General features: G+C 69.1%; 53 protein-coding genes and 1 pseudogene (2 of these 54 cut by a window edge). 29 read left to right on the top strand and 25 right to left on the bottom strand.

The window, feature by feature from the left end; all coding sequences use genetic code 11:
* The 5 genes in view from U5A56_RS06100 to U5A56_RS06080 are tightly spaced (at most 36 nt apart) and all read right to left on the bottom strand, a layout consistent with a single transcriptional unit that may run on beyond the window.
* Position 1, bottom strand: partial view of a phosphocholine cytidylyltransferase family protein gene (locus tag U5A56_RS06100; RefSeq protein WP_321921373.1) — a 1-nt sliver only. 767 nt of this gene lie to the left of the window's left edge; just 1 of its 768 coding nucleotides falls inside the window; only part of the start codon is in view: it crosses the left edge, with 1 base visible at position 1; its stop codon lies beyond the left edge, outside the window.
* 36 nt (positions 2-37) lie between these two features.
* Positions 38-1039 carry an HpnL family protein gene (locus U5A56_RS06095; protein ID WP_321811154.1) on the bottom strand — a complete coding sequence of 334 codons (1002 nt, stop codon included), beginning with the start codon at positions 1037-1039 and terminating at the stop codon, positions 38-40.
* Positions 1036-1845, bottom strand: a complete 810-nt coding sequence (locus U5A56_RS06090; protein WP_044843987.1) for a 2OG-Fe(II) oxygenase — start codon at positions 1843-1845, stop codon at positions 1036-1038. The genes U5A56_RS06095 and U5A56_RS06090 overlap by 4 nt, the downstream gene beginning before the upstream one ends.
* Positions 1842-2522, bottom strand: coding sequence for a CDP-alcohol phosphatidyltransferase family protein (locus U5A56_RS06085; protein ID WP_124485032.1), 681 nt, complete (start codon positions 2520-2522; stop codon positions 1842-1844). The genes U5A56_RS06090 and U5A56_RS06085 overlap by 4 nt, the downstream gene beginning before the upstream one ends.
* Before the next feature lie 36 nt (positions 2523-2558).
* On the bottom strand, positions 2559-2882 hold the full coding sequence (locus U5A56_RS06080) for a hypothetical protein (protein ID WP_321921371.1): 324 nt from the start codon (positions 2880-2882) through the stop codon (positions 2559-2561).
* Positions 2883-3165: 283 nt separating this feature from the next.
* On the opposite strand from U5A56_RS06080, the gene U5A56_RS06075 reads away from it, so the two are divergent.
* Positions 3166-4680 carry an acetyl-CoA hydrolase/transferase family protein gene (locus U5A56_RS06075; RefSeq protein ID WP_044843989.1) on the top strand — a complete coding sequence of 505 codons (1515 nt, stop codon included), beginning with the start codon at positions 3166-3168 and terminating at the stop codon, positions 4678-4680.
* A 39-nt stretch (positions 4681-4719) separates the two neighbouring features.
* Here U5A56_RS06075 and U5A56_RS06070 read toward each other — a convergent pair whose 3' ends face one another.
* Entirely contained in the window at positions 4720-6252 is a 1533-nt protein-coding gene (locus U5A56_RS06070; protein WP_321921368.1) for a DHA2 family efflux MFS transporter permease subunit, read from the bottom strand.
* 134 nt (positions 6253-6386) lie between these two features.
* Between U5A56_RS06070 and U5A56_RS06065 the strand changes: the two genes are divergently transcribed.
* Entirely contained in the window at positions 6387-6827 is a 441-nt protein-coding gene (locus tag U5A56_RS06065) for a MarR family transcriptional regulator (protein ID WP_321921366.1), read from the top strand.
* A gap of 127 nt (positions 6828-6954) precedes the next feature.
* Entirely contained in the window at positions 6955-7380 is a 426-nt protein-coding gene (locus tag U5A56_RS06060; RefSeq protein ID WP_321921364.1) for a helix-turn-helix domain-containing protein, read from the top strand.
* Positions 7381-7463: 83 nt separating this feature from the next.
* On the opposite strand, the gene U5A56_RS06055 is transcribed toward U5A56_RS06060, so the two are convergent.
* Positions 7464-8342, bottom strand: coding sequence for a helix-hairpin-helix domain-containing protein (locus tag U5A56_RS06055; RefSeq protein WP_321921362.1), 879 nt, complete (start codon positions 8340-8342; stop codon positions 7464-7466).
* A gap of 185 nt (positions 8343-8527) precedes the next feature.
* Entirely contained in the window at positions 8528-10090 is a 1563-nt protein-coding gene (locus tag U5A56_RS06050; protein ID WP_321921360.1) for a sigma-70 family RNA polymerase sigma factor, read from the bottom strand.
* Positions 10091-10398: 308 nt separating this feature from the next.
* On the opposite strand from U5A56_RS06050, the gene U5A56_RS06045 reads away from it, so the two are divergent.
* Positions 10399-10833 (top strand): hypothetical protein, encoded by a 435-nt coding sequence (locus U5A56_RS06045; RefSeq protein ID WP_044843995.1) that lies wholly within the window; start codon positions 10399-10401, stop codon positions 10831-10833.
* Between the two features lie 33 nt (positions 10834-10866).
* Complete coding sequence (locus U5A56_RS06040; RefSeq protein WP_321921358.1) at positions 10867-11673, top strand: SH3 domain-containing protein; 807 nt, start codon at positions 10867-10869, stop codon at positions 11671-11673.
* Positions 11674-11883: 210 nt separating this feature from the next.
* On the opposite strand, the gene ilvD is transcribed toward U5A56_RS06040, so the two are convergent.
* From ilvD to U5A56_RS06020, 4 genes are all read right to left on the bottom strand, one after another.
* Positions 11884-13743, bottom strand: coding sequence for a dihydroxy-acid dehydratase (ilvD, locus tag U5A56_RS06035; RefSeq protein ID WP_044842880.1), 1860 nt, complete (start codon positions 13741-13743; stop codon positions 11884-11886).
* Positions 13744-14068: 325 nt separating this feature from the next.
* Entirely contained in the window at positions 14069-15091 is a 1023-nt protein-coding gene (locus U5A56_RS06030) for an Ldh family oxidoreductase (RefSeq protein WP_321921356.1), read from the bottom strand.
* Positions 15084-16676, bottom strand: a complete 1593-nt coding sequence (locus U5A56_RS06025) for an aldehyde dehydrogenase (NADP(+)) (RefSeq protein WP_321921354.1) — start codon at positions 16674-16676, stop codon at positions 15084-15086. The genes U5A56_RS06030 and U5A56_RS06025 overlap by 8 nt, the downstream gene beginning before the upstream one ends.
* Before the next feature lie 71 nt (positions 16677-16747).
* Complete coding sequence (locus U5A56_RS06020) at positions 16748-18373, bottom strand: APC family permease (RefSeq protein WP_044842883.1); 1626 nt, start codon at positions 18371-18373, stop codon at positions 16748-16750.
* Positions 18374-18977: 604 nt separating this feature from the next.
* Here U5A56_RS06020 and U5A56_RS06015 point away from each other — a divergent pair.
* From U5A56_RS06015 to U5A56_RS06000, 4 genes are all read left to right on the top strand, one after another.
* The gene (locus tag U5A56_RS06015) at positions 18978-19910 is read left to right on the top strand and encodes a 4-hydroxyproline epimerase (RefSeq protein ID WP_321921420.1); all 933 of its coding nucleotides are present in this window, start codon (positions 18978-18980) and stop codon (positions 19908-19910) included.
* Positions 19907-21034 carry an NAD(P)/FAD-dependent oxidoreductase gene (locus tag U5A56_RS06010; RefSeq protein ID WP_044842885.1) on the top strand — a complete coding sequence of 376 codons (1128 nt, stop codon included), beginning with the start codon at positions 19907-19909 and terminating at the stop codon, positions 21032-21034. Before U5A56_RS06015 ends, U5A56_RS06010 begins: the two co-directional genes overlap by 4 nt.
* Positions 21035-21143: 109 nt before the next feature.
* Positions 21144-21377, top strand: a complete 234-nt coding sequence (locus U5A56_RS06005) for a 2Fe-2S iron-sulfur cluster-binding protein (protein WP_011658575.1) — start codon at positions 21144-21146, stop codon at positions 21375-21377.
* Positions 21374-22663 carry an FAD/NAD(P)-binding oxidoreductase gene (locus U5A56_RS06000; RefSeq protein WP_321921353.1) on the top strand — a complete coding sequence of 430 codons (1290 nt, stop codon included), beginning with the start codon at positions 21374-21376 and terminating at the stop codon, positions 22661-22663. The genes U5A56_RS06005 and U5A56_RS06000 overlap by 4 nt, the downstream gene beginning before the upstream one ends.
* Before the next feature lie 45 nt (positions 22664-22708).
* Here U5A56_RS06000 and U5A56_RS05995 read toward each other — a convergent pair whose 3' ends face one another.
* Complete coding sequence (locus U5A56_RS05995) at positions 22709-23653, bottom strand: LysR family transcriptional regulator (protein WP_321921352.1); 945 nt, start codon at positions 23651-23653, stop codon at positions 22709-22711.
* A 164-nt stretch (positions 23654-23817) separates the two neighbouring features.
* Here U5A56_RS05995 and gtdA point away from each other — a divergent pair, with 164 nt between their 5' ends.
* The 8 genes from gtdA (at position 23818) to U5A56_RS05955 (ending at position 30312) form a co-directional block, all read left to right on the top strand.
* Positions 23818-24864 (top strand): gentisate 1,2-dioxygenase, encoded by a 1047-nt coding sequence (gtdA, locus tag U5A56_RS05990; RefSeq protein ID WP_044842888.1) that lies wholly within the window; start codon positions 23818-23820, stop codon positions 24862-24864.
* Between the two features lie 79 nt (positions 24865-24943).
* Positions 24944-25642, top strand: coding sequence for a fumarylacetoacetate hydrolase family protein (locus U5A56_RS05985; protein WP_321921350.1), 699 nt, complete (start codon positions 24944-24946; stop codon positions 25640-25642).
* Between the two features lie 32 nt (positions 25643-25674).
* Positions 25675-26316, top strand: coding sequence for a maleylacetoacetate isomerase (gene maiA, locus U5A56_RS05980; RefSeq protein ID WP_124891568.1), 642 nt, complete (start codon positions 25675-25677; stop codon positions 26314-26316).
* A gap of 19 nt (positions 26317-26335) precedes the next feature.
* Positions 26336-27544, top strand: a complete 1209-nt coding sequence (locus tag U5A56_RS05975; protein ID WP_321921348.1) for a 3-hydroxybenzoate 6-monooxygenase — start codon at positions 26336-26338, stop codon at positions 27542-27544.
* A gap of 76 nt (positions 27545-27620) precedes the next feature.
* Positions 27621-28982, top strand: a complete 1362-nt coding sequence (locus tag U5A56_RS05970) for an aromatic acid/H+ symport family MFS transporter (protein ID WP_321921346.1) — start codon at positions 27621-27623, stop codon at positions 28980-28982.
* A gap of 131 nt (positions 28983-29113) precedes the next feature.
* Positions 29114-29464, top strand: a complete 351-nt coding sequence (locus U5A56_RS05965; protein ID WP_044842893.1) for an ArsR/SmtB family transcription factor — start codon at positions 29114-29116, stop codon at positions 29462-29464.
* Positions 29454-29888, top strand: coding sequence for a YeeE/YedE family protein (locus U5A56_RS05960; RefSeq protein ID WP_321921345.1), 435 nt, complete (start codon positions 29454-29456; stop codon positions 29886-29888). Before U5A56_RS05965 ends, U5A56_RS05960 begins: the two co-directional genes overlap by 11 nt.
* Position 29889: 1 nt before the next feature.
* On the top strand, positions 29890-30312 hold the full coding sequence (locus U5A56_RS05955; protein WP_044842895.1) for a DUF6691 family protein: 423 nt from the start codon (positions 29890-29892) through the stop codon (positions 30310-30312).
* Positions 30313-30530: 218 nt separating this feature from the next.
* Here the strand turns inward: U5A56_RS05955 and U5A56_RS05950 are convergent, their stop codons facing one another.
* Entirely contained in the window at positions 30531-30881 is a 351-nt protein-coding gene (locus tag U5A56_RS05950; protein ID WP_124485012.1) for a hypothetical protein, read from the bottom strand.
* Between the two features lie 203 nt (positions 30882-31084).
* Between U5A56_RS05950 and U5A56_RS05945 the strand changes: the two genes are divergently transcribed.
* On the top strand, positions 31085-32569 hold the full coding sequence (locus U5A56_RS05945) for a PLP-dependent aminotransferase family protein (protein ID WP_321921344.1): 1485 nt from the start codon (positions 31085-31087) through the stop codon (positions 32567-32569).
* Positions 32570-32713: 144 nt separating this feature from the next.
* On the opposite strand, the gene U5A56_RS05940 is transcribed toward U5A56_RS05945, so the two are convergent.
* The 3 genes from U5A56_RS05940 to U5A56_RS05930 form a co-directional block, all read right to left on the bottom strand.
* Complete coding sequence (locus U5A56_RS05940) at positions 32714-32989, bottom strand: hypothetical protein (RefSeq protein WP_321921342.1); 276 nt, start codon at positions 32987-32989, stop codon at positions 32714-32716.
* A 97-nt stretch (positions 32990-33086) separates the two neighbouring features.
* Positions 33087-34391 (bottom strand): cytochrome-c peroxidase, encoded by a 1305-nt coding sequence (locus U5A56_RS05935; protein WP_321921340.1) that lies wholly within the window; start codon positions 34389-34391, stop codon positions 33087-33089.
* Between the two features lie 320 nt (positions 34392-34711).
* Complete coding sequence (locus U5A56_RS05930; RefSeq protein WP_321921338.1) at positions 34712-36175, bottom strand: metallophosphoesterase family protein; 1464 nt, start codon at positions 36173-36175, stop codon at positions 34712-34714.
* Between the two features lie 182 nt (positions 36176-36357).
* On the opposite strand from U5A56_RS05930, the gene U5A56_RS05925 reads away from it, so the two are divergent.
* Positions 36358-37206, top strand: a complete 849-nt coding sequence (locus tag U5A56_RS05925) for a class I SAM-dependent methyltransferase (protein WP_321921336.1) — start codon at positions 36358-36360, stop codon at positions 37204-37206.
* A gap of 93 nt (positions 37207-37299) precedes the next feature.
* On the opposite strand, the gene U5A56_RS05920 is transcribed toward U5A56_RS05925, so the two are convergent.
* From U5A56_RS05920 to U5A56_RS05900, 5 genes and pseudogenes are all read right to left on the bottom strand, one after another.
* The gene (locus U5A56_RS05920; RefSeq protein WP_044843140.1) at positions 37300-37611 is read right to left on the bottom strand and encodes a hypothetical protein; all 312 of its coding nucleotides are present in this window, start codon (positions 37609-37611) and stop codon (positions 37300-37302) included.
* 5 nt (positions 37612-37616) lie between these two features.
* A pseudogene (locus U5A56_RS05915) lies at positions 37617-37877 on the bottom strand (BCCT family transporter); the annotation flags it as partial.
* A gap of 328 nt (positions 37878-38205) precedes the next feature.
* Positions 38206-39393 carry a porin gene (locus U5A56_RS05910; protein ID WP_044842903.1) on the bottom strand — a complete coding sequence of 396 codons (1188 nt, stop codon included), beginning with the start codon at positions 39391-39393 and terminating at the stop codon, positions 38206-38208.
* A 119-nt stretch (positions 39394-39512) separates the two neighbouring features.
* Positions 39513-41933, bottom strand: coding sequence for a glycoside hydrolase family 31 protein (locus U5A56_RS05905; RefSeq protein WP_321921333.1), 2421 nt, complete (start codon positions 41931-41933; stop codon positions 39513-39515).
* Between the two features lie 27 nt (positions 41934-41960).
* Complete coding sequence (locus U5A56_RS05900; RefSeq protein WP_321921331.1) at positions 41961-43232, bottom strand: MFS transporter; 1272 nt, start codon at positions 43230-43232, stop codon at positions 41961-41963.
* 449 nt (positions 43233-43681) lie between these two features.
* Here U5A56_RS05900 and U5A56_RS05895 point away from each other — a divergent pair, with 449 nt between their 5' ends.
* The 8 genes from U5A56_RS05895 to U5A56_RS05860 all read left to right on the top strand — a co-directional run bounded on the left by U5A56_RS05895 (position 43682) and on the right by U5A56_RS05860 (position 53103).
* A complete protein-coding gene (locus U5A56_RS05895) occupies positions 43682-44632 on the top strand; it encodes a MurR/RpiR family transcriptional regulator (RefSeq protein ID WP_044842905.1) in 951 nt (316 codons plus the stop codon).
* Positions 44629-45615, top strand: coding sequence for an isoaspartyl peptidase/L-asparaginase (locus U5A56_RS05890; protein WP_321921329.1), 987 nt, complete (start codon positions 44629-44631; stop codon positions 45613-45615). Before U5A56_RS05895 ends, U5A56_RS05890 begins: the two co-directional genes overlap by 4 nt.
* A 27-nt stretch (positions 45616-45642) precedes the next feature.
* On the top strand, positions 45643-47601 hold the full coding sequence (locus tag U5A56_RS05885) for a dipeptide ABC transporter ATP-binding protein (protein ID WP_321921327.1): 1959 nt from the start codon (positions 45643-45645) through the stop codon (positions 47599-47601).
* A 129-nt stretch (positions 47602-47730) separates the two neighbouring features.
* Entirely contained in the window at positions 47731-49293 is a 1563-nt protein-coding gene (gsiB, locus tag U5A56_RS05880) for a glutathione ABC transporter substrate-binding protein GsiB (RefSeq protein ID WP_044842908.1), read from the top strand.
* A gap of 67 nt (positions 49294-49360) precedes the next feature.
* On the top strand, positions 49361-50281 hold the full coding sequence (gene gsiC / locus U5A56_RS05875) for a glutathione ABC transporter permease GsiC (RefSeq protein WP_044842909.1): 921 nt from the start codon (positions 49361-49363) through the stop codon (positions 50279-50281).
* Positions 50282-50294: 13 nt separating this feature from the next.
* Entirely contained in the window at positions 50295-51188 is an 894-nt protein-coding gene (gene gsiD / locus U5A56_RS05870; RefSeq protein ID WP_044842910.1) for a glutathione ABC transporter permease GsiD, read from the top strand.
* Positions 51188-52279 (top strand): P1 family peptidase, encoded by a 1092-nt coding sequence (locus U5A56_RS05865; protein WP_321921324.1) that lies wholly within the window; start codon positions 51188-51190, stop codon positions 52277-52279. The genes gsiD and U5A56_RS05865 overlap by 1 nt, the downstream gene beginning before the upstream one ends.
* Entirely contained in the window at positions 52276-53103 is an 828-nt protein-coding gene (locus U5A56_RS05860) for a M55 family metallopeptidase (protein WP_321921322.1), read from the top strand. The genes U5A56_RS05865 and U5A56_RS05860 overlap by 4 nt, the downstream gene beginning before the upstream one ends.
* A gap of 35 nt (positions 53104-53138) precedes the next feature.
* Here U5A56_RS05860 and U5A56_RS05855 read toward each other — a convergent pair whose 3' ends face one another.
* Entirely contained in the window at positions 53139-53918 is a 780-nt protein-coding gene (locus U5A56_RS05855) for an alpha/beta fold hydrolase (protein WP_044842913.1), read from the bottom strand.
* 142 nt (positions 53919-54060) lie between these two features.
* On the opposite strand from U5A56_RS05855, the gene U5A56_RS05850 reads away from it, so the two are divergent.
* The gene (locus tag U5A56_RS05850; protein WP_044842914.1) at positions 54061-54840 is read left to right on the top strand and encodes an AraC family transcriptional regulator; all 780 of its coding nucleotides are present in this window, start codon (positions 54061-54063) and stop codon (positions 54838-54840) included.
* A 461-nt stretch (positions 54841-55301) separates the two neighbouring features.
* Here U5A56_RS05850 and pcaG read toward each other — a convergent pair whose 3' ends face one another.
* Positions 55302-55895 (bottom strand): protocatechuate 3,4-dioxygenase subunit alpha, encoded by a 594-nt coding sequence (gene pcaG / locus U5A56_RS05845; RefSeq protein ID WP_321921319.1) that lies wholly within the window; start codon positions 55893-55895, stop codon positions 55302-55304.
* A 3-nt stretch (positions 55896-55898) separates the two neighbouring features.
* Positions 55899-56606 (bottom strand): protocatechuate 3,4-dioxygenase subunit beta, encoded by a 708-nt coding sequence (gene pcaH, locus U5A56_RS05840; RefSeq protein WP_124484995.1) that lies wholly within the window; start codon positions 56604-56606, stop codon positions 55899-55901.
* Between the two features lie 277 nt (positions 56607-56883).
* On the opposite strand from pcaH, the gene pcaQ reads away from it, so the two are divergent.
* On the top strand, positions 56884-57061 hold the 5' portion of the coding sequence (gene pcaQ / locus U5A56_RS05835; RefSeq protein ID WP_321921317.1) for a pca operon transcription factor PcaQ. Its footprint extends 836 nt past the window's final position; 178 of the gene's 1014 nt are visible here — the first part of the coding sequence; its start codon is at positions 56884-56886; the stop codon falls past the right edge of the window.

Genomic DNA, 57061 nt, shown 5'->3' with positions numbered 1-57061 from the left:
TGGGTTCTCCAACCAAAAAGCCGGCGGATCTGAACGATCAGTCGGCGATGGGCTGCGGCGCACGGCGCCGCTGCCAGTTTCTTTCACTGAAATGCAGATAGAGCAGGCCGGGCAGGCCGAGCGCGAGTTCGCGCGCGCGCTTCGCGAGCGACAGCGCGAGCGCCGCGTCGGGCGGCAGGCCGACCAGCGGGGCGAGCAGCAGGTAACCGCCTTCCTGTGCACCGAGCGAGCCCGGGATCGCGAATGCCGCACCGCGAATCGCCTGGCCGACGCTCTCGAGCAGCAGCGCGTCGAGCCAGCTGACCGGGTGCCCGAGGAAGTGCAGCGCGAGCCACACTTCGGCGGTGCCGACGATCCAGCCGGCGAGGCTCAGGGCGAAAGTCTTCGCGACCTTCGCGCGATCGCGGTACAGCGCGCCGACCGCGTCGTCGATCGCGTCCGCGCGGGTCGCCAGCGACGACCAGTCGCGCGGGCCGAGCAGCTTCGACGCGAGGCGCAGCCCGCGGCCGAACAGCCCGCGCCGCTGCGCCGCGTAGAACGCGACGGCCAGTGCGCCGAGCACGCCGGTGGCGATCAGCGCCGGCGTGCGCAGGTGAGCGACCGACTCGTGCGTCGCATACACGCTGAACGTGGCGATGCCGATCAGCGCGAACGCCATCTGCGCGAGCGCCTGCATCGTCGTGCTGACGGTGACCGCGGCGGCCGCGTCGGCCATCCGCGTGCCGCGCTGCGCGAGGTGGCGCACCATCAGCACCGGGCCGCCGATCTGCCCGGCGGGCAGCAGGCTGTTCACCGATTCGCCGACCCAGCGCGCGCGCAGCGCGTTGCCGAGCTCGGCGCCCGGCTGGCCGCGGCGGAACATCACCGAGATCGCCAGCGCGTCGATCACGAGCGGGACGACGTGGAATGCCGCGACGAGCGCGATGCCCCAGCCGGCCGCGAGGAACGTCGACGCGACCGCGCCGACGCCCTGCCACGCGAGCAGGGCGACGAACAGTGCCGTTCCGAGGGACAGCAGGATCAGGCCGGCGCGTGTCATGACCCGCTCGACCGGCGCGTAGCCAGCTGCTTGAACACCTGGCGGAAACCGAAATACGCGATCGCGTCCTTCATGTTCGAAATGAAGCGCTTCCACGGCCGCATGCCGGGGTTGGTCACGTATTCGAACGTGAGCGACACGCGCGTCTCGTTCTGGCCGAGCGGCGTGATGCGATGGCGCAGCTTGTCGCCGTCGAACAGCACGATGCCGCCGTCTGCGATCTGCACGGAACCCGGTTCGTCGGGCACGTCGGGATTGCGCGTATGCAGTTCGTAGTCGAGCCGGCACGACGACTCGTCGATCACGCCGATCAGCAGCGTGTAACGACGGCCGTCGTAGTACGACGTGTCGTAGTGCCAGCCGATGTGGTCGCCCGGCTTCGTGTAGTAGTACAGCGCGTACGCATGCGGATCGTCGTCCGGCGACAGCATCAGCTTGTCGCCGGTGACCTTCTCGAGGAAGCCGATCAGCGCCTTCGAGCGGTACAGCTCCGCGATGTACGGCGCCTGCTCGTCGATCGTGTGCCGGCTCACGCTGCCGCCCTGCTTGTGGCCGGGCAGGTAATTGCGGTTCAGGCCGGCCTGCATCGCGCGGGCGGCGGCCGCGAGCTTCGCGTGCGCGTCGGCCGGCAGGAATGCGTCGAGGTACAGGAACGAGCCCTGGCGCGTGTAGTCGCCGCGCAGGCGGTCGAGGTCGAGACGGCCGACGCAGTCGGCCACGGTGCGATCGGGATCGGCCGCTGCCGCGCGCGCAGGCGCGGGGCGTGCCGGGCTCAGCACGGAGTCGTCGCGCGTGCTAGGAGTCATTTGGAAACCTGGATTTCGGTAGGGTTCTGCGGGAGATTGCCGCGGCGGACGATGCGCCACCAGTCGATCACGACCCACGCGGCGAACAGCGGGGCGCCGATCGATGCCGCGAGCAGGAACGGCTGCACGCCGTCGACGAGCGTCACGATCGGCAGCAGGTAGAGCACGTCTTCCGTCTCGAAGCCGCCGGCGAACGCCTGCTTGGTGCCGGCCTTGCCGGCGATCGATTCGATCCGCATGCGCAGGAAGAAGATCAGCGCGACGGCCGCACCGGCCACCGCGCCGAGCAGCACCGGCGACGCGGCCATCTGGCCGCCCTGGGCGACGATGCCGAGGCCCATGCTGACGAACAGCGCGACCGTCACGAGCGCGTCGGCCGCGAGGTCGTAAAAGTGACCGATCTTGCTGGACTTGCCGCTGATGCGCGCGAGTTCGCCGTCGGTGTGGTCGACGAAGTTCGACAGCACGATCAGGAATGCCCCCGCGTTGATCCAGCCGAAGCCGCCTTGCGCGAGGCACCAGGCACCGGCGAGGCCGATCAGCAGACGAAGGGTAGTGAGGTGATTCGGGGTGACGGGCGTGTCGATCAGCGGGCGTACGAGCGAGCGCGCGAGCCGCGCATCCCAGGTGCGTGGCAGGGGCGGTTCGGAACGTGTGGCGGTTTTTCTTTGGTCCATCGGCGAAATATATACGGAATTGTAATTTGTTGCTTTTTATTCGATCAATGTCCTGACATACGGGAGTGTTACCGCGTATTCCGGACATCGGCCGGTTGCGAACCGGATGCGCGAAACGGCGTTCGCACAGGCGGGCCTTACCAGCTTCAGTGTGGTTCGCGTCGCGCGGCTGTCAAGGGCGGACGGGCCTTGCGCGCGGGCGCGGCGGCGCTCCGCGCGCGTCGTCGCGTTGATGTGCATCAGGCCCGCAAAAGCCGCGTCGGGCGACAATCGGCCGCGGCGATCGCCGATCGGCCGTCGCATGCAGATTCCCCGCGTTTGCGCGGTCAATCCGGAAAGATCTCGATCGATTGGCGTCAAGCAATTTGTAATCCGCGTGCGGCAAATTGGCGGTCCGCTTTCGCGCACCTTTCGACTGCATTCGATGCGCAGCCGGCTCCCTGTCACAGAACGGCCGTTCGATACCCGGCGCATTCGGCAAGTATCTTTTGCATTCAACGGACATTTCGCGGCGATGGCCTCTGCGATACTCCGATCGTGCCCGTGGTGCCGGGCCGCCCCTCGCGGCCCCAAGGGCTTCGCGTCGCCCAGGAGACACCCCCCGCGACGTCAACGACAGACCAAAAGCGTCAGATATACAGCCATGTCTTCTTCACGCATCCTCGCTCCCGCCCTGCGTTCGCTCGTCCGCACCGCCGACGAAGCCGCCGCGCTGATCCGCCCCGGCATGACCGTCGCCATGAGCGGCTTCACCGGTTCCGGCTATCCGAAGGCCGTGCCCGCCGCGCTCGCCGCCCACATCGACGCGGCCCACGCGCGCGGCGAGGACTTCCGGATCAACGTGCTGACCGGCGCATCGACCGCGCCCGAACTCGACGGCGCGCTCGCGCGCACCAACGGCATCTCGATGCGCCTGCCGTACCAGTCCGACCCGACGCTGCGCGACAAGATCAACAACGGCGAAGTCGACTACCAGGACGTCCACCTGAGCCACGTCGCGCAATACGCATGGTTCGGGCTGTACGGCGACCTCGACGTCGCGATCGTCGAGGTCGCGGGTATCCGCGAGGACGGGCTGCTGATTCCGTCCGCGTCGATCGGCAACAACAAGACGTGGCTCGAGCAGGCGAAGCACGTGATCCTCGAAGTCAACGCGCGCCAGCCGCTCGGCCTCGACGGGATGCACGACGTCTATTACGGCACCGCGCTGCCGCCGCACCGCAAGCCGATTCCGCTGACGAAAAGCGACGACCGGATCGGCGAGCCGTACCTGCGCTGCCCGGCCGAGAAGATCGTCGCGATCGTCGAGACCGACGCGCCGGACCGCAGCAACGCATTCTCCGCGCCGGACGCCACGTCGAAGCAGATCGCGCTGCAACTGATCGACTTCCTGCGCCACGAGGTGAAGCGCGGCCGCCTGCCGGAAAACCTGCTGCCGCTGCAGTCGGGCGTCGGCAACATCACGAACGCGGTGCTCGCGGAACTCAGCTCGGCCGGCTTCTCGAACCTGACCGCGTACACCGAAGTGATCCAGGACGGCATGCTCGACCTGCTCGACGACGGCACGCTGAGCTTCGCGTCGGCCACGGCGCTGTCGCTGAGCCCGGCCGCGGTGCAGCGCTTCGCGGACGAGATCGCGACGTTCCGCGAAAAGATCCTGCTGCGCCCGCAGGAGATCAGCAACCATCCGGAACTCGTGCGCCGCCTCGGCTGCATCGCGATGAACGGGATGATCGAGGCCGACATCTACGGCAACGTGAACTCGACGCACGTGATGGGCACGAAGATCCAGAACGGCATCGGCGGTTCAGGCGACTTCGCGCGCAACGGCTACCTGTCGTGCTTCATGTCGGCGAGTACCGCGAAGGGCGGCGCGATCTCGCGGATCGTGCCGATGGCGAGCCACGTCGACCATACGGAGCACGACGTCGCGGTGGTCGTCACCGAGCAGGGGCTCGCCGACCTGCGCGGCCTGTCGCCGAAGCAGCGCGCGCGCAAGATCATCGCGACCTGCGCGCATCCCGACTACCGGCCGATGCTCGAGGACTACTTCGAGCGCGCGTCGCGCGAGAGCTTCGGCAAGCACACGCCGCATCTGCTCGCCGAGGCGCTGTCGTGGCACGAGCGCTACGTGCGCACCGGGACGATGAAGGCCTGACGTCGCGACCCGCGGCGGGCAGGTGCCCGCCGCACTGCGTCAATCCATCGCCGCGTGCGCGACGTCGACGCTCGCCGTTTTCTGCGGCGGGCGGATCAGCAGCAACAGCGGGATCATCAGCAGCGTCGCGACGAACATCAGCTTGAAGTCGTTCAGGTAGGCGATCATCGCGGCCTGCTGGTTGATCGTGCGGTCGAGCAGCGCGATGTCGACGTGGCTGCCGGCCATCGCCTGCACGGCCGGGTCGAACGGCGTGATGTGGGTCGCGAGGTCGGCATGCGCGACCTGCGTGTTGCGCGTCATCAGCGTCTGGACGATCGAGATGCCGATACTGCTGCCGATGTTGCGCATCAGGCTGTAGGTGGCCGTGCCGTCCGCGCGCAGTTCGGGCTGCAGCGTCGAGAACGACAGCGCGCTCAGCGGCACGAACACGAGCCCCAGGCCGAAGCCCTGGACCACCCCGGGCCACACGATGTCCGCCTCGGACAGCACGATCGTGTACTGCATCATCTGCCACAGCGCGAGCGCGGAAATCGCCAGCCCGGCGAGCAGCAGCGCCCGCGCGTCCACGTATTTCAGCAATCGTCCGACGAACAGCATCGCGATCATCGTGCCCGCGCCGCTCGGCGCGGTGACGAGCCCCGTCGTCGCGACCGGATAGCCCATCAGGTTCTGCAGCATCGGCGGCAGCAGCGCGCGCGTTGCGTACAGCACCGCGCCGACGACGAAGATGAACAGCGTGCCGGTCGCGAAGTTCGGGTCGCGCAGCAATTCCGACTTGAAGAACGATGCGTGGCCGACGGTCGCCGTATGCACGAGGAAGAACGCGAAGCTCAGTGCCGCGACGAGCGCCTCGATGCGGATCTCGTACGAACCGAACCAGTCGAGCTGTTCGCCGCGGTCGAGCATCGCCTGGAACGCGCCGATCGCGAGCGCGAGCGTCGCGAAGCCGAACGCGTCGAATTTCACGTGCGGGCGCGGTGCGCGCGCGGGTAGGAAGGTCAGCACGCCGGCCAGTGCGAACGCGCCGATCGGCACGTTGATGAAGAACACCCAGCGCCAGTTGTAGCTGTCGGTGAGCCAGCCGCCGAGCGTCGGGCCGAGGATCGGGCCGACCATCACGCCCATCCCCCAGATCGCCATCGCCTGGCCCTGTTTCTCGCGCGGGTTGATGTCGAGCAGGATCGACTGCGACAGCGGCACCAGCGCGGCGCCGAACACGCCCTGCAGCAGCCGCGCGCCGACGATCTGCACGAGCGACTCGGACAGCCCGCACAGCGCGGACGCGATCGTGAAGCCCGCGATCGAGATCGTCAGCAGCCGTTTCATGCTGAGCCGGTCGGACAGCCAGCCGGTCAGCGGCGTCGCGATCGCCGCGGCGACGATGTAGGAAGTCAGTACCCAGGTGATCTCGTCCTGCGACGCAGACAGCGTGCCCTGCATGTGCGGCAGCGCGACGTTCGCGATCGTGCTGTCGAGCGTCTGGATCAGCGTCGCGAGCATGATCGACAGGGTCAGCATCGGCCGATTGAGGGCGGGCGGCGAGGCGGGGGCGTCAGCGGCGGGATTCAAGCGGGTGTCTCCGTGGGGCGGTCACCGTGGGCGGCGATCCGGTACGGCTCGAATTATAAGCATGCTTATTATGTTTGTGCTCATCGCTTGATCCGAGCCGCGGGTCATTCGCGGCCTGCCCCTATAATCGCCGCATGGACAAGACTTACGAGAACCGGATCGGCTACCTGATTTCCGACGTGGCCCGCCTGCAAGGACGCCTGTTCGACCGGCGCGCGAAGCGCCTCGGACTGACGCGCGCGCAAAGCCGCGTGCTCGCGTACCTGACGTGGAAGGGCGAGATGAATCAGGCGCGGCTCGCGGAATGGCTCGAGATCACGCCGATCTCGCTGACGCGGCTGCTCGACCGGATGGAAAGCTGCGGGTGGATCGAACGCATCGCGAACGACGACGATCGCCGCGCGTTCGTGATCCGGCTGACCGACAAGTCGCGCGAGATCTTTCCGCAGATGCTGGAAGTGGGCGACACCGTCACCGACGACGGGCTGCGCGGCTTCACGCGCGACGAGCGCGACACGCTCGTGCGCCTGCTCGGGCGCGTGCGTCACAACCTGATCGACAGCGGCGGCGAATGACGCGGGCGCGGCGCCGCTGAATCGGCAGGCAGCAGCGGGGCGGCTGCGGCAACGGCGGGGCGGTCCGGGCTTGTGTCGGAGGAGTCGGGCCGCTATCTTGCAACCTCAAGTTCACTTGAGATCAAGCATGAGCCGTCTGGACATCGCCGATGTCGCGCGCCGCTCGGGATTGCCCGCGTCGACGCTGCGCTACTACGAGGAAAAGGGATTGATCGTGCCGACCGGCCGTCACGGGCTGCGGCGCCAGTATGACGAATCGGTGCTCGAGCGCCTGGCGCTGATCGCGCTCGGCCGCGAGGCCGGCTTTTCGCTCGACGACATTCTTGCGATGTTCGGCGCGGACGGCCGTCCCGCGCTCGACCGCGCGAAACTCGACGACAAGGCCGACGAGCTCGACCGTACGATCCGCCGTCTCGGCGCGGTGCGCGATGCGTTGCGCCATGCGGCCGTGTGCCCGGCGCCGAGTCATCTCGAGTGTCCGTCGTTCCGCAAGCTGCTGCGCATCGCCGCGCATCGTCATCCGGTGCGCCGCACGAAGACGGATGGCACGTAAGCGGTCAAGCGGTCCGGTTTGCCGGAACGGCGCGGGCGGGCGGCGGGGCGGCCGTACCGCGGCGGCCGGCGCTCCCGAGCGGATCATCCCGCGTAATACACACGACACTCCATCTCGCGTCCGCGCACGATGCGCTTGCCGACGAGCGAGCCGAGCGTTTCGGTGACGACCGTCCTCTGGTACTCGCATTGCAGCGCATCGTAGAAGTAGAGCGCGACCCAGTCGGCGGTGCGGGTGGACTCCTGCGGGCGAACCGGATACGGGCACAGCGCGGTGAAATGCCAGCCGCCTTTCGTTATGTGCATCACGGGCGGCTGAACGCTCAGGTCCGCGTTCAGCCGACGCGACACGAGCGTGGGCAGGATGCCGGCGGCGGCCTTGTTGCGGTACAGGCGGTCGATATACAGCAGCAGCTCGACCGGCGGCTCCGTGCCGAGATCGGCGTTGCGCGCGTGGCCTTGCCAGCGCCGGCGCCGGGTCAGCACGTCGTCGAGCGCCGCGCGGATGCCGGACGCGCGACGCGGGCCGACGCCCGCGATCGCTTCGAGCTGTCCGCTGCGGGCCGCGCGTTCGAGATCCTCGAGCGTATCGATGTGCAACTGGTCGTGAATCCGCAGCGCGAGCGCGTGGCCGATGCCCGGCACGGCTTCGAATGCGGACGCGCGCTCCGCGTCGCCGCGCAGCCGGTCGAGCAGGCGCCAGCGTCCGGTCACCAGCAATTCGGCGATCGCCTGGGCGACGCCCGTGCCGATCTCCGGCAGTGCGGCGAGCGAATCGACGCCGCCCGCGTCGAACCGGGTGCGGATGCCGTCTTCGAGCGCGGCGATCGTGTCGGCCGACGCGCGGTAGGCGGCAACCCGATAAGGATTCGCCCCCTGTTCGGCAAGCAACTGCGCGGCTTCGCGCAGGCAGGCCGCGATTTGCCGGTTTTCCTCGTGTGTCTGGCCGATGGTCGTTTGCATGTGCGGAGCCCGGGGATGTGCAAACGGAATGGACGCGGCGGGTCACGCGCCGGTCTACCTTTTATTTCAACATATTGTCGGGGCCGGCGACGAACAAAACTTGATGTGCGTCAATAGCAAACGTTGCACAGGCGGAAGCGGGCCGCGCACGTTCGTGCCGGGTCGCGGCACGAACGTGCGATGTGTCACGCTTCGAGGAACGTCTGCGCGCCTTCCGCCTCCGCGGCCGTGCGCAGCGCGGCGAGCGCGCGCTTCTCGATCTGCCGCACGCGTTCGCGCGACATGCCCGCGTCCTGCGCGATCGCGTCGTAGGTGTCGGGCTCGGCGCCGCCGAGGCCGAACCGGCGGCGCAGCACGTCGGCCTCGGCCGGCGTGACCGAGCGCAGCAGCGACGTCACGCATTCGCGCATCCGCGTGTCGGCCAGCTGCTCGAACGGGCTCGCCGATGCCTGGTCCTCGATCAGGTCGACGAGGCCGGCGTCCGCGTCGGGCAGCGGCGCGTCGAGCGACACCGGCTCGGCAGGGAGCGCGAGCACCGCGCGCAGCTTGTCCTCGGCGAGCCCGGTTTCGGCCGCGAGTTCGGCCGGCGTCGCGCGCCGGCCGGTGCGCTGGCGGAAGCGCAGTGCGTGCCGATGCACGCGCTGGTACTGATCGCCGACGTGCACCGGCACGCGGATCGTGCGCGCGCGATCGGCTACCGCGCGCGCGACCGCCTGCCGGATCCACCAGGTCGCGTAGGTCGAGAACTTGAAGCCGCGCCGGTATTCGAACTTCTCGATCGCGCGCATCAGGCCGAGGCAGCCGTCCTGCACGAGGTCGGGCAGGTCGACGCCGCGGTTCATGTACTTGCGCGCGATCGACAGCACGAGCCGCAGGTTCGCCTCGAGCATCGCGCGCGTACCGTCGCGCACCTTCTGCTGGCCGTCGCTCAGCGCGGCGCCGAGCGCGCGCCGCGCGACCGTGTCGAAGCACGCGGCGTCGGTGCCCGCGGCGGCGTCCGTCGCGGCGTCGACCGGCGCGGCGGCCAGTGCGCGCACGACGCGGCTTGCGTCGTCGACGGCCGGTGCCACCCACGCGAGCGAACCGAGCAGCGCGGCCAGACGGTTGCGCGCGTCGCGGTATTCGGCCGAGCGGCAGCCCTGCGCGTGCAATGCGCGGCGCACGGCCATCACCGCGTCCTGCAGCGTGTCGTAGCGTGCAGGCACCGGTGCGTTGCCTTCGCCGTCGCCGATGTCATCGCCGTCGTTGGCGGCCGCGCCGGTTGCGCTCGTCGCGCCGTGGCGCGCGAGCAGCGCCTCGACGGCCGCCGGACAGCCGGCGAGCGCGTGCAGGATCTGATGGCGGCCCGTTTCGATCTCGCGGGCCAGCACGATTTCGTCCTCGCGCTTGAGCAGGGGCACCGCATGGATGCGCCGCATGTAGAGCGCGAGCGGATCGGTCGATGCGCTCGTGCCGCGGGCCAGATCGCCGAGCAGCGCACGGCCCTCGTCGAGCGCGTCGCGATCGACGTCGACCGGCGCCGCGCCCGCGAACGGCACCGGTGCGGCCGGCTCGTCGAGCACGGCGATGCCGATGTCCGCGAGCGCGGCGCGCACGACGTCCAGCGCGTCGGGGCTGTCGCTTTCCGGCGGCAGCGCGTCGACGAGGTCGGCGTGCGTCAGATAACCCTGTTCGCCGGCAAGCGCCAGCAGCTGGATGATCGGATCGAGGGGCGTGTCCGCCCGAAGCGTGGGGCGTGGCGTAGTCATGTCGATGGCGGCGTGAGCCGCGTTCCTGTCTGGGCGGGCCGAAGTCCGCGGGTTTCAGGCTCCCGGGGGCCGCGAACGCCCGTCCGCGCCGGCCAGCCTGACTCGATATTCAAGTTGAGGGCATTTGCGTCAACTTCAACGTCGGCGCGGCTGACGCGCGAGCACGCGGCATGCCCGCCCGGTTACGACCCGCATTCGATCCGTGGAAACAAAAAGTAACGGATCAAACCCGCAGAAATATGCGGGGGACGTAAGCTAGAGTCAGGCGCGCGCCACGCAGCGACGCGCGGATTCCTTCGGAGCATGAAATGAACCCGATTTCCGCCGCGAGGCCTGCCGTCATGGCGCTGGCCATGCTCGCGCTGAGCGGTTGTTATTACACGAGCCCGTACGGCTACGCGCCGTATTACGCACCCGTGCCTGCCACGGTGTCGCAGCGCGAACTCCCGGCAGCGCCGGCAAATGCCGGGCCGGTCGTCCCGTCGACACCCGCGGTGCCGGCCGTGCCGCCGCCGGCGGACGATTACGCCGACGCGCCGGCTCCGGTATATGCCGCGCCGGTCTATGTGCCTTACCCGGCTTACTATCCCGCGTATTACCCGGGCTGGTACGGGCCGCCCGTCACGATCGGCCTCGGCTTCTGGGGGCATTGGGGCGGCGGCTACCGCGGCGGGTACTGGCGCCGTCCCTGGGGCGGCGGCCACTGGGGAGGCGGGCATTGGGGCGGGGGCCATCGACACTGACCGACGCGTGGCGGCACCGCGCGGGAGAGCAACATGAGCAACACGATCATCCGAAGTCTGTGCGTCGTCCTGTTCGGTGTCGCCGCGATACCGGGCCTCGCCGACGCGCAAAGCAGCGCCTATACGAATTCCGGGGCCGAAATCTATGCGGGGCCGGCGCCCGATTTTCCGGTCGTCGCGCAGGTCCCGCCCGGCACCGCGCTGGACGTGTTCGGCTGCCTCAGCGACTACTCGTGGTGCGACGTCGCGCTGCCGGGCGTGCGCGGCTGGATCGACGCGGAGCAGCTCGACTATCCGTACCAGGGCAATTACGTGCCGTTGCTCGAATACGGCGCGATCATCGGCGTGCCGGTGACCGGGTTCGCGATCGGCGCGTACTGGGACCGCTACTACCGCCACCGGCCGTGGTTTCACGATCGCGATCGCTGGGAGCATCGCGCCGAGCCGCGCATCGGCCCCGGCGGGATGCCGCCGGCCTACGGGCGCCCGCAGCCGGGCGGGCCGGTTCAGCGCGTGCCGGGCGGCGAGCCGTCCGAGCGGCATGATGCACGGCCGTCGGCCACGCGCGGCGGCTGGAACGGCCCGAACCGCGCGCCGGCGCCGCAGGCCGCACCCGCGCCCGCGCCCGCGCCGATGCCTGGCGCGGCTGCCCGTCAGCCGGCGCCCCCGCCGCAATCGCCACCGCCCGCACCGAGCGGTGGCGCGGCCCGGATGATGGTGCCGCCGACGCATCAGGGTGGTGGAGGTTACGGCGGCGCACGGCCGCAGGGCGGCGGAAACGGCGGCGGGAACCACGGCGGTGGCGGGGGTGGAGGCAGCAGCGACGAGTTTCGCCGTTGACCGGCCGACGGCAGCGGGGTCGCGGCCCTTGGCCTGCGCCGGACGAAAAACGGATCGGTCGGCTCGCTCATCGCGCCCCTGCAAGCCTGTTCCTGAAAAAACGAAACCCCACGCTCCGAAAAACGTGGGGTTCGTCAGCAGTCCGATGCCGCTCCGGAGAGCGGCTCCCGATCTAGGCGGGCGGGCCCGTCGTACGGCCCGCCGCGCGCGTCAGTCGTCGAGCAGCGACAGGTCGCGCACGGCGCCCTTGTCGGCCGACATCACCAGCTTCGCATAGGCCTTCAGCGCGGCGGACACCTTGCGCGGGCGCGGTTGCGCCGGTTTCCAGCCCTTCGCGTTCTGCTCCTCGCGGCGCCGTGCGAGCTCCTCGTCCGAAACGAGCACGTCGATCGTGCGGTTCGGGATGTCGATGCGGATCTTGTCGCCGTCGCGCACGAGGCCGATCGCGCCGCCCGCCGCCGCTTCCGGCGAGCAGTGACCGATCGACAGGCCCGACGTGCCGCCCGAGAAGCGGCCGTCGGTCAGCAGCGCGCATGCCTTGCCGAGGCCCTTCGACTTGATGTAGCTCGTCGGGTACAGCATTTCCTGCATGCCGGGGCCGCCCTTCGGGCCTTCGTAGCGGACGATCACGACGTCGCCGGCCTTGACCTTGTCGTTCAGGATGTTCTCGACCGCTTCGTCCTGCGACTCGGTCACGTGGGCCGAGCCCTCGAACACGAGGATGCTTTCATCGACGCCGGCCGTCTTCACCACGCAGCCGTCGAGCGCGATGTTGCCGGTCAGCACGGCGAGGCCGCCTTCCTTCGAGAACGCATGCTCGTACGAGCGGATGCAGCCTTCGGCGCGGTCGAGGTCGAGGCTCGGCCAGCGCGTGTCCTGGCTGAACGCGACCTGCGTCGGGATCCCGGCCGGGCCGGCCAGGTAGAACGTGCGGACCGCTTCGTCTTCGGTGCGGACGATGTCCCACTGGTCGAGCGCGTCCTTCAGCGACGGCGCGTGCACGGTCGGCACGTCGGTGTGCAGCTTGCCGGCGCGGTCGAGCTCGCCGAGGATCGCCATGATGCCGCCGGCGCGGTGCACGTCCTCGATGTGGTACTTGTTCGTGTTCGGCGCGACCTTGCACAGCTGCGGCACGCTGCGCGACAGGCGATCGATGTCCTTCATCGTGAAGTCGATGCCGGCTTCTTGCGCGATCGCCAGCAGGTGCAGGATCGTGTTGGTCGAACCGCCCATCGCGATGTCGAGCGTCATCGCGTTCTCGAACGCCTTGAAGCCGACCGAGCGCGGCAGCACGCGCAGGTCGTCCTGCTCGTAGTGCTGGCGGGTCAGCTCGACGATGCGGCGGCCGGCGCGCTTGAACAGCTGCTCGCGATCGGCGTGCGTCGCGACGACCGTGCCGTTGCCGGGCAGCGACAGGCCGAGCGCTTCGGTCAGGCAGTTCATCGAGTTCGCGGTGAACATGCCCGAGCACGAACCGCAGGTCGGGCACGCCGAGCGTTCGACTTCGGCGACGTCGGCATCCGAATACGACTGGTCGGCCGCGATCACCATCGCGTCGACGAGGTCGAGCTTCTTCAGTTCGATGGCCTTGGTGACCGGGTTCGCGAGGCGCGTCTTGCCGGCTTCCATCGGGCCGCCCGACACGAAGATCACCGGGATGTTCAGGCGCATCGCGGCCATCAGCATCCCCGGCGTGATCTTGTCGCAGTTCGAGATGCAGACCATCGCGTCCGCGCAGTGCGCGTTCACCATGTATTCGACCGAGTCGGCGATGATGTCGCGGCTCGGCAGCGAATAGAGCATGCCGTCATGGCCCATCGCGATGCCGTCGTCGACCGCGATCGTGTTGAATTCCTTCGCGACGCCGCCGGCGGCCTCGATCTCGCGCGCGACGAGCTGGCCGAGATCCTTCAGGTGCACGTGCCCGGGCACGAACTGCGTGAACGAGTTGACGACCGCGATGATCGGCTTCGAGAAATCGTCGTCTTTCATGCCGGTGGCGCGCCACAGCGAGCGCGCACCTGCCATGTTGCGGCCGGCGGTGGAAGTTTTGGAACGGTATGTGGGCATGGTATGGCTGAAGAAATATCGCGGAAAAGGGTGGAGGCACGGGAATAAAGGCCTCTCGCGCGCCCGTGCGAACAACCTCTTGAGCTGCGCCCTGGGCAAACTCGGCGATTATCCCACAGCCGCCGGGCGTGCGGCGCCCGCGGACACGGGCGAGGGCACGGGTGGCGTGGTGCGCCGGACAGCGCCTCGGTGCGCCGAGCGTGAAGGCGAACCGGGCGCACCAGGCACGAAGGCGGACGCCGGCCATCGCCGGCGGAGCCGGGCGGCGGCTTCATCGCCCGTTCTGCCGATGATGAAGCCGTGCGCCGTACCCGCCGATCGCGCGTCAGTCGAGCAGCGTCAGGATTTCGTCGTACAGCGCCTTCGGAATCCGCACGCCGTGCGCGATGCTGCGCGCGCGGGCATCGAAGCGCCGTTGCGACGGCAGCCGCGCGCCTTGCCCGGTGATCGACGCGAACATCCGCTCGCCGCGCGCGAGGCCCGCGTCAAGCTCGTCGCCGAGGAACACCTTCGGGTCGAACGCGATCACGAGTTCGCCGTGGCACGGCGTCGCGCCGACGCCTTCGTCGAATTCCATCGACTCCTGGCTCGTCATGTCGCCGATCAGCGCGCCGCCGAGCAGTTCGACCATCGCCGCGAGCGCCGAGCCCTTGTGGCCGCCGAAGGTACGCATCGCGCCCTGCAGCGCGGCCTTCGGGTCGGTGGTCGGCTGGCCGTCGGCATCGATCGCCCAGTGCGGCGGGATCGCCTTGCCCTGTTTCGCATGCAGCTCGATGTCGCCGCGCGCGATCGCGCTGGTCGCGAAATCGAACACGAACGGCACGCCGTCCGGGCGCGGCCACGCGAACGCGATCGGGTTGGTGCCGAACACCGGTTCGCGGCCGCCTTCCGGCGCGACCCAGCTGTGGCTCGGGTTCATCGCGATGCCGGCCAGCCCCTCGGCGGCGATCGCCTCGACCTCGGGCCACAGCGCCGAGAAGTGGTAGCAGCGGTTGATCGTCATCGCGGCGATTCCGTGCTGCTTCGCCATCTCGACGAGCACCGGCAGGCCGGTCTCGAAGCTCAGCAACGAGAAGCCGCGATGCGCGTCGACCGAGACGATCGACGACGACAGCCGGCGCAGCGTCGGCACGGCCTGCGGATCGACCTTGCCTTTCTTCAGCGAGCGCACGCACACGAGCAGCCGGTACACGCCGTGCGAGTGGCACTCGTCGCGCTGGCCCTGCGTGATCACGCTGGCGATCGCCTGCGTGTGCGCAGCGGACATCCCGTGGTGCGTCAGCACCCGCAGCGCGAGTGCGTGCACCTCGTCGAGCGACAGGACGACGTCGGCGAGCGGCTCAGACATCGCGCGCTTCCCGCGGCGCGGGCATGCCGTCGATGCGTTGCGGCACGTTCAGCGGGTTGCCGTTGCGGATGGCGTCCGGCAGCAGCGCGTCCGGCACGTCCTGGTACGACACGGGGCGCAGGAAGCGCTCGATCGCGCGTGCGCCGACCGACGTCGTGCGCGTGTCGGACGTGGCCGGGAACGGGCCGCCGTGCACCATCGCATGACCGACCTCGACGCCCGTGCCGAAGCCGTTGACGAGAATGCGGCCGGCCTTGCGCTCGAGCGTCGGGCGCAGCGCGGCGAACAGCGCGGCGTCGCCGTCGGCGAGATGCGCGGCGATCGTCAGCTGGCCTTCGAGCGACTTCAGCACGCGGTGCAGCGTGTCGGTATCCGGGCAGCGCACGATCAGCGACGCGGGGCCGAACACTTCGTCGCGCAGTTCGGGGTGGGCGATGAACGCGTCCGCCGACGTCGCGAACAGCGCCGCGCGCGCCTGGTAGCGGCCGCCTTCCACGCCTTCCGCGAGCAACTCGACCGCGTCGTGCGCGCGCAGGGTGGCCACGCCTTGCGCGTAGCTCGCGTGGATGTGCGGGGTGAGCATCGTCTGCGCGGCGCTCGCCTGCACGGCGGTGGCCGCCGCGGCTTCGAACGCGCGCAGCGCGGGGCCGTCGACCGCGAGCACGAGGCCCGGGTTCGTGCAGAACTGGCCGGCGCCGAGCGCGAGCGACGCGACGAATTGCGGCGCGATCGTGTCGTGGCGCGCGTCGAGCGCGGCCGGGAACAGCAGCACCGGATTGATCGAGCTCATTTCCGCATAGACCGGAATCGGCTCGTGGCGCGCGGCCGCGATGTTCATCAGCGCGACGCCGCCGCGGCGCGAGCCGGTGAAGCCGACGGCCTTGATGCGCGGATCGGCGACGAGCGCCTGGCCGATTTCACGCGACGCGTCGAACAGCAGCGAGAACACGCCGGCCGGCAGCCCGCATTCGCGCACGGCCTGCTGGATCGCACGGCCGACGAGCTCGGACGTGCCCGGGTGCGCGGAGTGCGCCTTGACGATCACCGGGCAGCCGGCCGCGAGTGCCGATGCCGTATCGCCGCCCGCGACCGAGAACGCGAGCGGGAAGTTCGACGCGCCGAACACGGCGACCGGCCCGATCGCGACGTTGCGCAGGCGCAGGTCGACGCGCGGCAGCGGCTTGCGGTCCGGACGGGCCGGGTCGATGCGCGCATCGACGTAGCCGCCGTCGCGCACGAGCGACGCGAACAGCGCGAGCTGGCCGACCGTGCGGCCGCGTTCGCCTTCGATGCGTGCGCGCGGCAGCCCCGTTTCGGTGACGCAGCGCTCGATCAGGTCGTCGCCGAGCGCCATGATGTTGCGGCCGATCGCGTCGAGAAACGCGGCGCGTTGCTCGGGGCCCGTTTCGCGATACGTGTCGAAGGCTTCGTCGGCGAGCGCGCAGGCCGTCTCCAGGTCGTGCAGGCTCGCGCCGCCGAACGCGGGCTCGAGCGGTTCGCCGGTCGCGGCGGCGATCGCGTGAAGGGTGCCGTTCTGTCCGGCGACGGCCGACTGGCCGATCAGGAGCTGACCTGTGAGTTGCATGGTTCTTCCTCGGAAAATGCGGGGCCGGACGTGATGCGCCCGGCCGGAGTGGAAAGGGGAAAGCGGGTGCGTCAGTCTTCGTCGTCTTCGAGCTGCAGCTTGTCGGAACGGATGCCGGTGTTGGCGCCCCAGTAGAAGATCACGAGCGCGACGGCCGCGACGACGACCGTGTCGTACGGATGCGCGAGCTGGCCCGTGCCGCCGAAACCGCCGAAGTACGACAGCACGATCATGGCCGCGTAGAACGCGATCAGCCACGCGGACGAGCGCACCTGTTCGGCGATGCTCAGGTGCGCGGTCGGCACCCAGCGGCGGCACGCGAGATAGATCACGAACATCACGATCTGCAGGCCGAGCAGCCAGGACACCGTGCTCCAGCCCGACCAGTAGACGATCAGCGCGGCGATCACGAACGACGCGGGGCCGGTGATGCCGAACGCCACCGCGCGGAACGGCCGCGGCAGGCCGGGCGCGGTGCGGCGCAGCGCGGCGACCGACACGGGCGCGACCGCGTAGCTCAGCACGAGCGCGGCCGACACGATGTTGATCAGCGCTTCCCACGACGGGAACGGCATGGTCCAGAAGATCGCGAGGCCGAACGTGAGCCACAGGCCCGCGCGCGGGATGCCCGACGCTTCGTCGACACGCGTGAACACCTTGAAGAACGTGCCCGTCTTCGCCCAGCCGTAGACGACGCGCGGCGTCGCGTTCATGTAGATGTTGCCGCAGCCGCTCGGCGAGATCATCGCGTCGGCCACCACCATTACCGCGAGCCAGCCCACGCCGAGTGCGAGCGCGATGTCGCGGTACGGCAGCGAGAAGGCCTTGCTCACGTCGTGCCAGCCGGCGGCCAGCATGTCGGTCGGGATGCTGCCGATGAAGGCGAGCTGCAGCAGCACGTAGATCAGCGTGGACAGCAGGATCGACAGGATCAGCGCGATCGGGATCGTGCGCTGCGGATTGCGCACTTCGCTCGCGACCGACACGATCGGCGTGAGGCCGAGGTACGCGAAGATGATGCCGCCGGCCGACACGGCCATCTCGATGCCCGGCATGCCGAACGGCGCGAAGCCGTGCATGGTCAGGTTGGCGGGCTTGAAGAACGTGAACAGCACCGCGATCACCGACAGCGGCACGATGAACTTGAAGATGCTGATGATGTTGTTCGCCTTCGCGAACGTCTTCACGCTCGAATAGTTCAGGTAAAAGAACAAGCACAGCAGCGCGGCCTGCACGAGCCAGCCGAGCGTGGTCGGGTCGCTCGAGCCGGCCTTGGTGAGACCGGGAAACCACGCGGCCGCATATTGGCGCGCGGCGACCACTTCGATCGCGATCAGGCTCGAGAACGCGATCAGCGTGATGAAGCCCATCAGGTAGCCGAGCAGCGGGCCGTGCGAGAACACCGGGTAGCGGACCACGCCGCCCGCGCGCGGCAGCGCGGCGCCGAGCTCGCAGTAGACGATGCCGAGCAGCAGCACCGCGAAGCCGCCGAGCAGCCACGAGAAGATGCCGGCCGGGCCGGCGATCGTCGACACGTGACTCGCGGCGAACAGCCACCCCGAACCGAAGATCGCACCGAGGCCGATGAACGTCAGGTCGGTCAGCGACAACTGCTTCTTGAATTTGCCGTGACCGCCGTCGGCGGGCACGGAACGGGAAAGCGGGACGGACGGGTGGGTGTTGCCTTGGCCTGGCATGGGTTTGTCTCCTGGGAAATATCGGTGCAGGTGTGGCTTGCGCTGCGCTCCGACGGAGCAGCGGCGCAACACCTGCCGGCCGGCGTGCGACCGGTTCGAGCGACCGGCGCGGGCCGGGGGCCGTTCATGCGCGGCGCGGGTTGGCGCCGCAGCGAACGGCCCGCGCGAGCCATGCCGGACCGGAAGCGGCGATGCGACGGGGGATGCCGTTGCACCGCCGGGGGGGAAATCGGTCAGCGGTTCGCCCGGTTCCGTTCGGCGCGGTGCGCGGCGTCGAAAGGGGTGGAAGCGCCCGGTGCGAACCGGTTGCTGAGGGCGGGGAAAACTCCGGTCCGCTGGATGGCGTTTCGGCTCACTGCAATCTCCTGCTTCGTATCGGTCGACGACAGGCGTGTCGACGTGCAACCAGTATCGCCGTGCAAACACCCATCACGCTTGAGCCGGATCGCGGAGCAAAATGACGAAATCGGCACAGTGGCCGGAAGGGCCGCGAAGGGCGCTTCGCACTGTGCCGATTTCGTCGCCGTCCTTATCGAAAAGCCACAAGCGGACGGACGCGCGACGGAGGAAGCTATGCTCTTTTCCCCACATCGGACGGCTCATGATGAAGCGCATCCAGATCATCGATTCGCACACGGGCGGCGAACCCACGCGGCTCGTCGTGTCCGGTTTCCCCTCGCTCGGCAACGGCACGATGGCCGAGCGCCGCGACGTGCTCGCGCGCGAGCATGATCGCTATCGCACCGCGTGCATTCTCGAGCCGCGCGGCAGCGACGTGCTGGTCGGCGCGCTGCTGTGCGAGCCCGTGTCGCCGGAAGCGGCGGCCGGCGTGATCTTCTTCAACAACAGCGGCTATCTCGGGATGTGCGGGCACGGCACGATCGGCGTCGTGCGCACGCTGCGTCACATGGGCCGCATCGAGCCGGGCGTGCACCGGATCGAAACGCCGGTCGGCACTGTGGAGGCGACGCTGCACGACGACCTGTCGGTCAGCGTGCGCAACGTGCTCGCGTATCGCCACGCGAAGGCCGTCGATGTCGACGTGCCGGGCTACGGCCCCGTGAAGGGCGACATCGCGTGGGGCGGCAACTGGTTCTTCCTGATAAGCGATCACGGCCAGCGCGTGGCCGGCGACAACGTTGCGGCGCTGACCGCCTATTCATCCGCGGTGCGCGCGGGGCTCGAACGCGCGGGCATCACCGGCGCGAACGGCGGCGAGATCGACCATATCGAACTGTTCGCTGACGATCCCGAGCACGACAGCCGCAGCTTCGTGCTGTGCCCGGGCCACGCGTACGACCGCTCGCCGTGCGGCACCGGCACGAGCGCGAAGCTCGCGTGCCTCGCGGCCGACGGCAAGCTCGAGCCGGGCGTCGTGTGGCGGCAGGCGAGCGTGATCGGCAGCGTGTTCCAGGCGAGCTATGCGCAGGCCGACGGCGGCATCGTGCCGACGATCCGCGGCAGCGCGCACCTGAGCGCGGAAGCGACGCTGCTGATCGAGGAAGACGATCCGTTCGGCTGGGGCATCGTGTCGTGAGTGAAATCAGGACCGACGTCGTCGTGATCGGCGCCGGCATCGTCGGCGCGGCATGCGCGCACGAACTCGCGCAGCGCGGGTTGCGCGTGCTCGTCGTCGACGACGCGAGCGGAGGTGCAACCGGCGCCGGCATGGGGCACCTCGTCGCGATGGACGACAACGCGGCGGAGCTCGCGCTGAGCCATTACTCGATCGAGCTGTGGCGCGCGCTTGCCGGCGAGATGCCGGAAGGCTGCGCGTACCGCAACTGCGGCACGCTGTGGCTCGCGGCCGATTCCAGCGAGATGGACCTCGCGCGCACCAAGCAGGCGACGCTCGCCGCACATGGCGTCGCGGGCGAACTGATCGACGCGGCGACGCTCGCGCAACTCGAGCCGATGCTGCGCGCGGGCCTCGGCGGCGCGCTGAAGATCCCCGGCGACGCGATTCTCTATGCGCCCGTCGCCGCGAGCTGGCTGCTGCAGCGCGCGCCGGGCATCACGTTGCGGCGCGAACGCGCGGTGGCGGTCGATGGTCCGAGCGTGACGCTCGCGAGCGGCGACACGCTGCGCGCGGAACGCGTTGTCGTCGCGAACGGCGTCGCCGCGCGCACGCTGTTGCCCGAGCTGCCGCTGCGCCCGAAGAAGGGGCATCTGCTGATCACCGATCGTTACCCGGGCCGGGTGTCGCACCAGCTCGTCGAACTCGGCTATGCGGCGAGCGCGCACGCGAGCGACGGCACGTCGGTCGCGTTCAACGTGCAGCCGCGGCCGACCGGCCAGCTGCTGATCGGCTCGTCGCGCCAGTTCGATACCGAGGACGCGCGCATCGAGCCGCCGGTCCTCGCGCGCATGCTGCGCCGCGCTGTCGGCTATTTGCCCGACCTGGCCGACCTGAACGGGATTCGCGCGTGGACGGGTTTCCGTTCCGCGAGCCCCGACGGCCTGCCGCTGCTCGGCGAACATCCGGCGCGGCCGGGCGTATGGCTCGCGGTCGGGCACGAAGGGCTGGGCGTGACGACCGCGCCGGGCAGTGCGCGGCTCGTCGCCGCATTGATGACCGGCGAGCGGCCGCCCATCGACATCGAACCGTATTTGCCGGGACGTTTCCTGACGACGTCCCCCGTAGCCGGAGCGCTGACATGAAACGACCCCCACGCACACTTCGTTCGCCGTCGACCGGAGTTGGCGCTTCAGCGCTTACCCCGGTCCCATGCAAGGCGCCCCCCGCGGGGGCGGCCCGCCGGAGGCTCACATGATCATTCATCTGGACGGCCGCGCGCTGACGGTGGCCGACGGTGCGACCGTCGCGGCCGCCGTCGCGGCGAGCGGCGACGACACGACGCGCGTGTCGTGCACGGGTGCGGCGCGCGCGCCGTTTTGCGGTATGGGCATCTGCCAGGAGTGCAGGATGACGATCGACGGCCGCCGCCGCCTGGCTTGCCAGACGCTGTGCCGCGACGGGATGCGGGTGGAGCGCACGCGATGAGCACGGCGAAACAGGAACGACTGAGCGTCGACGTCGCGATCGTCGGCGCGGGCCCGGCCGGGCTGTCGGCGGCGCGGGCCGCCGCACGAAGCGGCGCGACGGTCGCGATCGTCGACGACAATCCGCGCGCGGGCGGGCAGATCTGGCGCCAGGCGGCGGCCGCGACGCCGGTGCCGGCCGCGGCGGAACGCCTGGCCGTGCTGCGTCAGCCGAACGTCACGCATCTCGCGGCCACGCGCATCGTGGCCGAAACGCAGCCGGGCACGCTGCTGCTCGAGGACGACGAGCGCGGCTTCCTGCTCGAATTCCACACGCTGATCGTGTGTTGCGGTGCGCGCGAGCTGCTGCTGCCGTTCCCGGGCTGGACGCTGCCGGGCGTGACCGGCGCGGGCGGCCTGCAGGCCCTGATCAAGTACGGCCTCGACGTGCGCGGGCAGCGCACGGTGATCGCCGGCAGCGGCCCGCTGCTGCTCGCGAGCGCGGCGACGGCCCGTCAGGCCGGCGCGCAGGTGTCGCACGTGCTCGAACAGGCGGCGTGGAGCGCCGTGGCCGGTTTCGGCGCGGGGCTTTGGCGCTGGCCGTCGAAACTCGCGCAGGCGGCGAAGCTCGTCACGGCCGCCTACCGGCCCAATGCCTACGTCGTCGAGGCGTTCGGCGACAAGCGGCTCGAACGCGTGCGGATCCGGCAGGGCGAGCGCGAGTTCGAGGTCGACTGCGACCGGCTCGCGTGCGGCTTCGGTCTCGTGCCGAACACCGTGCTGCCGAGCCACCTCGGCTGCCGGATAGAAAACGGCGCGGTGGTGGTCGACGCGCATCAGCGCACGAGCCGCGACGGCTGTTTCGCGGCGGGCGAGTGCACGGGTGTCGGCGGCAGCGAACTGGCGATGGTCGAAGGCGAAATCGCCGGCTACGCGGCCACCGGGCAGACGGCGCCGCTGGCCGAGCGGATTGCGCAGCGCGCGCACTGGCAGGCGTTCGCGGATGCGGTGCGCGAGCGCTTCGCGATACGCGAGCCGATCCGCAAGCTCGCGCGCCCCGACACGCTGCTGTGCCGTTGCGAGGACGTGCGCTTCGACGCGGTCGCAGACGCGGCCGCGCCTGCGCCGGGCTGGACGGCCGCGAAGCTGCAGACGCGCTGCGGGATGGGCGCATGCCAGGGCCGCGTGTGCGGCGCGGCCGCGCAGGCGCTGTTCGGCTGGACGCCGCCGGTGCCGCGCACGCCGCTCGTGCCCGCGCGGGTCGGCACGCTGATGCTGGACGACATCGCGTCCTGCGACGGCGCCTGATGCGCCACGGCGCAGCGCCCGGTTCGCGCCGGGTCGCTGCGTCGCTCACTCCGCCTTCACTTTCTCCCATCCGCCCACCTGCGGCGCCGCACAGGCACGCAGGCACTCGATCGCGGCGGCCACGGCCGCGCGCTTCGCGCTGTCCGGATGCCAGTAGATCGACACCGCGCCCTGGCCCTCGAGCCGCATCGGCAGGATGCGGATCGCGTTCAATTGCTCGAAGCGCCGCGCGGCACGATGCGATGCGACGCCGAGCAGGTCGGTGTTGTTCAGCAGCGTGAGGTTCAGGATCGACGAATTCGATTCGACGCAATGCGGCGGCTGCACGCGCCCGGCGGCCGTCAGCGCGACCTGCAGCGCGTTGTGCACGGGGGTGCCGGGCGGCCAGACGATCCACGAGCAGGCCAGCACCTCGTCCCAGCCGACGGATGCCGCGCCGACGAGCGGGTGATCGGGCCGCGCGACGAACACCACCGGATCGACATACAGCGCTTCGGCGTGCAGGTGCGGATCGACGGACGCGGACCCTGAACGGCCGACGACGATGTCCAGCTCGCCGCGCGCGAGCTGCGGCATCAGCTGGTTCATCGTGCTCTCCGCGAGCCGCACCCGCGCGCGCGGCATCCGCTTCAGCAACTGCGATACCGCGAGCGGCACCGTATCGGCGGCCGCGACGCCCGACGTGCCGATCGTGACCAGGCCGCTGCCGCCTTCGCGCAGCGCGGCCATGTCGTCGCGCGCGACGTCGAGCTGCGCCTCCACGCGGCGCGCATGCTCGATCAGCGCGTCGCCGTAGGCCGTCGGCCGCAAGCCGCGCGCATGCCGCTCGAACAGCGGCAGGCCGACATCCTCCTCGAGTTCCTTCAGCCATTTCGACAGCGCCGGCTGGGTGGTCGCGAGCGCAGCCGCCGACTGGCTCAGGTTGCCCGTGCTGGCCAGGCTCAGCAGGACCTGCAGGTGCCGCAAGCGCAGCCGGTGGGTCCAGTCCATCGCACGCTCCGTATCGGAAGGTATATCCGAATCAATATGGATTAGATGATTTCACCATTTTACCGGGTATGTCTGCGTCGAATATAAATGCGCTAACGGACTGCGGCACGCGGTCCCCGACCCGACACAGCGCCGACCGCGATCGGCCGCCCCAAGGAGACATCATGACCAGCCGACACCCGGATACGTCGCGCGCCGATTACTACGCCCGGATCGCCGAGCAGCGTCTCGCGCCGTTGTGGGAATCACTGCACAACCTCGTGCCGAAGACGCCGCAGCCGGCCGCGCAGGCCGCGATCTGGAAGTACGCGCGGGTGCGCGACCTGGTGATGCAGGCCGGCAGCGTGATCAGCGCGGAAGAAGCCGTGCGCCGCGTGCTGGTGCTGGAGAACCCGGGCCTGCCCGGCAAGTCGAGCATGACGCCGACCCTGTACGCAGGCCTGCAGCTGATCCTGCCCGGCGAGATCGCGCCGAGCCACCGCCATACGCAGTCGGCGCTGCGCTTCATCGTCGAAGGCAAGGGCGCATGGACCGCGGTGAACGGCGAGCGCACGACGATGCATCCGGGCGACTTCATCATCACGCCGTCCTGGGCGTGGCACGACCACGGCAACCCGGCGGTGGAAGACGGCGGCGAGCCGGTCGTGTGGCTCGACGGGCTCGACATTCCGCTCGTCGCGAACCTCGACGCGGGTTTCGCCGAAAACCATCCGACGGCCGAGCAGCCGGTGAGCCGCGCGGAAGGCGACAGCTTCGCGCGCTTCGGCCACAACATGGCGCCGGTGCGGCATCGCGCGAGCGATCCGACGTCGCCGGTGTTCAGCTATCCGTATGCGCGCACCCGCGACGCGCTCGACGCGCTGTACCGCAACGGCGAACTCGACGCGTGGGACGGCGTGAAGCTGCGCTACGTGAACCCGGCGACGGGCGGCTGGCCGATGCCGACGATCGCGACCTTCATGCAGTTCCTGCCGGCCGGTTTCGACGGCCGCACGTATCGCAGCACCGACGCGACGATCTACTGCGTCGTCGAAGGCAGCGGCACCGCGCACATCGGCGGCGACGCGTTCGCGTTCGAGCCGCACGACATCTTCGTCGCGCCGTCGTGGGCGCCGGTGCGGCTGTCGGCGTCGTCCGACAGCGTGCTGTTCAGCTATTCCGACCGGCCGGTGCTGTCCGCGCTGAACCTGCTGCGCGAAGCGCGCGACTGACGCCGGTTTTCCCCGCTGCGTTGCGTGCGCCGCCGATGCGGCGCGCGTTCCTTCCTTCATGCCTACGCTGGAGCCGTTCATGACTTATGTTTTCCCGCCCGAAGCGCCGGTCGCGCTTCCCGTCGCCGGCAGCGACGCCCGCTTCGCGGTGCGCCGCGTGTACTGCGTCGGCCGCAACTACGCGGCCCATGCACGCGAAATGGGCTTCGATCCCGATCGCGAACCGCCGTTCTTCTTCTGCAAGCCGGCCGATTCGATCGTGCCGGTCGCCTACGGCGAAACGCTCGATCTCGCGTATCCGTCGCAGACGCAGAACTATCACTACGAAGCCGAACTCGTCGCGGTGATCGGCAAGGGCGGCGCCGACATTCCGCTCGAGCGTGCGCTCGAGCACGTGTGGGGTTATGCGGTCGGCCTCGACATGACGCGCCGCGACCTGCAGATGAAGATGCGCGAGATGGGCCGGCCGTGGGAAATCGGCAAGGCGTTCGACCGTTCCGCGCCGATCGGCCCCGTGCATCCGGCGAGCGAAGTCGGTCATTTCGAGCAGGCCGGCCTGTGGCTGACGGTCAACGGCGCGACGAAGCAGAAGAGCGACGTGTCGCACCTGATCTGGTCGGTCGCGGAAACGGTCGCCGACCTGTCGAAGTTCTTCCGCCTCGAACCGGGCGACGTGATCTTCACCGGCACGCCGGAAGGCGTCGGCGCGGTGGTCAAGGGAGACGTGATGCAGGTCGGCGTCGAGCGGCTCGGCGAACTGGCCGTGCGCGTGGTCTGACGCGCGCCTCGCTTTCCTCGAAAGGTCACATCGTGCAACTGCATAGCTTCTTCAACAGTTCGACGTCCTATCGGGTGCGCATCGCGCTCGCGCTGAAAGGACTGCCGTACGACACGCTGCCCGTGAACATCCGCACGGGCGAGCACCGCGAGGCCGGCTACGTCGCGCAGGTGAATCCGTCGGCGTCGGTGCCGGCGCTCGTCGACGGCGATTTCCGTCTCGGCCAGTCGCTCGCGATCATCGACTACCTCGACCGGATTCATCCGGCGCCGCGGCTGATTCCGCTCGAACCGCGGCAGCGCGCACGCGTGCTGGAACTCGCGACGCTGATCGCATGCGACATCCACCCGGTCAACAACCTGCGGGTGCTGCGCTACCTCGACAGCGAACTGCAGGTCACGCCGCAGCAGAAGAGTGCGTGGTACCGGCACTGGGTCGCGGAAGGGATGGCCGGCGTCGAGCGTCTGCTCGTGCGCGCGGACACGGGCCCGTGGTGTTTCGGCGAGGCGCCGACGCTCGCCGACGTATGCCTCGTGCCGCAGGTCGCGAACGCGCTGCGGATGGATTGCGACCTGAGCGCGTATCCACGCAGCCTGGCGATTCATGAACACGCACGGCGCGAGCCGGCATTCGACGCAGCGCAGCCGCAGCGGCAACCGGACTACATCGCGTAACACGAAGCAGGAGACAGACATGGGCGAGACACACAACACAGGCCGACGCGTACTCGTGATCGGCGGCGGCATCGGCGGGCTCGCGGCGGCGCTGGCGCTCGCGCGCCAGGGCATTCGCGTGAAGCTGCTCGAGCAGGCCGCGCAAATCGGCGAGATCGGCGCGGGCATCCAGCTCGCCGCAAACGCGTTCAACGCGCTCGACGCGCTGGGTGTCGGCGAGGCCGCGCGCGACCGGGCGGTGTTTACCGACCGGCTGCAACTGATGGATGCGGTCGATGCGCGGGAAGTCGCGTGCATCGATACGGGCGCCGCGTATCGCGAACGCTTCGGCAACCCGTATGCGGTGATCCATCGCGCGGACATCCACTTGTCGATCTACGAGGCGGTCAAGGATCATCCGCTGATCGAGTTCCGGACCAGCACGCAGGTGTGCGGGTTCGAGCAGGATGACCACGGCGTGACCGTGATCGACCAGCACGGCGAGCGTTATCGCGCCGATGCGGTGATCGGCTGCGACGGCGTGAAGTCCGCGATCCGTCACGCGCTGATCGGCGACGCGCATCGCGTGACGGGGCACGTCGTGTATCGCGCGGTCGTCGACGTCGACAACATGCCGAAGGATCTACAGATCAATGCACCGGTCGTCTGGGCCGGCCCGCATTGCCATCTCGTCCACTATCCGCTGCGCGGCGGCCGGCAGTACAACCTCGTCGTCACGTTCCACAGCCGCGAGCAGGAAACCTGGGGCGTGCGCGACGGCAGCAAGGAGGAAGTGCTGTCGTACTTCGACGGCGTCCATCCGCTGCCGAAGCAGATGCTCGACCGGCCGACGTCGTGGAAGCGCTGGGCGACCGCCGACCGCGACCCGGTCGAGCGCTGGAGTGCGGGCCGCGCGACGGTGCTCGGCGACGCTGCCCATCCGATGACGCAATACCTCGCGCAGGGCGCGTGCCAGGCGCTCGAGGATGCGGTGACGCTCGGCGCGGCCGTCGCGCAGACCGACGGCGACTTCGAGGCCGCGTTCGCGCTGTACGAGCGCGTGCGGATTCCGCGCACCGCGCGCGTGCTGTATTCGGCGCGCGAGATGGGGCGGATCTATCACGCGAAGGGCGTCGAGCGGCAGGTGCGCAACGCGCTGTGGGTCGGACGCACGCAGGCGCAGTTCTACGATTCGCTCGACTGGCTGCACGGCTGGCGCGCGGAGGATTGCCTGAAATCCGTTGCCTGACCCATTTCGGTTTGCATCCGGCGGCGCGCATTTCAACGACATCGCGCGCGACCGCCTTCATGGAGGAGACATCATCATGGCCGATACGCTGTCCATCGACGTCAGCGAATGGATCGACCGGCATCGCGTTGCGCCGTTTCAGGCCGCGATCGTCGTGCTGTGCTTCCTGATCGTCGCGATCGACGGTTTCGACACGGCATCGATCGGGTTCATCGCCCCCGTCATTCGCGCGGAATGGGGCCTGTCGCCCGCGCAGCTCGCGCCGGTGTTCGGCGCCGGGCTCGCCGGGCTGATGGCCGGTGCGCTCGTGTTCGGGCCGTTCGGCGACCGGTTCGGCCGCAAGCGCCTGCTGCTTGCCTGTGTCGCGTGTTTCGGCATCGCGAGTGCGGCGTCGGCGAGCGCGGGCGGACTGACCGAACTGATCGCGTGGCGCTTCGTGACGGGCCTCGGGCTTGGCGGCGCGATGCCGAACGCGATCACGCTGACGTCCGAGTATTGCCCCGCGCGGCGGCGCTCGCTGCTCGTGACGACGATGTTCTGCGGCTTCACGATCGGCTCCGCGCTCGGCGGACTCGCGGCCGCGTCGCTCATCGAACGCGACGGCTGGCGCGCGGTGCTCGTCGTCGGCGGTGCCGCGCCGCTGCTGCTTCTGCCGGTGCTCGCATGGCGCTTGCCCGAATCGGTGCGCTACCTCGTCAACACCGGCGCGGCGCGCGAACGGGTCGCGGCGATGCTCGCACGCATCGCACCGGACCCGCATCTCGCGCACGCGTCGTTCATTGCACCGCGCGGCAAGCCGGCCGCTTCGCCGCTCGGCCGCCTGTTCGGCGCCGACCTGCTGCGCGGCACGCTGCTGCTGTGGCTCACGTTCTTCATGAGCCTGCTCGTCATCTACCTGTTGTCGAGCTGGCTGCCGACGCTGTTGCGCACGACCGGCGCGACGTTGCAGACGGCCGCGCGCGTGACCGCGATGTTCCAGGTCGGTGGCACGCTCGGCGCGATCGTGCTCGGCGGGCTGATGGACCGCTTCGATCCGCATCGCGTGTTGGCATGCAGCTATGCGGCGGCCGGCGTGTTCGTCGCGGCGATCGGCGTGCTGGCCGCGTCGCCGGCGGGCGCCGCGCTGGTCGTGTTCGCCGCGGGCTTTTGCGTGTCGGGCTCGCAGGTCGGCGCGAACGCGCTGTCGGCCGCGTTCTACCCGACCGAGTGCCGGACCACGGGCGTGAGCTGGGCGAACGGGATCGGCCGCGGCGGGTCGGTCGTCGGTTCGATGGCGGGCGGGGCGATGCTCGCGACGGGGCTGCCGTTGCCGATCGCCTTCGCATTCGTCGCGGTGCCATGCGTGATCGCCGGGATCGCGGTGCTGGTGCTGGGCGCGGTACGGGGCGGCGAGAAGCGCGCGGCGGCAGCCGATGCGCTTGCCGGCGAGCAGGCGTAGCGGAGGCGGGGGTGGGCGTCGCAGACGGCGCTTTCCTTTTTTCTGATTTCTGATGGCGCCGACCGAAAGTACGAGTCAACGATATATAAATATATATAATATCTATTCGTTAATCGAACGCGATCGCCCTCATGAACGCCGACCCTTCCACCGGGCTGCCCGAGCCCGATCAGATGCGCGCCGCCGCCGAATCGGCGTGCGCGCTGCTCAAGGTGCTGTCCAATCCCGACCGGCTGCTGCTGCTGTGCGAACTGTCGCAGGGCGAACGCTGCGTGAGCGATCTCGAGGCGCGGCTGGATATTCGCCAGCCGACTCTGTCGCAGCAGCTCGGCGTGTTGCGGGACAACGCGCTCGTCCGCACGCGCCGCGAAGGCAAGAACATCCACTACTCGCTCGACAGCCCGGCTGCGATCGCGGTGATGGGCGTGCTGTACGAACAGTTCTGCGGCCCGGCCGCGAAGGGGACGCGCGATGCAGCTTGATGCGCTTCATTTCACGCCGTGGCTGTCGCTTGCCGGTGGCGTGCTGATCGGGTTTGCGGCCGCGTGGCTCATGGCGTTCAACGGGCGGATCGCCGGAATCAGCGGTATCGTCGGCAGCCTGTTTACGGCCGGTGCGGCGGAGCGCGGCTGGCGTGCCGCGTTCGTCGCCGGGCTGATCGCCGCGCCGCTGCTGATGCGTGTCGCCGGTGCCGCCGTGACGCCGCAGGTCGATGCAGGCTGGGGCGAGTTGCTGGCGGCCGGCCTGCTGGTCGGGATCGGCACGCGCTATGCGGGCGGATGCACGAGCGGTCACGGCGTCTGCGGGCTGTCGCGCGGCGCGACGCGCTCGATCGTCGCGACGGCGGTCTTCATGGTCGCGGGCTTCGCGACCGTATTCGTGCAACGGCACGTGCTCGGGGGCTGACATGCAGGCAGGATTCGCGTTTCTCGCGGGGCTGGTGTTCGGCGTCGGCCTCATCGTGTCGGGGATGGCCAACCCGCAGAAGGTGCTCGGCTTTCTCGACCTGGCCGGCCGCTGGGATCCGTCGCTCGCATTCGTGATGGCCGGCGCGATCGGCGTCGCCGTGTTCGCGTTCGCATGGGCGAAGCACCGGACGCGGTCGTTGCTCGGCCTGCCGATCCAGTGGCCGGCCGTGCGGACGATTACCGTGCGCCTCGTCGCCGGCAGCGCCGTGTTCGGCATCGGCTGGGGGCTTGCCGGGTTCTGCCCGGGGCCGGCGATCGTGTCGATCGGGCTCGGGTCGGTGAAGGGCATCGCGTTCGTCGGCGCGATGCTGGCCGGGATGGCATTGTTCGAATGGATCGAGCGCGCGCGGAAGGTGCGGTAGCAACGCGCGGCTGCTGCGGCCGAGGTTGTCGGCGTGGCCGAATCGGCCCGGCGAGGGCGCCGGCAAGGCTGGAATTCGTCGCCGGGGAGCGACACGGTGATCGTGCGGCGACAACGGCGACGGCGTGTAGGCGTCGCGCGGTCGGGCTCGAATTCGTCGCCGGGTGGAGCGACACGGTGATCGCGTGGCGACACCGGCGACGGCGTGTAGCCGCCGCGTCAGGACTGCTCGCGCACATGCCGCTCGCCGAGCAGCCGCGCGGACGCCCGCTGCAGCCACGCACGCCACACCGCGAACACGCCGGGCCTGGCCACGGGCGCCGCGACGGTCGCGGCAACCGGCCCGGCGCCGCCGGCGGACAATGCCACGTGACCGGCCGTCTCGATCGTCAGGCATTCGCCCTCGTCGAGCACGCGGCGAACGTATTGCGGCGCATCGGGCAGCCAGTCGAGCCCGCCGTGACGTAACGTGACCGCGAGCGCGCCGTCGAGCACGATGACGCGGCTGCCCTTGTCGAACCACGCAAAGTGGCTTTGCCCGGCGTCGAGCCGGATGTCGTGCGTCCGCATGGCGTGTCCTTTTCCCGGTTGCGCGGCCCGGCGATGGCAGGGCGACAGCGTGCAATCAGGTTAAGGAAACGCGTGCGGGCAGGACAGATTCAGGGGACGCGTATCTGTTACGGTGCAGACGGCGCTTTCATGTTGCTGTATCGGTGGGTTTCCCCGGAATCTGTATCTGGCGTGCGCCCGGGCGCGCGGGCAGGATGGCCTGCATGACGCCCATCACCGATCCATCCCGCATGACTTTGCCGATGGCCGGCGAGCCGCTTTACGAACGGCTCGCCGAGCATTACCGCCGCATCATCGCGGCCGGCACGCTGTCGCCCGGCGACCGGATGCCGTCCGTGCGTGCGTTCATGGCGCAGCACGGCGTGAGCCTGTCGACCGCGACCCAGGCCTTCCGGCGGCTCGAGGACACGGGCTGGTGCGAAGCCAGGCCGCGCTCGGGCTACTTCGTGCGCCGGCGCGCGGCGGCCGCGCTCGACACGCTGCCGGAAAGCGACGGGCAGCCGCTGAGCGTCGAGCCGCCGTTCGCGGGGCTGCACGAACGCGTGTCGCGCGTGATCGATCGCGCGAATGCGAGGCCCGACGCGCTGAATCTCGGTGGCGCATCCGCGCTGGCGACGCTGTACCCGGCCGAGCGCCTGCAGGCGCTGGCGATCCGGCTGCTACGGCGCAAGCCGACGCTGCTGACCGACGCGGGGCCGGTTGGCGGTTCGGCCGAATTCCGGCAAACGATGGCCAAACGCGCGTTGTCGTACGGCGTGACCGTGTCGCCGGACGACGTGATGTCGACGAGCGGCGGCGTCGATGCCGTGAATCTCGCGTTGCGCGCGGTGGCGCGCCCCGGCGACACGATCGCGATCGAATCGCCGGCCTTTTTCGGCTTGATCCAGCTGCTCGAAAGCCTCGGCCTGCGCGCGCTCGAGATTCCGGCCAGCCCGACGACCGGGTTGTCGATCGAAGCGCTCGACGTGGCGCTGTCCGCGTACCCGGATATTCGGGCCGTGGTCGTCGTGCCGAATCTGCAGAACCCGCTCGGCAGCGTGATGCCCGACGAACGCAAGGCCGCGCTGGTCGCGCTGTGCTCGCGTCACGGCGTGGCCGTGATCGAGGACGAGCCGTATCGCGAACTCGTGGAAGCGCCGCACGCGGTAAAACCCGTGAAGGCATGGGATCGCGACGGCACGGTGATCTATTGCCCGTCGCTCAACAAGGTGCTGGCGCCCGGAATGCGGCTCGGCTGGATGAGCGCGGGCCGCTGGCACGCGCGCGTGAAGATGCTCAAGTTCGCGCAAAGCCGGCACAACGCCGCGTTGCTGCAGGCCGTCGCGGCCGAATTCGTCGGCTCGGGTGCGTTCGACCGCCACCTGCACCGGTTTCGCGAACAGCTTCGCGTGCAGCGCGATGTGACGATCGATGCGATCGCGCGCCATTTTCCCGCCGGCACGCGGATGAACCGGCCGCCCGGCGGCATGCTGCTGTGGATCGCGCTGCCCGACGGCGTGCGTTCCGAAGCCTTGTTCGATGCCGCGCTCGCACGCGGGGTAAGGATCGCGCCAGGCGCGATCTTCTCGAATTCCGACCGCTTTGACGCGTATATCCGGCTTGCCTGCACGCGGGTGTTCGACACGGCACATGAAGCGGCAATCGAAACGCTCGGCCAGTTGATACGCGACGCGGCGGCCGCTGCGTGAGCAGGGCGGGTGTCGGCCGGGCCGGCGCGTTGGCTACCGGGCTCGGCGGTCGTGACGAGGGCACGGGCCGGCCGATCCGGCTCGCCGCATTCTCCGCGGCCGGCCGCCGCGCGGCGACGCGCCGACGATACGATTTCGGCGATTTCATCGGCTGACCGCACGCGCGGCGAGGTGCTGACGGATCAGCGACAGATAGCGATCTCCGACCGAGAAGTCGCGTGCGGCACGCGGCCGCTCCGCCGGGCGCAGCGTGGCCGGCGCGCTCATGCCCAGATACCGGCATACCGCCGACGGAAAGGGCTTTCGCGTATGCCCGAGCTGGCGCGCCGCACGCTCGACGCGGGCGTCGCCCACCTGCGCACGCAGCCATGCCAGCACTTGGCGATCGGTGTCGTTGACGATACGGACCAGATGTTCCATCGCGCACCTCACTGTTCATAAATACAGTACTGTAAATATAACCAGTGTTTGCGGCGGCCGCAAGCGGATGCGCACGCGCCTGGCCGTTCGGCCAGGGTCAACGCGCCGGCGTGGCGGTGCGGGCGATCCGGGCGGCGGGCGGGACGGGATTCGCGTAGCGTGCGTCGGTCAGCGTGCCGAGGAACGCGACGATGTCGTCGATTTCCGCGTCGGTCAGCGCGGGCGGCGTGCCGGGCCGGCGGTTCATCGGCGTCGAATTGACGTTGATGTTGCCGCGATAGGCGGCCGGCACGTCGTCGAACGTCCGGGCGCCGTGATACCAGCGGCCAGGGTCGGTCGAGCGCGTGTTGTAGAACGCGACCGCGTCGCGCAGCGTCGTGAACACGCCGTTGTGCATGAACGTCTGCTTGACCGCGACGTTGCGCAGTCCCGGCGTGCGCAGGTAGCCGCACCATTGCGTCGGCTCGGGCCAGCGCAGCCGCGCAGCCGTATCGCACAGACCGTTGTCGAAATGGCGCGGATCGCGGTTCGCGGGCAGCGCGCGGTTGCGCGGCACCGCGATCGCGTCGTAGCCGAAATCGGTGAAGAGCGAGCGCTCCGGCCGGCTCGACGTTTCCGACAGCGTATGGCAGCTCATGCAATTGCCCTTGTCGGGATTGCGGAACAGCGCCAGGCCGCGCATCTCGGCCGGCGCGAGCGGCTTGCGCGTGCGCAGGAATGCATCGAAGCGCGACGTGAACGGCGCCATCTCGTCGCTCTGCAGATAGGCCTCGACGGCCGAGCCGAGCGCCCGCACCAGTTGCTCGGGATCGCGCCGCACCGACGTGCCGAAGCGCGCGGCGAGATCGCCCGCCAGTTCGGTGCCGTCGACCTTGCGCAGCAGCGCGGCCGGCGACCGGTTGTTCATCTCGTTCGGGTCGAACAACGGCCCGCGGATCTGTTCGGCGAGCGTGTCCGCACGGCCGTCGCTGAACAGGCCGCCGAACGGCGACGGCGCGGGCGCGTCGTCGTCCTGGTAGAAGTGGCGGCGCGGCACGTAGCGCACGTAGAGCAGCGATGGCGCGTTGCGCTGGCTGAAGCGCCCGTGGCGGCTGCCTTCCGGCACGCCCGGCCCCGCGAGCGAAGCGGCCGACAAGGTCGGCGCGAACGCGCGCCCCGGATCGTGGCAGCCCGCGCACGACGTGCCGCGCGGCTCGGACAGCCGCGGATCGAAGAAGATCCGGCGGCCCAGCGCAACGAGCGTCGGGTCGGGCGCGAAACGGGCGGTGGCCGCGTCGACCTTGTCGGTCACCTGCGGCGTACCGGTGCCGATCGTGCCGACGACGCGCGCAGGCGGCGCGCCGGGGAGCAGGGTCGTTTCGGCAGGTGCGCCGTGGGCCGCGAGCGCCGCTCCGGCGAGCACGGCGGCGGCAAGGGCGCGTACCGCCCCTCCGCCGGCGGCCGGAACCGCGGCGGACGCCGAACGCCCGGCGAGGGCGACCGAAGGAATCGGCTGCCTTCGCGATCCAGCCGTTCGTCCCCGGCAGCCGGCCGCATCCGCCGAACACGCCGAACACGCCGAACACGCCGAACACGCCGAACACGCCGAACACGCCGAACACGCCGAACACGCCGAATCCGCCGAATCCGCCGAATCCGCCGGATTCACCGAATCCACCGAATCCACCGAATCCACCGAATCCGCAGAATCCATCAAACCGCCATGCAATCGAACTTCATCACTCACGGCGCGATGAACCCCGTCTTGTCGCATGCGAGCGTGTTGCCCGACTGGTCGCACGACGCGAGCAGCTTGCCCGCCGCCGAATACGCATGGAACACCCAGCCCGTCGCCGGCGCCGCGCGTCGCTCCATGATCAGGAAACCGAAGCTGTTGTTGTGCGACAGCCGTTCGATCACGGCGCCCGGCGCCGGCGTCAGGCCGGCGGGGAACGGGTCGGGCAGCGCGACGTCGAGGTTGTCGCCGCCGTTGCCGGACACGATCGTCGCCGGATGCCCGGACGAGAAGTTGATCGCCTGGAAGTCGTGCACGTGCCCGTGCAGCGCGACGTGGATGCCGGGCGGGTAGTACGCCTGCGCGTTCAGGCTCGCCATCACCGACTGCAGCGCGAGGTTGCCCGGCGCGGGCGTGCTGCCGGCGATCGGTGCGAACGCGAGGATCGGATGATGGTTCGTGAAGATCGTCGTCGACATGCCGGCCTTCGACGCGAGCGACGCGACCGTCTGGAACTGCTTCTGGTAGATGCGGAATTGCGCGTCGGTCGTCTTCAGCGGATTGCGGCCGACCTTCGCGGTGTCGAACACGATCACCTGCGTACCGCCGCCGAGCGATACCGCATAGGGATCCGAGTAGTTCGCGTCGTCGTCGTTGGCCGGATCGTCGCACGAACGGGCCGCCGAATACGGGCGCGGATCGAGGAAGCGGTACCAGCCCTGGCCGGCCCGTGCGCATTCCTCGTGGTTGCCGCGCACGACGACCCACGGCGCTTTCGCGAACAGCGGCGCGGCCGGGCGGAACAGGTCGGCCTGCCACGCATCCCAGCCATAGCCCCACGGGCTGTCCTTGCAGCCGGCGATGTCGGGCGGGCACGCGTTTTCGCGGTAGTGATAGTCGCCGACGTGCAGCACGAGGTCTGGCGACAGCTTCGCGACGCTCGCCGCGATCGTGTCGAACGGCCAGACCGTCGCGTCGTTGCACGCCTGCCATGCGTTGTCGGCCTTCTTCATCCGGCAGCCGGTGTCGGCGATGATCGCGATGCGCTGCGGCTGCGCTTTCGGCAGCGGCAGCGCGCGGCCCGCGACGCTCGCCGCTTGCGCATCGGCCGGCAGCGCCGCTTCGCAGACCGACACCGGGAAACTCGACGGTTTCGAGTCGGCCGCGGCGCTCGCCGTCGGACGCTGCGCGACGGTCGCGGCGCCGGCGCGCAGCGTCATGCGCGACAGCTTGCCGTCGACGGACAGTTGCGGGCACAGCGGATCGCTCGCGGATGCGGGGCTGTAGCTCGTGATCACGCGTGCGATCGCCTGGTTCGCGTCGCCGATCTCGACCCACGCGGCTTGGAGGTTGATCGCGGCACTGGCCGGATCGGCGGGCGTATCGATGTGATTCGAGCACGCGGACAGCGCCGCGAGGGCAACAAGCGGAGCGCAGCGCGCGAGCAGTGCGCGCGGGAGGAGTCGTCGCATGAGAGGCACCGTAGGAAAGTCGTCAACGATACGCAGCGCGAGTGTAAGAAATGTGAAGGGCGGAGTCCGACGGCCGGCCGGCGCGCGAGTCGTGCCGCGGTCGCGGCCTTGACCTCAAGCCGGCTTGAAGCAGCATAGTCCGGATCACGGTCAACGATACGGACGAAAAAGGAGAATCGACGATGAAAGACAGCCGGGCAAACGAAGCGCAGTCTGCGCTGTGGAATGGTCCGTCGGGGCTGGCATGGGTCGACGAGCAGCGCTCGCTCGACCGGATGTTCGAGCCGTTCGAGACGCTGCTCGCGGACGCGGCGGCCGCGGCATCCGCGCGCAGCGTGCTCGACGTCGGCTGCGGCACCGGCGCGGTGACGCTCGCGATCGCACGGCGGCTTGGCACGCACGCGCACTGTACCGGCGTCGATATTTCGGCGCGGATGATTGCCGCCTCACGGGCGCGTGCCGAACGCGCCGGCCTGGGCGCCGGCTTCGTGCATGCCGATGCGCAGACGCATGCATTTGCGCCGGCTCGGTTCGACCTGATCGTGTCGCGCTTCGGCGTAATGTTCTTCGACGATCCGGTGCGCGCCTTCGCGAACCTGCGGCAAGCGGCGCGCGCGAACGCGCAACTGCGATTCGTTGCATGGCGCGGCGCCGCCGACAATCCGTTCATGACGACCGCCGAACGTGTCGCGGCAACGTTGCTGCCGGACCTGCCGGCGCGGCAGCCGGGGGCGCCGGGGCAATTCGCGTTCGGCGACCGGCAGCGGATCGCGTCGGTGCTGTCGGACAGCGGCTGGGCCGACATCGCGATCGAGCCGATCGACTACGCGTGCGCGTTGCCCGAGGCGGCGTTGAACGACTACATCGCGCGGCTGGGCCCGGTCGGGCTCGCGCTTCAGCACGCGGACGACGCGACGCGGCGGCGCGTGGTCGAAACGGTGCGCGCTGCGTTCGAGCCTTACGTGCAGGGCGCTGATGTGCGGTTCGACGCGGCGTGCTGGCTCGTCACGGCGCGGGCGCCGTCTGCATGACGCGTCAGGCTGCGAGGACGACCGACGTTCGGCATGCACGCTGCCGTTTGCGCATGACGAGGCAAGGCCGCGCCGCCGCGCAAACGACAGATATCAGCCGCGCCTCGCACGCAACATCAGCCACGCGCAGCCCGCCGCGACGAGCGCGAGCCCGAGCAGCACCGCCTCGACGCCGAGCGCGAAACCGGGCGGCATCTCGCCGCTGTTCGGCACGGGCGACAGGTTGGCGGTGATCGCGATCGCACCGCCGGCCAGCAACGCGATGCAGACGATCCAGTAGACCTTGCCGCGCGGCGCGGCGGTGCGGATTCGCCACAGCGCGAGGCCGACGCCACCGAGGTAAAGCACCGCGAGCGTCGCGAGCGCGATGAAGTCGCCGGTGCGATCGTGCAGCAGGCCGCTCATCGTGCGACTCCGTCGGAGGCCACGCGTCCGCACGATGCGATGAACGCGTCGACCGCGTGGCCGATCCGGCCGTTCACGCGCTCCCGCAGCATCGAATACAGCCCGGACCGCAGCGTCAGCGGCAGGTTGTCGCGGAAACCGAAGTACGCGAGCACGAGCCCCGTCAGCCCGTAGATCGCCCACGCATGGAAGCCCCAGTGGAAGAAGGGCATCAGCATGGCCTCGCGCGCGGTGGCGTGCGTGCTGGGGGCGATGGCCTGCGGCTCGAACGCCGTGCGGGTGGAGGGACGGGAACCTGGCATGGCTGGCATCCAGTTGTGGGCGCAACGAGGCGCGACGCCGCCCGGCGCGCGCGTCGCACGTCGGACCCTGATACGGCGTGCGTCGAGTGTAGCGCGGTGTCGGGACTGCAAGAAGGGGCAAGCAGCAGGGATTAACCTGATGAATTGTAGGGTATCGGGCCGATCGCGAAAACCCTCGCACTGCGCGGCGCGTGCGACGGAGCGCAGACCGAGCGCAGACGAGGCGCGGAATCCGGCGCCCCGGATGATGCGGACCGTCCGGGGCGCCGGCAGGCGATGCGCTGCCGCGATTTCAGAACGTCACGGCGATCCCGGCCATGCCGACGAACTGGCCGTGCGTCGTCGACGGCGTGAGCTGCTGCGAGTCGCCGACGATCGGCGCCGCGTCGACGATATGGCCGGCACCTTGCGCGCCGAGCGTGCGCCCGCTCGAATGCGTATACGCCTGCAGCGCATAGAGCGTCGTGCGCTTCGACAGGCTGTACGACTCCTTCAGCGAATACTGCTGGTAGCGGGCCGCGTTCGACACGCCGTTCGCCTTCGACGCGAGCGTGTACGCGAACGCGCCGGCCACCGAGAAGGTCGGCGTGAAGCGGTACGCGGCGAGCGCGCCGTAGGTGTTGAACACGGCCGTATTCGCGAACGCGGAGCCGTTGCCGGGCAGGTACTTCACGTTCGAGTAGTTGAGGCCCATCGTCAGGTTGCCGAGCGTGTAGTTGCCGGCCGTCGCGACCTGCTCGACGGCCTTCGCGGTCAGGTAGCCCTGGTTCAGCACGGACACGGCGAAGCTGCCCGACGCCGCGGTCGCCGGATTCAGGAACCCCGCCGACGAACCCGAACTGTTGATGCGCAGGTAGCCGGCCGCGATTCCGACCGGCCCGTTCGCATAGCGCAGCGCGGCGCTGAACGTATTGCCCTTGCCGGTCGCGCCGGCGATGCCGCCGAACGCGTACATCGCGCTCGCGGTCAGCCCGGACAAGGTCGGCGACGTATAGGTGACCGAGTTGTTCACGCGGATGGTCGTGTCGAGGCCGTCGATGTCGCCCGGATGCGCGCCGGTCGCACCGGTCAGCCAGCTGCTCGACGCGTAGGGGCCGACCAGCAGGAAGTACGGCGTGTACTGGCGGCCGGCCGTCACCGTGCCGTAATGGTCGTTGCGCAGCCCGACGAAGGCCTGGCGGTTGAAGATCGTGCCGGCGGCGGCTTGCGCGCCGGTGTTCAGGTTGAAGCCGGATTGCAGGTCGAAGATCGCGTGCGTGCCGCCGCCGAGATCCTCGTCGCCGCGCAGCCCGAACTTCGACGCATACAGGTTGCCGTCGCGCATGTACACGTTCGAGTGGCCTTGCTGGTTGTTCACGTACGCGAGCGAATCGTCGACCACGCCGTACAGCGTCACGCTGCTCTGGGCATGGGCGGCGGAAGCGCCGAGCGACGCGGCGGATAAAATCAGGATTGCATAATGATGATGCGGTGCCTTCATTGTCGATCTCCAGATCTCTTCAGGGGGCGGGAGGCTGGACGGCCTCCTCTTGGATGGCGGGGCGGGCCGCGTGCGCGGTCCGCCCGAACATGGCTCGGCGCTTGCCCGAGCGTGCGCGGTCAGTCGTCGAGCGCCACGACGAGGCGACGCCACGCGCCGTCCCGCGCATCGTGCTCGACGCGCGCGCCGCGCACCGCAAGCGCGCCTTGCAGCGACGCCGGCAGCAGGATCTCGAGGCGCTCGGCGGGGCGATGCATGCGGCCGTCCCAGCGGACCGACACGCCGAGTTCGCCCGACGCCTGGCGGCCGGTCTCGATGCGCCACAGCCCGTATTCGCCGTCGCGCCACGCTTCCGTTTCGCCGTCGTCCTCGACGCATTCGCCGTATGCGACACCGTCCTCGATGCGCGGCGCGACGAGGAAGCCGCGCGTGTCCGCGCGCGCGCCGAAGCGTTGCTCGGCGACGTTCAGCGGCAGCACGCGGCCTTCGCGCAACAGCATCACCGGCGTGTCGAGCGGCGCGGGCAGCGTCACGCTCGCGCCGCCGTCGAACGATCGCGCGCTCGCGCAGCACAGCCAGCGCGCGCCCGACGGCAGGTAGACCGTGCGCTCCGTGCGGCCCGGGTCGACCACCGGCGCGACGAGCAGCGCGTCGCCGAGCATCATGTCGTCGCATTCGTCGTAGCAGCGCGGGTCGCGGGGGAAGTCGCCGAAGGTCGGCCGCAGCACGGGCTCGTAGCGCGTGGTCGACAGCCAGAGCAGGTGATAGAGATAAGGCAGCAGCCGGTAGCGCTGCTTGATCAGCGACGCGATCCGCGCGGTGATCTCCGGATACATCCACGGTTCGTTGACGGTGCCGTCGTCATTCCACGAATGGATGCTGAAGCGCGGCATGAAGATGCCGAACTGGACCCAGCGCAGCAGCAGCTCGGGCGACGGTGCGGGACCGGAGAAGCCGCCGATGTCGTGACCGATGTTCGACACGCCCGACAGCGCGAGCCCGAGGCCCATCTTCAGGTTGTAGCGCAGCGTTTCCCATGACGTGTAGTTGTCGCCGGACCAGGTCTGCACATAACGCTGCATGCCGGCGCCGCCGGAGCGTGACACGAGGAACGGCCGCTGCGCCGGCGCATGCGCGCGCTGCGCGTCGCGCGACGCACGCATCATCAGCATCGTCTGCAGCACTTTCGCCTCGCGCGCGGGAAATGGCTGGCCGAAGCCGTGCGCGATCGCGTCGGGCGACCAGATCTCGTATTCGTTGTTGTCGTTCCAGGTCGACTCGATCCCGTAGTCGAGCAGCGCCGACGTGACCTGCTCGCGCCACCAGCGGCAAGCGTCCGGTTGCGTGAAGTCGATATATGCGCCGACCTCGTCCCAGAACTGCACCCACGCCGGCTCGCCGGACGCCGAGCGGATCAGCAGCCCGCGCCGTGCAGCGTCGTCGAACGCGGGATGGTCGCGCAGCAGGCACGGCTTGATGTTCGCGCACAGGCGGATGCCGTGGTCGCGGTAGTGCTTCACGAAACCCTTCGCGTCGGGAAACTTCTCGCGGTTCCAGTTGAACACGTAGCGCTTCGCGCCGATCGACGTATAGCCCGACGACAGGTGGAACGAATCGCACAGGATGTCGTGCGATTCACACTGCTCGACGAACTGGTTCATCTGGCGCTGCGCGTCCGGGGCGTCGGTGTAGCTCATCGTCGAGCCCGAATAGCCGAGCCCCCATTTCGGCGTGCGCGCCGGGCGCCCGGTGAGCCACGTGAAGCGCTGTGCGGCCGTGAGCGGCGTGTCGGGCGATGCGATGAAGTAGTAGTCGAGATCGCCGTGCTCGGCGACGAAGTAGCGGTACAGACCGTGGTAGTTGTCGAGCTCGCGGCCCATGTCGAACGCGCAATCCGACAGCGTGTCGTAGAACAGCCCGAAGCCCTGGCACGCGTCGGGCGACCAGGTGACGTAGAACGGGATGTGCTTGTAGAGCGGATCCGTGTGCTTCGCGCTGTAGCCCATCGCGTCGATGTTGCGCATCTCGAAGCGCGCGCCGGTACGGTCGAGGTCGCCCGCGCGTTCGCCGAGGCCGAACACCTTGTCGCCGCGCTCGCGGGCGACGTAGTGATAGGCGCGGTCGTCCCACCAGCCGAAGTTGTACGCCTGCGTCGCGCGGTCGGCGAGCACGACGCCCCACGCGCCGTCGGCACCACGCATCGACCACATGCAATGGCCGCCTTGCCGGCGCACCGTGAGACGGATCTGCGCGGTTTCGATGCGCACGCCGCCGTCGTCTTCGACGAAGTCGTAGACGGGCAGCGCGAAGCCGCCGAGGTCGAGACGGTCGCGGCCCTCGAGCGGCACGTCGTCGAGGCCCGGTGCGATCGTCCAGGTGCGCGGGTTGCGCGCCGTCGCGTCGGGCAGCACGCGCACGCGCACGATGTCGTCCTCGAGCACGAAGATCTCGAGGGTTGCGCCCGTGTCGGACGCGAGCAGCACACGGTTCGCCTGGCGGGCGGCGACGCGGAACACGGGCGGATGAAGAAGCGAAGTCATGAAGGCGATTCCTGGTGAAAACGGAGGTCAGGCGTGTTGCGCGAGCAGGCGTTCCTGCTTCGACTGCCCGCGGATCAGCACCGCGAGCAGCGTGACGCCGATGATGTCGAACAGGCCGAGGCACGCGAACAGCGGCGCGTAGCCGATCTTGTCGGCGAGCGCGCCGACCAGCAGCGAGAAGCCGAGCCCGCCGATCCACGCGGCCATGCCCGCGAAGCCGCTGGCGGTGCCGACTTCCTCGGGATCGAACACGTCGGCCGATAGCGTGTTGACGAGCGCGGAGATCATCTGGTGCGCGAAGCCGCCGACGCAGAACAGGGCAATGGCCGTGTACGGCGACGACACGAGCCCGATCATCGCCGGCCCGAGCATCAGCACCGAACCGAGCGCGACGCCGGCGACGCGGGACCACACGAGCGGCAGTTTGAACCGGTTCGCGAGGTAGGGCGACAGGTAGCCGCCCGCGATGCCGCCGAGGTCGGCCGCGAGAAACGGCATCCACGCGAACACGGCGATCTGCGTGAGCGCCATGTGGCGCTCGGTGGCGAGGTACAGCGGAATCCAGAAGCTGAAGGTCTGCCATGCGGGTTCCGCGAAGAAGCGCGGCAGCGCGATCGCCCAGAAGCGGCGCGCGGTGACGACGTCGCGAATCCGGCGTTTCGACACGGCCGGCATCGTGGCCTGGCCGTCGCGGATCAGCGTGCGCTCCTGCGACGTGAGGCGCGGATGATAGGCCGGCGAGCGGTACTGCGTGTACCAGAGCACGGCCCACAGGAAGCCGAGGGCGCCGGTGACCATGAACGCGGATTGCCAGCCGAACCGCATCGACAGGAACACGACGAGCGGCGGCGCGATCGCGGCGCCGAGCGACGTGCCGGCATTGAAGTAGCCGACCGCGACGGATTTCTCGCGATCGGGAAACCATTCGGCGACGGCCTTCATCCCCGACGGAATCGCGGCGGCCTCGAACAGCCCGAGCAAGCCGCGCAGGATGCCGAGCGACAGCCAGCCCGACGCGAAGCCGTGCGCGACGCCGACCACCGACCACAGCATCGCGAACAGCGCGAACCCGAGCCGCAGCCCGATCAGGTCGACGATGAACCCGCACACCGGCTGCATGATCGTGTAGCCGATCTGGAACGCACCGACGATATACGAGTACTGCTGCGTCGAGATCGCGAACACCTGCTTCAGTTCCGGTGCGAGCACCGCGAGGGAGTTTCGAGCGAGGTAGTTGAGGATCGTGCCGAGGCATACCAGCACGATGATCCACCAGCGCAACGCCTTGACTGTTTTCACTGCTGTCTCCTGATCCATGCAAGTCGCCCGGCTAGGGCGTCTCGTTCAGTCTTATTTGTACGATGTCCGATCTTGATGGGCGCCGATTCGCCCGGCTTTTCTCGAAATGACCACATTCAATCGAACATTTCGATGTTGTCGAAAGCCGATGTTATCGGACGACTGATCATTTTCGAGCATCCTATGTTCGAATTCGAATCAGGTCAACGTGAATCTGCATTCGAACGAACATGCTTGGGGTATTCCCGATAGGCGTGCAGATGGGGTATCCGGCGCGTTGCGTGACGACCGAGCGCCGAATGCCCGCTTGCCGGGGCCGAGCGGCCGTCGACGGGCCGACTGCATCAGCCGGGCCCGGCAATGGGCGTGACAACCCTGATGAAAATTTATTTTTTTCCTGCCGGCAGATTGTGTAAATTGATTTTCATCCACCTTGCAAAACCATTCGCATGACGCCGCTCGTACCGCACGATGTCAGTCACGAGGAATCCGCGATCGCGGAGCGCATCGCCTCGGCCATGCCGCGGATGACGCCGATCCACCGCCGGATGGGCGAGTTCGTGCTCGCGAATCCGTTCCGCGCGGCGACGATGCGGATCGACGAGCTGGCGCAGGCGGTGAATGCATCGATCGCGACTGCGAACCGCTTCGCGAAGGCGCTCGGCTTCGACGGTTATCCGGCGATGCGCGCGGCGCTCGTGCGCGGCTTCGAGGCGACGCTCGGCCCGGTCGAACGGCTGCGTTCCGCGCAGGAACAAGAGCAGGAGCAGGGCGTGCGCGGCGCCGCGTGGATCGACGCGGTGTTCGACCAGGCCGTCACGAACATCGAGAACACGCGCGCGCAGCTGGATGCGGCCGACGTCGAAGCGGCCGTCGAGGCGATCGTCGGCGCGCGGCGCGTGCTGATCCTCGGCGCCGGTTCGAGCGCGTTTCTGACCGGATTGATGGAACACGGCCTGTCGGTGTGTCACGACAACGTGCAGTCGCTCGCGCTGCTCGGCGGCCCGTCGCATGCGGCGCGGCGCCTGTACACGGCCGACTCGCGCGATCTCGTGATCGCGCTCGCGTTTCCGCGCTACGTGAAGGACACGATCGAGCTGGCCCGCCGCGCGGCGGCGCGCGGCGCGCGCGTGCTCGGCATTTCCGACGGGCCCGGTTCGCCGCTGGCGCCGATCGCGTCGCTGAACCTGTACGTGAAGGCCGAGCGGCGTTTCGCGGCCACGTCGGAAGCGGCCGTGCTGACGATGATCGAGGCGCTGATCGACGCGGTCGCGCTGCGCACGCACCGCTCCGCGAAGTCCGCCGCCGAAATGACCGAATTCCTGTTGCCGTGGCTGGTCCAGCCGCAAGCGGCGCTGCCGGCCGCCAACCCTTCTTCTTCCGGTCCGAAAAAATCATGACTTCACCCGCGATCGTCGCGATTCATGGCGGTGCAGGCACGATCCTGCGCGAGGCGATGGACACCGACACCGAACGCCGGTACCGCGCCGAACTCACCGCGATCCTGCAGGCCGCGCAGAAGGTGCTCGCCGACGGCGGCAGCGCGCTCGATGCCGTCACCGTCGCGGTGCGGATGCTCGAGGACTGTCCGTTGTTCAACGCCGGGCGCGGAGCCGTCTATACGGCCGAAGGCAAGCACGAGCTCGACGCGGCGGTGATGGACGGCACGACGCTCGCGGCCGGCGCGATCTGCTGCGCGACCCGCGTGCGCAATCCGGTCCTCGCCGCGCGGCGCGTGATGGAGGCGAGCGAGCACGTGCTGTTCGCGGGCGCGGGCGCCGATGCGTTCGCGGCCGCACAGGGCCTCGAACTCGCCGAGCCCGGCTACTTCGACACGGAAGCGCGTCGTGCGCAGTGGCTCAAGGCGCGCGAGGCGGCCGGCATGATGCTCGACCACGACGCGGCGACCTTCGCGTTCGGCGCCGGGCAGCCGGCCGAGCCGCTCGATCCCGACCGCAAGCACGGCACGGTCGGCGCGGTCGCGTGCGACCTGCGCGGCCATATCGCGGCGGCGACGTCGACCGGCGGCATCACCAACAAGCAGCCCGGACGCGTCGGCGATTCGCCGATCATCGGTGCCGGCTGCTACGCGGACGACGCGACCTGCGCGGTCTCCGCGACGGGCACCGGCGAGATGTTCATCCGGCTCGCGAGCGCGCACGACGTGGCCGCGCAGATGGCCTATCGCGGCGCGTCGCTTGCCGACGCCGCGCACGACGTCGTGATGAACAAGCTGCCGCGCCTGGCCGGGCGCGGCGGGATCGTCGCGGTCGACGCGCACGGCAACGTCGCGATGCCGTTCAACACGGAAGGGATGTATCGCGGCTACGCGCGCGTCGGCGAGACGCCCGTGGTCGGCATCTATCGCGACGACGCGGCCTGATTCCGGATCGTACGAGGAGACCTTCGCATGACTTCGAGCCGAACCCCGTCCGCGCTGGTGCTGCCGGAACAGCGCGTGGTCGCCGTCGACGACCTGTCGGTGATGTTCCGACGAGAGAACGCGACGTTCGACGCGGTGCGCAACGTGTCGTTTCACGTCGATCGCGGCGAGACGCTCGCGATCGTCGGCGAATCGGGCTCCGGCAAGTCGGTCACGTCGCTCGCGCTGATGCGGCTCGTCGAGCACGGCGGCGGCGAGATCACGAGCGGCCGGATCGCGTTGCGGCGCCGCGGCGGCGCGCTCGTCGACCTCGCGCAGGCGAGTGCGGCGACGATGCGCGGGATCCGCGGCGCGGACATCGCGATGATCTTCCAGGAGCCGATGACGTCGCTGAACCCGGTGTTTCCGGTCGGCGACCAGATCAGCGAGGCGATCGCGCTGCACCAGTCGAAGAGCGCGACCGAAGCGCGCGCGGAAGCGTTGCGGCTGCTCGATCTCGTGCGCATTCCGGAGGCGCGCCGCGTGTTCGCGCGCTTTCCGCACCAGTTGTCCGGCGGGATGCGGCAGCGCGTGATGATCGCGATGGCGCTGTCGTGCCGGCCCGCGCTCCTGATCGCCGACGAACCGACGACCGCGCTCGACGTGACGATCCAGGCGCAGATCCTGCAACTGATCCGCGGCCTGCAGGACGAAATGAACATGGGCGTGATCTTCATCACGCACGACATGGGCGTGGTGGCCGAAGTGGCCGATCGCGTGCTGGTGATGTATCGCGGCGAGAAGGTCGAGGAGGGCGAGTCCGAGCGCATTTTCGCGACGCCCGCGCATCGCTACACGCGTGCGCTGCTCGCGGCCGTGCCGCGGCTCGGCTCGATGCACGGCACCGATATCCCCGAGAAATTTCCGCTGCTGAAGGTGGACGGCGCGAGCGCGGCCGCGCCGGCGCCTGCCGCGAACGACGCGAATGATGCGGCCGATGCGAACGATGCGAACGATGCGAACGATGCCGCCGCGGTTCCCGCCGCCGGGCAGCCGCGCGTCGATCCGGCCGCGCCGCCGATCCTGCGCGTGCGCGATCTCGTCACGCGGTTTCCGGTGAAGAGCGGCGTGTTCGGCCGCGTGTCGCAATACGTGCATGCGGTCGAGCGCGTGAGCTTCGAGCTGCGCGCGGGCGAGACGCTGGCGCTCGTTGGCGAATCGGGCTGCGGCAAGTCGACCACCGGCCGCTCGCTGCTGCGCCTCGTCGAATCGCAGAGCGGCTCGATCGAATTCGACGGCCGCGACATCAGCGCGCTGAAGGGCCAGGACCTGCAGGCGCTGCGCCGGAACATCCAGTTCATCTTCCAGGATCCGTTCGCGTCGCTGAACCCGCGCCTGACGGTCGGTTTCTCGATCATGGAGCCGCTGCTCGTGCACGGTGTCGCGAGCGGCCGCGAAGCGCAGGCGCGCGTCGACTGGCTGCTCGACAAGGTCGGCCTGCCGCCGGAGGCCGCGCGCCGCTATCCGCACGAATTCTCGGGCGGCCAGCGCCAGCGGATCGCCATCGCGCGCGCGCTCGCGCTGAATCCGAAGGTCGTGATCGCCGACGAATCGGTGTCCGCGCTCGACGTGTCGGTGCAGGCGCAGATCGTGAACCTGATGCTCGACCTGCAGCGCGAGCTCGGCGTCGCGTATCTGTTCATCTCGCACGACATGGCCGTCGTCGAGCGCGTCAGCCATCGGGTCGCGGTGATGTATCTCGGCCAGATCGTCGAGATCGGCCCGCGCCGTGCGGTGTTCGAGGCGCCGCAGCATCCGTACACGAGGAAGCTGATGAGCGCGGTGCCGGTGGCCGACCCGGCACGCCGGCATGCGCCGCGCCAGCTCGCGGCGGACGAGATTCCGAGCCCGATCCGCGCGGTCGGCGACGAGCCGATCGTCGCACCGCTCGTCGCGGTCGGCCCCGATCACTACGTCGCGACGCATCGCGTCGGCGGCGCGTATTGATCGCGCGGCGAGGCGCATATGGACCGTAGCTGCGCACGCGCCAGGCAACGGCGTCACTTCCCGGAGCGGATGCAGTCGCGCCGCGATTTCCACCACGCGTTACCGAATCATCCACAGGAGCCAGACAAAATGAACAAGCCGCATTCGTTCCCGATGTTCCGCCCGCGCGCGCTGTTCGCCGCGGGGGCAGGCGCGCTCGCGCTGTCGGTCGCCGCGCCCGCGTTCGCGCAGCAGAACGTCGTGGTCGCCGTGTACTCGACGTTCACGACGATGGATCCGTACGACGCGAACGACACGGTGTCGCAGGCCGTCGTGAAGTCGTTCTACGAAGGGCTGTTCGGCTTCGACAAGGACATGAAGCTCGTGAACGTGCTCGCGACGAGCTACCAGGCGTCGCCCGATGCGAAGGTCTACACGGTCAAGCTGCGCCCGGGCGTGAAGTTCCACGACGGCACCGACTTCAACGCCGACGCGGTGAAGGCGAACTTCGACCGCGTGACCGATCCGGCGAACAAGCTGAAGCGTTACGGGCTGTTCCGCGTGATCGAGAAGACCGAGGTGGTCGATCCGATGACGGTGCGCTTCACGCTGCGCGAGCCGTTCTCCGCGTTCATCAACACGCTCGCGCACCCGTCGGCGGTGATGATCTCGCCGGCTGCGCTGAAGAAGTGGGGGCGCGACGTGTCGCTGCATCCGGTCGGTACGGGCCCGTTCGAGTTCGTCGAATGGAAGCAGACCGACGACATGAAGGTGAAGAAGTTTGCCGGCTACTGGAAGAAGGGCTATCCGAAGGTCGATTCGATCGACTGGAAGCCGGTGGTCGACAACAACACGCGCGCCGCGCTGCTCAAGACCGGCGAGGCGGATTTCGCGTTCACGATTCCGTTCGAGCAGGCGGCCGACCTGAAGAGCAATCCGAAGGTCGAGCTGATCGAGCGGCCGTCGATCATCCAGCGCTACATCTCGCTGAACACGCAGAAGAAGCCGTTCGACAATCCGAAGGTGCGTGAAGCGCTGAACTACGCGGTCAACAAGGAGGCGCTCGCAAAGGTCGTGTTCGCCGGCTACGCGACGCCGCAGACGGGCGTTGCCCCGGTCGGCGTCGAATACGCGACCAAGCTCGGGCCCTGGCCGTACGATCCGGCGAAGGCGCGCGCGCTGCTGAAGGAGGCCGGTTATCCGAACGGCTTCGAGTCGACGCTCTGGTCCGCGTACAACCATTCGACGGCGCAGAAGCTGATCCAGTTCGTCCAGCAGCAGCTCGCGCAGGTCGGCGTGAAGGTGCAGGTGCAGGCGCTCGAGGCCGGCGAGCGGGTCGCGAAGGTCGAGAGCGCGCAGGATCCGGCGGCGGCGCCGGTGCGGATGTACTACAGCGGGTGGTCGGCCTCGACGGGCGAGGCGAACTGGGCGCTGTCGCCGCTGCTCGCGTCCACGTCGGCGCCGCCGAAGCTCTACAACACCGCGTACTACAAGAACGGTGCCGTCGACGACGATCTCGCGAAGGCGCTCGAGACGACCGACAACGCGAAGAAGGCCGCGCTGTACGCCGACGCGCAGAAGCTGGTGTGGGCCGACGCGCCGTGGATCTTCCTGGTGCAGGAGAAGATCGTCTACGCGCGCAGCAAGCGCCTGCACGGCATGTACGTGATGCCGGACGGTTCGTTCAACTTCGACGAAATCTCGGTGAAATGACGGCAGCTCGCCTGCTGTCCGGCGCCGGCGGCGCAAGCTGCCGGCGCGCTGATTCGATCGGTGTCCCATGCTGAATTTTCTCGTCAAACGCCTGTTCGGCCTGCTGCCCACGCTCGCGATCGTCGCGGTGCTGGTGTTCCTGTTCGTGCACCTGCTGCCGGGCGACCCGGCGCGGCTCGCGGCCGGCCCCGAAGCCGACGACGCGACGGTCGCGCTGGTGCGTGCCGATCTCGGGCTCGACCGGCCGCTGCCCGCGCAGTTCGCGAACTTCTTCGTGAAGATCGCGCACGGCGATTTCGGCACGTCGACGCGCAGCAAGCGGCCGGTGTCGACCGAGATCGGCGAGCGCTTCATGCCGACGCTGCTGCTGACGCTCGTCAGCATGGTCTGGGCGACGGCGTTCGGGATGGCGATCGGGATCGCGTCGGCGGTATGGCGCAACCGCTGGCCCGACCGCCTCGGGATGACGATCGCGGTGTCGGGCATCTCGTTTCCGGCGTTCGCGCTCGGCATGCTGCTGATGGAGATCTTTTCGGTGAAGCTCGGCTGGCTGCCGGTCGTGCCGGACGGCACGTGGAAGAGCTACGTGCTGCCGTCGCTGACGCTCGGCGCCGCGGTCGCGGCCGTGATGGCGCGCTTCACGCGCGCGTCGTTCGTCGAGGTGCTCAACGAGGACTACGTGCGCACCGCGCGCGCGAAGGGCGTGCACGAGCCGCTGGTGGTGCTCAAGCACTGCCTGCGCAACGCGATGATCCCGGTCGTCACGATGATGGGGCTGCAGTTCGGCTTCCTGCTCGGCGGCTCGATCGTCGTCGAGGCCGTGTTCAACTGGCCGGGGCTCGGGCGCCTGCTGGTCGATGCGGTCACGATGCGCGACTACCCGGTGATCCAGGCGATCGTGCTGCTGTTCTCGCTCGAATTCATCCTGATCAACCTGACCGTCGATGTGCTGTACGCGGTCATCAACCCGACCATCCGGTTCAAGTGAGCGTGAGGCCAGCATGAACGCGACTGTCCAGCCCGCGGCACCGGCCGCATCGAACACGATCCGCACGCCGTGGCGTGAATTCTGGCGCAAGTTCCGCAAGCAGACCGTCGCGCTGGTCGCCGGCGGCTTCGTGCTCGCGCTCGTCGTGCTGGCCTTCGTCGGCCCGCACATCGTGCCGTTCGATCCGGAGAATTATTTCGACTACGACGCGCTGAATGCGGGGCCGTCGGCCGTGCACTGGTTCGGCGTCGACTCGCTCGGCCGCGACATCTTCAGCCGGATCGTGACCGGCACGCGCATCTCGCTCGCGGCCGGTTTCTTCTCGGTCGCGCTCGGCGCGCTCATCGGCACGTTCTTCGGGCTGCTCGCCGGCTACTACGAAGGCTGGTGGGACCGCATCACGATGCGCGTGGCCGACGTGCTGTTCGCGTTCCCGGGGATCCTGCTCGCGATCGGCGTGGTCGCGATCCTCGGCAACGGGATGGTCAACGTGATCTGCGCGGTCGCGATCTTCAGCATTCCGGCGTTCGCGCGGCTCGTGCGCGGCAACACGCTGATGCTCAAGCACATGACCTACGTGGAAGCCGCGCGCAGCATCGGCGCGTCCGACTGGACGATCATCATGCGGCACATCCTCCCGGGCACCGTGTCGTCGGTCGTCGTCTACTTCACGATGCGGATCGGCACGTCGATCATCACGGCCGCGAGCCTGTCGTTCCTCGGGCTCGGCGCGCAGCCGCCGACGCCGGAGTGGGGCGCGATGCTCAACGAGGCGCGCGCGGACATGGTGACCGCGCCGCACGTCGCGATCTTCCCGAGCCTCGCGATCTTCCTGACCGTGCTCGCGTTCAACTTGCTCGGCGACGGGCTGCGCGACGCGCTCGACCCGAAGCTGGAGCGGCGCTGATGCGAGCCGTGCCCATGTGGGCCGCGACGCTGCCGGCCGGGCCGCGCGGCACGATCGCCGACGTGCCGGGCGTGACGGTCGGCCATGCGACGCTCGATGAGGGCGACGTGCAGACGGGCGTCACCGTCGTGAAGCCGCACCCGGGCGACCTGTACCGCAGCAAGGTGCCGGCCGGCGCGGCCGTGATCAACGGCTTCGGCAAGAGCGTCGGGCTCGTGCAGGTCGACGAACTGGGCACGCTTGATACGCCGATCGCGCTGACCAACACGTTCGGCGTCGGCGCGGTGGCGCAGGCGCAGATTCGCGCGGCGGTCGCGGAGAATCCGCAAATCGGCCGCGACTGGCCGACCGTCAACCCGCTCGTGTTCGAGTGCAACGACGGCTATCTGAACGACATCCAGGCGTTCGCGGTGACGGCCGCGCATTACGACGAAGCCTGCAATACCGCGGCGCGAGATTTCGCACGTGGCGCGGCAGGCGCCGGGCGCGGGATGTCGTGTTTCGACCTGAAGGGCGGGATCGGCTCCGCGTCGCGCGTGGCCGTCGCGGCCGGCAGGCCGTATACGGTCGGCGCGCTCGTGCTCGCGAATTTCGGCCGGCTGCCGATGCTGACGCTCGGCGGCGTGCCGGTCGGTCGGATCGTCGCGCAGCGGCGTGCCGCAGCGGACGCTCAGCCGACGCACGCGGCGCCGCCCGAGCAAGGCTCGATCATCCTGCTGCTCGCGACCGATGCGCCGCTCGACGCGCGGCAACTGTCGCGGCTCGCGCGCCGCGCGGGCGCGGGGCTCGCCCGCACCGGCTCGGTCTACGGACATGGCAGCGGCGACATCGCGCTCGCCTTTTCCACCGCGTACACGATCGCGCACGATGCGTCGACCGTCGCGCTGCCGGCCCTCGTGGCCGATGCGGCGCTCGATACGCTGTTCATGGCCGCGGCCGAAAGCGTCGAGCACGCGATCGCCGACGCGCTGCTGCAGGCCGTGACCGTGACTGGCCGCGACGGCCACGTACGGCAATCGCTGCGCGATGCGGTGCCCGATCTCGAACGGTTATTCAACGCAGGCAACGAAGGACGTCCGAGCCATTCATGAAGATTCTGATCTCGACCGACATCGAGGGTGTCGCCGGCGTGTTCGCCCTCGAGCAGACGCGTGCCGGCAATCCGGAATACGAACGCGCGCGCCGCTGGATGACCGCCGAGGCGAACGCGGCGATCGAAGGCGCGTTCGCCGGCGGCGCGAAGGCCGTCTGGGTCAACGATTCGCACGGCGGCTTCCGCAATCTGTTGCCCGACGGGCTCGATGCCCGCGCCCGCGTCGTGCTCGGCAAGCCGCGCATGCTGGGGATGATGGCGGGCCTCGAGCAGCAGCCCGACCTCGTGTTCATGATCGGCTTTCATGCGAAGTCGCAGACGCGCGGCGTGCTTGCACACACCATCAACAGCTTCGCGTTCACGCAGGTGTGGCTGAACGGCGTCGAACTCGGCGAAGCCGGGCTGTATGGCGCGCTGGCGCGCGAATACGGCGCGCACGTCGTGCTGGCGTCGGGCGACGACGTATTCGCCGAGGAAACCCGGCCGCTGTTTCCGGACGCGCGTTTCGAGACGGTCAAGACGGCCGGCGGCGCATCGAGCGGCGACACGCTCACGCCGGCCGCGTCCTGCGCGCGCATCGCGACCGCCGCACGCGAAACGGTCGTACATGCGCTGTCGTCCGGCTGGCGCGCGACCGCGCACCGGCCCGCGCCGGCCGCTTGCACGCTGCGCGTGCAGACGGCCGCTCTCGCCGATCTGTTCTGCGTGCTGCCGTCGCTCGAGCGGGTCGATGCGGTGACGCTGCGCTTCGACGGGCCGTCGGTCGAGCACGTGGTGCGCACGCTGAACAGCCTGTCGGCCATGTCGTTCATGCTGCGGTGATGCGTGCCGACCGGATGCCGTCGGTGCGCGGCACGTCATGCACCGGGCGCGCGGTCTGCCGCCGTGTCGAGCAGGAATGCTTCCATCGCGGCGACCAGCGCGAGCGGGGTTTCGTTCATCGGGTAATGACCGGCATTGCGCAGCACGTCGACGGTTGCGCGCGGATAGCGCCGCAGATAGGTGCGCGCCATCAGCGCCGCGTCGAACGCCGGGTCGTGCTCGCCGATCAGCACCTTCACCGGATGGTGGCCCGTGATGTCGTCGCTGAAATCCGTGTCGGCCCACGCGCGGAAGTACGCGCCGAACGCGTGCGGCGACGAACAGGATGCCGAATACGCGGCTTTCCACTCGACCCAGGCGGCGGGCAACCGGCCGCCGGTGCTGCGATCGATGATGGCGCGGCGATCGGCGAGGTGGTCGGCGGCGCGTTCGAATAGCGCGCGTCGCGCGGCGTCGAACGGCAGGCCGCCGCACGGCACCGGCGCGATCGGCACCAGCGCGCGCACCCGGTCGGGCGCCGTGGCGGCGACCTTCTCGATCGCCATGCCGCCCATCGAGTGGCCGACGAGGCTGAACGTGCGCCAGCCGAGCGCGTCGGCGAGGGCGAGCGTGTCGGCGGCGATTTCGGCGATCGAGTACGCGCCGTGCGCGCCGCGCATGCCGCCGTAGCCGCGGTAGTCCATGAACACATAGGTGAAGCGTTCGTGCGACAGCCACGTCTCGACGGGCTCGAACGCACGCGCGTCGCCGAACCAGCCGTGCAGCACGAGAACAGGGTGGGGGCCGTCCCCCACGCGATGAAACGTATTGGGCATCTCCGCTCCGAAGAAGTCGCTATCCGGCCAATTCGGCCGTCGGGTCTTGCGGCCATCCGGTCGCGCAAGCGTGGAGCGGATCGTAGACCGATCGAAGGTGACCCGCCTTCGATATCGGGTCATTCATGATGGAATTCGGGCCTTGAGAAATACGCTGCTGGATCCCTACGAAGACATTCCCCGTAGCGTCGTGGTGACCGCCAACGACTACGCGGCGGGCACGACGTTTCCGGAGCACGCGCACCGGCGCGGGCAGTTCGCGTTCGCGTCGCGCGGCACGATCAGCGTGTCGACGCCGCACGGCCGCTGGCTGGTGCCGCCGCAGCGCGCGTGCTGGGTGCCGGCCGGCGTGCGGCACGAAATGACGATGACCGGGCCGGTCACGATGCTCAACACGTTCGTGTCGGACGACACGGCCGAGGCCGCGGGGCTGCCGGACCAGTGCGGCGTGTACGGCGTGTCGCCGCTCCTGCGGCAACTGATCGACGATGCGATCGACCTGCCGGCGATGTACGACGTCGACGGCCGGGCGGGCAAGCTGATGGCGCTGCTGGTCGCGGAAATCGCGACGATGCCGCGGCTGTCGCTGCACGCGCCGCTGCCGGCCGACGCGCGCCTCGCGAAGATCTGCCGGCATCTGTTCGCGTCGCCGTCGATCGCGGCCGATCTCGACCAGGTGGCGACCGACGCGGGCGTGAGCCGGCGCACGTTTACGCGGCTGTTCCGCGCGCAGACCGGCGTGAGTTTCGCTGCCTGGCGTCAGCAGGTCTGCATGCTGGCGGCGATTACCCGCCTGAGCGACGGGCAGCCGGTGACGCGGGTCGCGTTCGATCTGGGCTATGCGAGCGCGAGCGCCTTTACGTCGGCGTTTCGCCGCATCCTCGGCGAAACGCCGAGCCGGTATCTGGAGGTTCGCCGCTAGCCGGAACGGAGGCGGCAGCGAGTGCGGCGGCGTGCTCCGGTCGCGGACGAAAAAAACGCGTCTGCCAGGTTTCGGTCAGACGCGCTTGAAGGCACTCGGTCAGAAAAAATGCGCGCTCAGGCAGCGGGGCAGTGTTCGCGCATTGCGGGTGAAATTGTTGCCTGTTCCGATTCAATCCAGTCGGTGTCGGGCGGATAGCAAAGCATACGCCGTGTAACGCGCAAACGATATCGTGCGGGCCCGACGATTCATGTGCTGTCGCAGCATGCGTTTCAATCGCGCGTTTGATGCCGGAGGCGGGAGCAGTCAACCAAGGGCGTCGGCCGTCCCGATCGGGCGTGCTGCGGCACGGCATCGAATGTGGGGGCCCCAAAGCGAAAACCGCCGCACGACGCGATGCCTGTCGGTATCGCGCCACACGGCGGTTCGGTGCGGGCAGCCGGCGTGCGCCGGCTCGCGGGTCACACGTCGAAGAACACGGTCTCGTCCGGCCCCTGCATGCGGATGTCGAAGCGGTACACGACGGGCCGGCCCGGTTGCGCGTCGCGCTTCGCGACGAGCGTTGCGCGGCGTTCGGCCGGCACGAGGTTCAGCACCGGATCGGCCGCGTTCGCCGCGGCTTCGTCGTCGAAATACACGCGGGTGAACGCGTGGGTCAGGATCCCGCGCATCATCACCGTCACGTTGATGTGCGGCGCTTCGTCGGCGGCCGCGCGGCCCGGCTTGACCGTCTGGACGACGAAGCGGTGCTGCGCATCGGTGCCCGTGCCGACGCGTGCGAAGCCCGTGAAGCCGGACTTCGCGATGTCGTCGCGCGACGCGGGATAGCGGCCCCCGCCGTCCACCTGCGTGAATTCGAGCACCGCGTCGCTGACGACGTTGCCGTCGCCGTCGAACACCTGTCCGACCAGCAGCACGTGCTCGCCTTCGGCATCGGGCGTGGCGATCGCCGGCGTGAACAGGCTCTTCAGGTCGTAGTCGTATTGCTGCGGGCACAGGCCGTACGCGAAGTACGGGCCGACCGTCTGCGAAGGGGTTTGCTTCAGCGTCGTCATGGTTCAGCGCTCCATCGGGGTGGCGTCGCGGCCGCGCAGCACGATGTCGAATTCGTAGCCGAGCGCATAGCCTTCTTCGGTGATGTCCATCGAGAAGCGCGAGATCAGGCGGTCACGCGCCGCTTCCGGCGTGCCCTGGAAGATCGGGTCGTACGCGAGCAGCGGATCGCCGGGGAAGTACATCTGCGTGACGAGGCGCGAGCCGAAGTAGTCGCCGAACAGCGAGAAGTGGATGTGATTCGGGCGCCATGCGTTCGGATGGTTGCCCCACGGATACGCGCCAGGCTTGATCGTCAGGAAGCGGTAGCGGCCTTCGGCGTCGGTCATGCAGCGGCCTGCGCCGAGGAAGTTCGGGTCGAGCGGCGCGTCGTGCTGGTCGACCTTGTGCACGTAGCGGCCGGCCGCGTTCGCCTGCCATACCTCGACGAGCGTGTTGCGCACGGGCTTGCCGCCTTCGTCGAGCACGCGGCCGGTGACGACGATGCGCTCGCCGAGCGGTTCGCCGTTCTTCACGGCGTTCTTCGTCAGGTCGTGGTCGAGCGCGCCGAGATCGTCGGTGCCGTAGACCGGCACGTACTGGTCGCGCAGCTTTTCCTTCAGCGGGATCAGCGGGCGGGTCGGGCCGCGCTTGACCGACGAACGGTACTCGGGGTGGATATACGCGGGATGCGACGGCCAGTCGCGCGGCGTGAGGATCGTGGGGGAATCCATCGGGCGTCTCCTGTCAGGTATTTCGCGAAGTGGATGGCAAGACTTTAGCCAATCCGGAAAGTTATGCAAAATGACCTTTTTTCGCGAATCGCATAACTGTTCGTTATGTTTGGCGGCGCTCATGAAAATCCGCCGGACAGGCGGCGTGATCGCGCTGCTGCCCGGCGACCGGATTCCATGCGCTGCGGCGTCATGCGTGACGTCGCGCCGAATGCTTGGGCCTTTCCGGAAAGTTATGCAAAATGGCGTGATATCACCATTCGCATAACCGCCCGTTATGAATAACCGTATCGCCGACGGCCGCGTCAAATTCCGGCACCTGCAGTGTTTTCTCGCGGTCGCGCAGTTGGGCGGCGTGCAGAAGGCGGCCGAAAGCCTGTCGATCACGCAGCCGGCCGTGTCGAAGACGATCGCCGAACTGGAGTCGATCCTCGGCGTGAAGTTGTTCGAACGCG

This window comes from Burkholderia sp. BCC1998 (assembly GCF_905339875.1).
Lineage (GTDB): Bacteria > Pseudomonadota > Gammaproteobacteria > Burkholderiales > Burkholderiaceae > Burkholderia.
Note: the sequence above shows the minus strand (reverse complement) of the source record. Positions and strands in the feature narration are given on the sequence as shown.

Coding starts and splice junctions, on each gene's coding strand:
- U5A56_RS06095 (WP_321811154.1), bottom strand. CDS start 1,039: ATGACACGCGCCGGCCTGATCCTGCTGTCCCTCGGAACGGCACTGTTC.
- U5A56_RS06090 (WP_044843987.1), bottom strand. CDS start 1,845: ATGACTCCTAGCACGCGCGACGACTCCGTGCTGAGCCCGGCACGCCCC.
- U5A56_RS06085 (WP_124485032.1), bottom strand. CDS start 2,522: ATGGACCAAAGAAAAACCGCCACACGTTCCGAACCGCCCCTGCCACGC.
- U5A56_RS06075 (WP_044843989.1), top strand. CDS start 3,166: ATGTCTTCTTCACGCATCCTCGCTCCCGCCCTGCGTTCGCTCGTCCGC.
- U5A56_RS06065 (WP_321921366.1), top strand. CDS start 6,387: ATGGACAAGACTTACGAGAACCGGATCGGCTACCTGATTTCCGACGTG.
- U5A56_RS06060 (WP_321921364.1), top strand. CDS start 6,955: ATGAGCCGTCTGGACATCGCCGATGTCGCGCGCCGCTCGGGATTGCCC.
- U5A56_RS06055 (WP_321921362.1), bottom strand. CDS start 8,342: ATGCAAACGACCATCGGCCAGACACACGAGGAAAACCGGCAAATCGCG.
- U5A56_RS06050 (WP_321921360.1), bottom strand. CDS start 10,090: ATGACTACGCCACGCCCCACGCTTCGGGCGGACACGCCCCTCGATCCG.
- U5A56_RS06045 (WP_044843995.1), top strand. CDS start 10,399: ATGAACCCGATTTCCGCCGCGAGGCCTGCCGTCATGGCGCTGGCCATG.
- U5A56_RS06040 (WP_321921358.1), top strand. CDS start 10,867: ATGAGCAACACGATCATCCGAAGTCTGTGCGTCGTCCTGTTCGGTGTC.
- ilvD (WP_044842880.1), bottom strand. CDS start 13,743: ATGCCCACATACCGTTCCAAAACTTCCACCGCCGGCCGCAACATGGCA.
- U5A56_RS06030 (WP_321921356.1), bottom strand. CDS start 15,091: ATGTCTGAGCCGCTCGCCGACGTCGTCCTGTCGCTCGACGAGGTGCAC.
- U5A56_RS06025 (WP_321921354.1), bottom strand. CDS start 16,676: ATGCAACTCACAGGTCAGCTCCTGATCGGCCAGTCGGCCGTCGCCGGA.
- U5A56_RS06020 (WP_044842883.1), bottom strand. CDS start 18,373: ATGCCAGGCCAAGGCAACACCCACCCGTCCGTCCCGCTTTCCCGTTCC.
- U5A56_RS06015 (WP_321921420.1), top strand. CDS start 18,978: ATGAAGCGCATCCAGATCATCGATTCGCACACGGGCGGCGAACCCACG.
- U5A56_RS06005 (WP_011658575.1), top strand. CDS start 21,144: ATGATCATTCATCTGGACGGCCGCGCGCTGACGGTGGCCGACGGTGCG.
- U5A56_RS06000 (WP_321921353.1), top strand. CDS start 21,374: ATGAGCACGGCGAAACAGGAACGACTGAGCGTCGACGTCGCGATCGTC.
- U5A56_RS05995 (WP_321921352.1), bottom strand. CDS start 23,653: ATGGACTGGACCCACCGGCTGCGCTTGCGGCACCTGCAGGTCCTGCTG.
- gtdA (WP_044842888.1), top strand. CDS start 23,818: ATGACCAGCCGACACCCGGATACGTCGCGCGCCGATTACTACGCCCGG.
- U5A56_RS05985 (WP_321921350.1), top strand. CDS start 24,944: ATGACTTATGTTTTCCCGCCCGAAGCGCCGGTCGCGCTTCCCGTCGCC.
- U5A56_RS05975 (WP_321921348.1), top strand. CDS start 26,336: ATGGGCGAGACACACAACACAGGCCGACGCGTACTCGTGATCGGCGGC.
- U5A56_RS05970 (WP_321921346.1), top strand. CDS start 27,621: ATGGCCGATACGCTGTCCATCGACGTCAGCGAATGGATCGACCGGCAT.
- U5A56_RS05965 (WP_044842893.1), top strand. CDS start 29,114: ATGAACGCCGACCCTTCCACCGGGCTGCCCGAGCCCGATCAGATGCGC.
- U5A56_RS05960 (WP_321921345.1), top strand. CDS start 29,454: ATGCAGCTTGATGCGCTTCATTTCACGCCGTGGCTGTCGCTTGCCGGT.
- U5A56_RS05955 (WP_044842895.1), top strand. CDS start 29,890: ATGCAGGCAGGATTCGCGTTTCTCGCGGGGCTGGTGTTCGGCGTCGGC.
- U5A56_RS05950 (WP_124485012.1), bottom strand. CDS start 30,881: ATGCGGACGCACGACATCCGGCTCGACGCCGGGCAAAGCCACTTTGCG.
- U5A56_RS05945 (WP_321921344.1), top strand. CDS start 31,085: ATGACGCCCATCACCGATCCATCCCGCATGACTTTGCCGATGGCCGGC.
- U5A56_RS05940 (WP_321921342.1), bottom strand. CDS start 32,989: ATGGAACATCTGGTCCGTATCGTCAACGACACCGATCGCCAAGTGCTG.
- U5A56_RS05930 (WP_321921338.1), bottom strand. CDS start 36,175: ATGCGACGACTCCTCCCGCGCGCACTGCTCGCGCGCTGCGCTCCGCTT.
- U5A56_RS05925 (WP_321921336.1), top strand. CDS start 36,358: ATGAAAGACAGCCGGGCAAACGAAGCGCAGTCTGCGCTGTGGAATGGT.
- U5A56_RS05920 (WP_044843140.1), bottom strand. CDS start 37,611: ATGAGCGGCCTGCTGCACGATCGCACCGGCGACTTCATCGCGCTCGCG.
- U5A56_RS05910 (WP_044842903.1), bottom strand. CDS start 39,393: ATGAAGGCACCGCATCATCATTATGCAATCCTGATTTTATCCGCCGCG.
- U5A56_RS05905 (WP_321921333.1), bottom strand. CDS start 41,933: ATGACTTCGCTTCTTCATCCGCCCGTGTTCCGCGTCGCCGCCCGCCAG.
- U5A56_RS05895 (WP_044842905.1), top strand. CDS start 43,682: ATGACGCCGCTCGTACCGCACGATGTCAGTCACGAGGAATCCGCGATC.
- U5A56_RS05890 (WP_321921329.1), top strand. CDS start 44,629: ATGACTTCACCCGCGATCGTCGCGATTCATGGCGGTGCAGGCACGATC.
- U5A56_RS05885 (WP_321921327.1), top strand. CDS start 45,643: ATGACTTCGAGCCGAACCCCGTCCGCGCTGGTGCTGCCGGAACAGCGC.
- gsiB (WP_044842908.1), top strand. CDS start 47,731: ATGAACAAGCCGCATTCGTTCCCGATGTTCCGCCCGCGCGCGCTGTTC.
- gsiC (WP_044842909.1), top strand. CDS start 49,361: ATGCTGAATTTTCTCGTCAAACGCCTGTTCGGCCTGCTGCCCACGCTC.
- gsiD (WP_044842910.1), top strand. CDS start 50,295: ATGAACGCGACTGTCCAGCCCGCGGCACCGGCCGCATCGAACACGATC.
- U5A56_RS05865 (WP_321921324.1), top strand. CDS start 51,188: ATGCGAGCCGTGCCCATGTGGGCCGCGACGCTGCCGGCCGGGCCGCGC.
- U5A56_RS05860 (WP_321921322.1), top strand. CDS start 52,276: ATGAAGATTCTGATCTCGACCGACATCGAGGGTGTCGCCGGCGTGTTC.
- U5A56_RS05855 (WP_044842913.1), bottom strand. CDS start 53,918: ATGCCCAATACGTTTCATCGCGTGGGGGACGGCCCCCACCCTGTTCTC.
- pcaG (WP_321921319.1), bottom strand. CDS start 55,895: ATGACGACGCTGAAGCAAACCCCTTCGCAGACGGTCGGCCCGTACTTC.
- pcaH (WP_124484995.1), bottom strand. CDS start 56,606: ATGGATTCCCCCACGATCCTCACGCCGCGCGACTGGCCGTCGCATCCC.